A 57671-nucleotide genomic window follows, 5' to 3' on the forward strand; every position below is an offset into this window, starting at 1 on the left:
TACAACAAAAATAGTAAATGTAATAACAACCGCCGCGATGACCAATACTTTCGGTCCCGCCTTCGCAATATCAACAAGATTTAATCGCATTCCAAGTAAGATGATTCCAAAGCGCAGCAACTTCTTACTCGCAAAGTTCGTTCCTGCAATCGCATCGTGAGGAACTCCAATTGCAGCGCGCCAAATCATCCCAATTAGAATAGCAATTACTAATTGTCCCATAATATTTAAAAATGGAAGCTCTGCTAAATACTTCGCGGCAATTGCGATTAATAATGTAATCCCAATTCCTTGCGAAAATCCAAAGCCCTTCTTCTTTTGTATAACAAGTGTTTGTTCCACCTTGTACCACCCCAATAATCGTATTGGAACATGCATGTTCTTTCTACTTACATTATAAGAGAGTTTCTATAATAAGTTTAATATCAATACCAAATCTCTATCATCAGAAATACTTATGATAAGATGATAGAAAAAGAAAGGAGCAGATTATATGAACGTAGACATTTTAAAAATTTTTGTTACTGTCGTTGAACAGAAACACTTCTCCCGTGCAGCAGAATTATTAAACCTTTCACAGCCTGGCGTAAGTATGCATATACGCAACTTAGAAAACGAATTTGGCACTACGCTTATTCAACGCTCCCCGAAACACGTCCAAGTTACGGAAGCAGGAAACATATTATATATACATGCAAAGCAAATGCTCTCTCTTTACGAAGATGCTAAACAAGAAATTAACGAACTACATAACGTTGTAACAGGAACACTTCGCATTGGTGCTAGTTTTACAATTGGTGAATACTTACTTCCAAAAATATTGGCTAACTATGCGAATGAAAACCCACACGTCGAAGTTCATACTTTCATCTCAAATACAGAAGACGTTTTGCAGAGCCTTCGTTCTAATCAAATTGATATCGGCTTAGTGGAAGGGCAAGTCGTATACGCTGACGTTGACGTTGAAACATTTATGCAAGATGAAATGAAGCTCGTCGTCCCACCAAATCATCCATTGCTCCGCACAAATGAAATAAATGAAAGCACACTCCAAGATCAAGTATGGGTATTAAGAGAAAGTGGTTCTGGTACACGCGCTTATAGTGATCGCTTTATTCATCAACACCATTTAAAAATGAAACGATTTTTTACATTCAGTAGTATCCAAAGCGTAAAGGAAGCTGTTAGTGCCGGGCTTGGCATCGCTATACTTTCTGATTGGACTGTACGGAAAGAGCTACTAGCAAAAGAACTATTCCACGTCGAAGTTCCAAATGAACAACTCATCCGTCCATTCTCCATCGTACGCGGCAAATATTTCATTCCATCTAAAGCCATTCAAGTGTTCTTAAATCATGTAGATTCTTTTGCGAAAAAACAGAGTTGACCTTCACATTAGTGTGAAGGTTTACAATACATGTAAAAGGAGTGAAACACATTGCGAATTGGAGAATTATCAAAAGAAACTGGCGTTAGCGAAAGATCAATAAGACATTACGAAGAAAAGGGACTACTCCCTTCTAAGCGCCTCGCAAATGGCTACCGTGATTTTAATGAAAGTGCCATCGAAAAAGTGGAGCTTATTCAAATGTACTTACAAATCGGCTTAAATTTAGAAGAGACGGCAAGGATGCTACGCTGCCTTCAAATTGAACCGCACCTGTACGACAATCCGTGTAGCAGTATCCTTACGCTTTACGAAGATAAACTCAATGAAGTAACAAAGCAAATCACATTGCTTTCCAACATCCAAACGAATTTGCAAAAACACGTTTCACTCCTAAAACAAGCAAAAGAAAAGGGATGATTACATGTTTGTTATACATGGCAGTTCAAGACAAAACGGAAATACAGAAGCTTTAACACATATGATGATAGAGGGCATTGAAACAGAACAAATTTACTTGCGTGATCATACCGTCTATCCTATTACAGACCAACGTCATGATGCAGAAGGATTCCAACCTGTAAATGATGACTATGAGCAGTTAACGAAACGCATGCTAGAGCACGACACAATTATCTTTGCTACACCGCTATACTGGTACGGAATGAGCGGACATATGAAAAACTTCGTCGATCGTTGGTCACAAAGCTTGCGCGATACATCTCTTCATTTCAAAAAAAAAATGAAAGGCAAAAAAATGTATGTTGTCATCGTTGGCGGGGACAATCCTAAACTGAAAGCATTGCCGCTTATCGCTCAGTTTCAATACATCTTTGATTTTGTTGGTTCATCATTTGAAGGATATATTATTGGGGATGCGAATGGACTAGATGAAACCCAAAACGATGCTGAGGCGCTGGCAAAAGCACAATTGTATAATAATAAATTCAAAAATAGCGAACAGAAATAAGTTTGACAAACTATTTAGACTTAGCAACGCAAGAAGAATTAGAAATTATGTTACAAGAATACCCTGGCACAATACTTTTCATTAGCCATGACCGTGCCTTTATTCGCTCTGTTGCAGACCATATTCTACAAGTAGATGAGAGTGAACCAAGAATATTCCATGGTAATTACGAGCAATACACAAAAAGAACAACCGGGGATTCTGTAAACGTTACTGAACAAGAGTTATTACGATTACAAACAAAATTAACAGAAATCATCGGCCGAATTTCCATACCAAATCATCACGATGACATCACATCTCTCGAACAAGAATACGAAACATTATTAGTTCAAATCCGAAAATGTAAAGAAGCGCTCTAATGTCTTCCCTATATATCGACAAGGCCTTCCGCATTTCCCAAGAAATATTGGAATTTCGACACAGAATAGCATTAATAAAAGTGAAAAAACCGTGCATCAGCACGGCTTTTTCACTTTTCTATACGGACAGCAGTCCCGCTCACAGCAACCATTAGCATTCCTTCGCGAACTACTTCGTAATCCACGTCGATACCAACAATTGCATTCGCATTTTTTTGTCTTGCGAAAGTTTTCATTTCTTCCATTGCGATGTCGCGCGCTTCTTTTAATTTACTTTCATAAGCACCCGCGCGGCCGCCGACAACGTCACGAACAGAAGCGAAAAGGTCACGAACGATATTCGCGCCCATAATCGCTTCTCCATTGACGATATCGATGTACTCAATAATTTCTTTTCCTTGAATTGTAGACGTTGTTGTTACAATCATGCTTTATAGCCTCCCATATAAGATTTTCACTTACTTATGGTGCACTAATTCAGCAGAAATTATATTTATGAACTGAACTGAGCTTCGTATAATCGGCTGTATCCTCCGCCTTGCTCAATTAGTTCCTCATGCGAACCTTGTTCTGCAATACCATCTTTATTTACAACGACGATACGATCTGCATTTTTAATCGTTGCAAGCCTGTGAGCGATAACTAATGTTGTACGGCCGACAGATAGTTCTGCAAGCGATTTTTGAATCGCTAGTTCCGTCTCTGTATCTAATGCAGAAGTCGCTTCATCTAATATTAAAATTGGTGGGTTTTTCAAGAACATACGAGCAATCGCTAGACGCTGTTTCTGTCCACCAGAAAGTTTCACACCACGCTCACCGATAACGGTATCTAAACCGTCTGGTTGTGAGTAAATTAAGTCTTCTAACTGCGCACGTTTTACCGCCTGCCAAATTTCAGCTTCTGACGCCTTTAAATTTCCGTAAGCAATATTTTCACGAATCGTTCCTGAGAATAAGAACACATCTTGCTGCACAATTCCAATTTGTTTACGAAGTGAAGATAATGTCATATCTTTCGTATCAATACCATCAATTTGGATTGAACCAGACGATTGTTCATAAAAACGTGGGAGTAAACTACATAACGTTGTTTTTCCAGCTCCTGATGGTCCAACGAACGCAACCGTTTCACCTGCATGTATGTTCAAACTAATGTCATTTAAAATCGGTTCTTTATTTTCATATCCGAACGTAATGTTGTTATATTGAATATCACCATGTACATGTTTAACTTCCATCGCACCTTTAGAGTCTACAATATCTGGCTCTGTTTCAAGAAGCTCTACATATCTCTTAAAACCAGCGATCCCTTTCGGATAGCTTTCGATTACCGCATTAATTTTTTCAATTGGGCGGAAGAAAATATTCGTTAATAGAACGAATCCAATAAATCCACCGTACGTTAATTCACCTTGCAGAACAAACCATGTACCGCATATTAAGACGAAGAGTGTTACGAGACGCATGAGCATATAACTAATCGATGAATTTAATGCCATAATTTTATACGCCATTAATTTCGTTGTGCGGAAACGAGCGTTGTTAACAGCAAATTGCTCTTTCTCAAACTTTTCATTTCCGAATGCTTGTACTACGCGAATACCACCAACATTATTCTCAATACATGCATTGAAATCAGCAACGTCTGAGAATAAACGTCTAAATGTACCTGTCATTTTTTTGTTGAAGTAAAGTGCTAACCATAATAAGAATGGAATGACGAAGAACGTTAATAGCGCTAACTTCCAGTTGATCATCATCATAAATGAAAATGCCCCAACTAAAGTCATAATAGCGATAAATAAATCTTCTGGTCCATGGTGAGCAATTTCCCCAATTTCCATTAAGTCGTTTGTAAGACGTGAAATTAAATGACCTGTTTTATTATTGTCAAAAAATCTAAATGATAGCTTTTGAATATGATCAAATAATTTCTGCCTCATATCCGTTTCAATGTTAACACCAAGCATATGTCCCCAATATGTAACAACATATTGTAAGCCTGCATTTAATATATACACTGCAAGTAAACCGAAACAAGCCCATAAAATAAGCGTCCAGTTTTGTCCTGGCAATAACTTATCAATAAATTGATTTACGATAAGCGGGAAGCCAAGTTCTAGTAATCCTGCGACAACCGCACAAGAAAAGTCGAGTATAAATAAACCTTTATACGGTTTATAGTAAGAAAAAAATTTACGCAGCATATCTTACCTCCATTTTCCAAAATTAAAAAGACTCTCTAAATGATAACCATTATCAAATAATTATTCAAGTTATCCGTCTATGAAACTAAAAATAAGATTTTTGGTATTTGTCATTTTTTCCAGAGAGTCGATAGATTCAAATAATCGCCGATATAAATTTCATTTACTAACTACCCTCCCCCAAAACAAAAAAAGGTACCACCACAAGGTGATACCATTCCTTCTATTACATCGCTTCCGAATCCCACTCATGCTCCTGCTCAACGAATACAATACCTAATTCGTGATGTCCACCAGCATATAATGCAGTTTGTGCAAGACGAAGCTCACCATTTGTATCTAATACTTCTAATTTACAAAATGCTCCTGTCGTCTTCGTTTGAAGCGCATCATAAAATTCCTCGGCGCTTTTTGGAATGACTCCATTTACTTTCGTAATAATTTCTCCAGGTAGTAATTTTAGCTCTGCTCCAATTGTATTTGGGATTGTATCTAGTACAACGAGCCCATCATTGCGTGCAGCAAAATACGCTGGTCTTGTTTCATCAGTAATTTTCTCTTGCATCGAAATTGTGAAACGCCCAAGCATTGCGACTCCCATCGCGATAATTGCAAGTACATGCCACCAGTAACTTGCGATTCCTAAAACGAGCACAAGTCCTGCTAACCCATAAACACGTCTTCCTGTAAATAATAAAGCTTCCGTCGGCTCATAACTTTTAATCTTTCTCATAAATCCAATTAAAAATGGAACGAGAAATAGAGAATATGTATTTGAACCTATTGAAACGACAGGCCACCATGAAATAAACTGCGTTACCGCATCACCCGGTACAAGAATAAAAATAGGAACGATCCATAAACGCTTTGATTCGTGTAAACCAATCTTTAATCCACGCTTCCCCTTCCTAATCTTCGGTGTAGAATATCCTACTGCGTTTTTAGAAATCAATAAGCCTTCTACAATAAGCATAACGCCTAGCAAAATAGCAAGGGATACAATGGTATTCTCTTCACCTTCTCGAAGCTGTAAGAAGGAAACTGGTAGCTTAGAAGATAATAGAACACATACAATCGCAATGCTAAATGTATAAGCCGCTGATAAATATCGATACATAGCCGTTAATCCAAATAGTAATGTCCAAATTAAAATGGCCCATAAGCTTGCTTTAGAAACAACAAGTCCAAGCCCAATCGTAATAATAGATACTACTAATCCGTATCCAATCCCTGCAAATAGAGAGGTTCGCAGTTCAAACCAAATATCATAAACTTTAAAAGAAAAATCTTTTCGTTCTCTTAACATACGTAAGTATCCAACGAAGATACTACTTATTACAAATATATAGACAGCAGGGTGTAAGAAAAAACGTCCAACTGCCCGCATTATTTCAAAAATCCACGACTCCACGAACTCATTCACCACCATTTATATCATTCTTTCTTTTTATATTATCATAACTAAACAAACGTTTGTTTAACACAAAAAAATACAGGCAGCAAACTGCCTGTATTTCTTCTTATTTTGCCATTAATTTTAATGCTGACTGTAATTGTAGATCATTTTCTCCAGAACGGATTTTTTCGATAATTTTAGTTTGAATCGCTTCAGCTGTCTTTTTATCAAGCTGTCCTGTCGCTTCCATTTCATTCGCATTTTGGAATGCTTTCAGCGCTGATTCTGTCTCTTTACTAAAGTATCCATCTTCACGACCTGGTACATATCCTAAGCTCTTAAGCATTTCTTGAGCATGTTTTACTTGTACATCATTTGAATTGTATGAAAGTGTTTTTTCAATTTGAATTGGTGTCGCATGATAATAATTTGGTTGCTTCACTTCTACTGTTGGCGCGATTCCTTTTTTATGAATCCAGTTCCCATCCGGTGTTAACCATTTAAACATCGTTAATTTAATGTTGCTGCCGTCTTTAAATGGAACAGCTTGCTGGACAGTACCTTTACCAAATGTCTTTTCACCAATTAAATCGTATCCTTCTCCTTCTTTCAGTGCACCAGCTAAAATCTCTGAAGCAGAAGCACTTCCATTATCAATTAATACTGAAATTGGATATGGTTTTCTCTCTTTCAGTTCCGTAGAGAATTTCTTCTTCTCACCATTTCGCTGCTCTACTTGTAGCATCGGCTTTTTATTCGTCATAATTTCTCCCAGTATATCTTCTACACTATTTAAATAGCCACCAGGATTACCACGCACGTCAATAACTAAGCCTTTTATATTTTTCTTCTCTAACTCTTTTAACTGATCCTTAAATTCCTTCGCTGTATTTTCAGCAAAAGAAGTGATTTGCATATAACCGATATCTCTTCCGCTCTCTTGCTTCACAGAACTAAACACTGTAAAGATCGGAATTTTTTCACGCTTAATTTTAAATACAATCGGATCAGTTACTCCCGCACGTTTAATTTCAATTGCGACAGTCGTTCCTTTTTTACCACGGATCTTTAATACTGCTTCTTCACGTGATAAGTCTTTCACACTGTTTCCATCTACAGATAAAATTTGGTCATTCGGTTTAATTCCTATCTTTTCTGCTGGTGAACCTTTAATTGGCGATACGATAATAAGCTTATCGTCCGTTTTGTTCACCTCAGCCCCAATCCCCTCTAATTCAGGATCAAGCGATTCACTAAACTGTTTGGCTGTTTCTTTATCCATATACGTGGAATAAGGGTCCTTCAGCGTAGACAACATGCCTTGTATTGCACCTTCAACTAACTTTTCATCTTTCACGTCTTCCACATAACGTGAATCAATTAGTGCATACGCCTCATTAATTTTTGCCAAATTCCCTTGCGCAGTGCTAGCATTCCCACTCGAAATTGTTTGCGTTACTTCTGCTGGGTTAACCCCAAATACAGACATGCCTGCAAACATTCCGCCAGCACCAATTAAAAATGCAACAACCATTCCAATAATTGCAACTCTACGTTTCAATGCGGAATTCCCCTTTCCAAAACACACAGGTGGTGTAGCAAAAGGCATCACACAGTGTGTGATGCCTTTACCTATTTCTACTATATGATAAGCTTGTACGAATTATGTTTGCAACTTTTTATACTTTTAAGAAACGACGAATTGACATTACACTTCCCCACATACCGATTAACGCACCGATTAACACTAGTAAACCAGCTAATTGGAATACGAAAGGACTGTATGGTAGAAGCTCGAAAATTGTTCCGCCAAGTTTTTCGTTAAACACACCTTGCAACGAATTATACGTAACTAGAATTAAGCCAATTGGAATAATTGATCCTAATACTCCTAAGAATAACCCCTCTAGCAAGAATGGCCAACGAATGAACCAGTTTGTTGCACCAACAAGTTTCATAATTTCAATTTCTGTACTACGAGCATAAATTGTAATTTTAATTGTGTTAGAGATTAAGAACATTGCTGTGAATAAAAGACCAGCAATTAACGCAATCCCAATGTTACGACCAGTTTTTACAGTATCAAATAATCGTTCAACTTGCCCTTTTCCGTACTGAACATTACTGACAAACTGCATTTTTTCAACCTTCTTCGCGATTGTCGCTGTATCTGTTGGTTCTTTTGCTTTTACAACGAATACGTTTTTAAGTGGGTTATCTTGTTCAAATAACTCAAACGTTTTTCCGCTATCACCTAAGCTTTTAATTAAACGTTTTAACTCTTCTTCTTTAGAAGAATATTTAATAGAATCTACTTTTGCAATCTTACTCATATCTTCTTCTAATTTCTTTTGATCAGCTTCTTTCGCAGCTGGATCAATGTGTACACGAATCTCTACATCTTGCTCTACTTTCGTCGCAAAATGGTTCATATTCATAATCGCTGTTAAAAAGACACCTACAAGTAATAATGTAACTGTTACTGCACTAACAGAAGCAAATGTCATCCATCCGTTACGTGATAGATTCTTTACACCTTCTCGCAAATGTCGACTAAGGGTCTTAGCCTTCATATCCGTATCCTCCCTCAATCTCGTCTCGAACAATTTTTCCGCCTTCAATCGCGATTACACGATGACGGATTGTATTTACGATATCTGCATTATGCGTCGCCATAACAATTGTTGTACCACGCTCATTAATGCGAGTAAAAATCTTCATAATATCAAGAGCTGTTTCAATATCTAAGTTACCTGTTGGCTCATCGGCAATTACAACCTTTGGTCGATTTACAATCGCTCTTGCAATCGCAACACGTTGTTGCTCTCCACCTGAAAGTTCACTTGGAATTGCATCTGCACGATCTTCAAGACCTACAAGACCTAAAACCTCTGTTACACGCTCACGAATTGCATCTGGTTCTTCTTCAATTACTTCTAAAGCAAACGAAACATTCTCATATACCGTTAATTTAGGTAGTAATTTAAAATCTTGGAAAATTACGCCTAATTGACGACGAAAATATGGAACATCTCTTTCTGCCAATGTTTCAATAACAAGTCCATTTACATTAATTGATCCTGTAGATGGCTTCTCTTCACGATACATCATTTTAATAAATGTAGATTTTCCGGCTCCACTCGGTCCAACTACGTATACGAACTCACCTTGTTTAATGTTAACTGTAAGACCAGCAATGGCTTTCATACCATTCGGGTACTCCTTATAAACATTCGTCATTTTTATCATTATTTATCACCCAATACTTAATGATTTTTTTCGAAATACTTTTCTGTACATCTGAAAATAAAAGACATCCTTCATTTTCACTTAGTCATCCTTGTTGAAGGTAGTTTACTTATGCTTTCTCATAAGCAATACCACTCTATGTAATATATTTCAGCAAAATTCTACAAACCTCATTGTAACATCAAACGGTTTCCAGTTCGGATACATTTTTGTTACAGTTATGTTACATAAATGAAAAGGAAAACGAGTTGACCTATATTATCAACTCGTCCAGTTCACCTTTTTTATTTATGTTCAGCTAACCATTCAGATACTTTTTTCGCATCTTCACCTTGAATAAGTCCTGGTGACATTGAACCGCGGCCTTTTTTAATAATCTCTTCGATATCTGCAGCGTCGTACTTACCGCCTACTTTTCTTAAATCAGGTCCAGTTGCCCCTGATAAATCTGTCGCGTGACATCCAGCACAACTTCTTTGGAAAATTTGTTCTGCGCTGTCTGTGCTTGCAGACTGTTTCGAAGACTTACTCTCTTCTTTATTTCCGCATGCTCCTAAAGCAAAAACAACCGATGTCCCTAGCGCAATAGCCAACAATTTCTTTTTCACTTCTATCGCTCCCCATTGTTGATATTCTTTTTATTCCTAACACACTCATTTTCATTATAAGCATTATCTTTATATAGAAAAACTAAGGTGTATTTCATATTCCTCAAAAATACAGTGAGAACCTTGATAAAATAAAGCTTTCATAAGTTGTTTCAATTCTGTGAACAGCTTAAAAAACTTCTATAAAGAATCCTTTTTAAAAGGAAAATTAGAAATGTTCTATATAAATCTTTACCCTATTATCGCTCTATTTTACTATTCTCTACTTTTTACAAAACAATATACACCATTGTAATCTACATATAATCCCATCAAAAAGAGAAGTTGTCGTTTCCAACTTCTCTTCCTCTTTACTTCATCTATAAAAATAAAATCAAATTCTTTATATCCTCTATATCCTCAGCGTGGGCCAACAATTTAGTTGGCTTTTTTTCACTTATTAGATGCGAGAACGTAAGTAGGCATCAATAAATGGATCAATCTCTCCATCCATAACTGCTTGTACGTTACCAACCTCCGTATTTGTACGGTGGTCTTTTACAAGAGAATACGGGTGGAATACGTAAGAACGGATTTGGCTACCCCATCCGATTTCTTTTTGTTCCCCGCGGATTTCATCTAATTGTGCCTGTTGTTCTTCTAGTTTCTTTTGATATAATTTCGCTTTTAACATCTTCATCGCATGCTCACGGTTTTTAATTTGAGAACGTTCCGACTGACACGTTACAACTGTATTTGTCGGTGTATGTGTAATACGAACTGCTGAATCTGTCGTATTAACGTGCTGCCCACCCGCTCCACTTGCGCGGTACGTATCAATTTTTAAATCTTCTGTACGTACTTCGATTTCAACTTCATCATTGAACTCTGGTACAACTTCACAAGATACGAACGACGTATGACGACGACCTGAAGAATCAAATGGTGAAATACGTACAAGACGATGTACACCTTTCTCTGCTTTTAAGTAACCGTAAGCGTTATGACCTTTAATTAATAAAGTTACACTCTTAATACCAGCTTCATCACCTGGTAAATAGTCAACCGTTTCTACTTTAAATCCACGTTTTTCAGCCCAACGTGTATACATACGTAATAACATAGAACCCCAGTCTTGTGACTCAGTTCCACCTGCACCTGGATGTAATTCTAAAATTGCATTATTTTTATCATAAGGATCACTTAATAGTAACTGAAGCTCATACTCATTCATTTCTTGAATTAAGCCTTTTACTTCTGACTCTAATTCCTCATGTAAATCTTCATCGTATTCTTCTTTTAAAAGCTCATGCGTTACTTCTAAATTTTCGAACGTTTCATCTAATTGACGGAAACTTCCAACCATATCTTTTAACGCATTCGCTTCATTAATTACAGCTTGCGCGCCTTGTTGGTCATCCCAAAATCCTGCGCTCATCATTTTTTCTTCTAATTCTGCAATTTGTTTCTCCTTAGTAGGAAGGTCAAAGAGACCCCCTAAAAGCCGCTAATCGCTTAGCCATTTTCTCTAATTCCTGTCTAATTTCTACTAATTCCATTTCCTTCACCTCTATGTAATTGCTGTTACTTTCGTATGAAAACAAGGGAAACTCTCTCCACTTATTACGGAGAGAGTTTAACCCTTCTTAATTATACATTTTTGATATAAAATTTTGCAAAGCAGCCAAAGCTACCGCCCTATATTACTGAACAATACCACAGCAGTTTTTATATTTTTTACCGCTACCACATTTACATAAATCGTTGCGGCCCACTTGGTCACCTTTTACAACTGGCTTTTTCTTCGCTTCTTCGCCGTCGCTAGATGGATGAACAGCTTCACCTTGAACAACTTCTTGACGTTCTAAGTTTTGTTCAATTTCAGCTTTCATAATGTAACGAGAAATTTCCTCCTCAATAGAAGCAACCATTGACTCGAACATCGCGAATCCTTCCATTTGGTACTCACGAAGTGGATCAATTTGACCGTAAGCACGTAAATGAATACCTTCACGAAGGTGATCCATCGCATCAATATGCTCTGTCCATTTCGTATCTACAACGCGGAATACAACAACCTTCTCAAACTCACGCATTTGCTCTTCTGGCATAAGCTTTTCTTTGTCATTATAACGCTCTATTAATTTCGCGATAATCGGTTCGCTCATTTCCTCAGGAGCAAGGCGACGTAATTCTTCTTCTTTTATGTCTCCTTCTTGAAGAAGGTTTGTATTTAAGTAGTCAACAAGACCTTTAATGTTCCAATCCTCTTCAATTTCCTCTTGTGTATGAAGCGCAACAGCACGTTCTACTGTAGATTTCATCATACCTTCAATAATGCCACGTAAGTTTTCCGATTCCATTACTTCTTGACGTTGCTTATAAATAACTTCACGTTGCTGACGAAGTACATCATCGTATTGTAATAACTGCTTACGTGCATCATAGTTATTTCCTTCAACACGTTTTTGTGCAGACTCTACCGCACGAGAAACCATTTTACTTTCAATTGGCTGAGAATCATCCATACCAAGACGATCCATCATTGCTTTCATATTATCTGAACCAAATCGGCGCATTAATTCATCTTCCATTGATAAGTAGAACTGCGTCACACCAGGGTCCCCTTGACGACCAGCACGACCACGTAACTGATTATCAATACGACGGCTTTCATGACGTTCTGTACCGATAACTGCTAGACCGAAGATTTTCACATCGTCTCCAAGCTTAATATCTGTACCACGACCAGCCATATTCGTTGCAATCGTTACAGCACCTTTCATACCAGCTTCTGCAATGATATCTGCTTCACGCGCATGGTTTTTCGCATTTAAAATGTTATGACGTACACCTTTACGTGTTAACATTTTTGAAATAAGCTCTGAAGTTTCAATTGCAACTGTACCTACAAGAACAGGTTGCCCTTGTTTATGACGATTTACAATATCCTCAACAACAGCATTGAACTTACCTTCCATTGATTTAAAGATTAAATCAGCACGATCATCACGAATAATCGGTTTGTTTGTTGGAATTACAATAACGTTCATATTGTAAATGTTACGGAATTCCTCTTCCTCTGTTTTCGCTGTACCAGTCATACCAGATAATTTTTCATACATACGGAAGTAGTTCTGGAATGTAATTGTCGCAAGCGTCATACTCTCATTTTGAATTTCTACACCTTCTTTTGCTTCAATCGCTTGGTGTAATCCTTCGCTATAACGACGACCTTTCATAAGACGACCAGTAAATTGGTCTACAATTACGATTTCGCCTTCTTGTACAACATAATCTGTATCACGGTGCATAACAACGTGTGCACGAAGCCCCTGATTAATATGGTGAAGAAGTGCTACATGTTTTAAATCGAATAAGTTTTCAATATGGAAAGCTTTCTCTGCTTTCGTAATACCATCTTCTGTTAACATTACATTTTTCGTTTTCACATCAAATGAATACTCTTTTTCATTTTCTAACGTACGAACGAATGCATTTGCAAACATGTATAGCTCTGTTGATTTTTGAGCTTGTCCTGAAATAATAAGCGGCGTACGCGCTTCATCGACTAAAATAGAATCGACTTCATCGATAATAGCAAAGTGAAGTGGACGTTGAACGCACTGCTCTTTATATAAAACCATGTTGTCACGTAAGTAATCGAATCCAAGCTCATTATTTGTGCTATACGTAATATCAGCAGCATAAGCCTCTTGTTTCTCTTCGCGTGACATACTATTTAAGTTAATTCCTACCGTTAAGCCAAGGAACTCATGAAGTTGTCCCATTTCGTTCGCATCACGTTGTGCTAAGTATTCATTGACTGTAACAACGTGAACACCTTTTCCTGTTAAAGCATTTAAATATACAGGTAATGTAGATGTTAACGTTTTACCTTCACCCGTTTTCATCTCAGAAATATTCCCTTCATGTAAGGCAATACCACCCATTAACTGTACGCCATATGGACGCATTCCAAGAACACGAGTTGCCGCCTCGCGAACAACTGCAAAAGCTTCCGGTAGTAGATCATCTACTGTTTCACCTTTTGTTAGGCGTTCTTTAAATTCAAGCGTCTTTCCTTTTAATTGTTCATCAGTTAGTGGCTTAATAGATGACTCTAATGCATCAATTTGCTCAACTGTCTTTTGCATACGTTTAATTTGGCGTTGGTTTACATCAAACACCTTTTTTAAAATACCAATCATAGGAAATACGCTCCTCTTTTATTAAAATAAAACTTCCGATTGTTTTCTTTTTCTCTATTACAATCAGTCGTTGTAAAAATCAAATGTATGTTATGCCAATTTTTCTCCTAATTAAAAAAACTAAAATGTATATACCTAATGATAATTGTAACACTTGTCTTATAACTATGACAACAATCGGCCGAATGTCTCGTTCTAAATTAAGAAAAGTTTTTTAAAAATCTATTTTCAGCAAAAAAAGCGCAGCCATTTCGGCTGCGCTTTTGAATTATTATTTAGTTTCGATTAAACCATATTTCCCATCTTTACGGCCGTATACAACATTAGTTTCATTTGTATCAGCATTTGTGAAGACGAAGAAATTATGTCCTAGCATATCCATTTGTAGAATCGCTTCTTCAACGTCCATCGGTTTTAAATCGAATCGTTTTGTACGTACAAGTTCTAATTCATCCTCTTCTACCTCATCCATAACAGCTACTGCTTCTGGAAGGATAAAGTTTGTTTTCATAGAACCTTTCTCACGTAACTTACGATTTACTTTTGTTTTATGTTTACGAATTTGTCGCTCAATTTTATCAACTACTAAATCGATAGCAGCGTACATATCGCTATTAGTTTCTTCTGCACGAAGTAATAAATCAGTAAATGGTATTGTTACCTCGACACGTTGCTTGTCAGAGTATACTTTTAAATTAACTTTAATCTCTGGGAATGTATCAAAATAACGTTCTAACTTACTTAGTTTTTTCTCTACATATTCCTTTAATGCTGGAGTTACTTCAATATTTTCACCACGAATGTTGAATTTCATAGATGAATTCCTCCTTTCAAGCCTATGTACTATAATTTCGACACTGGCTTAAAAACTCCTTCTAACTTTTTTAAAAAAATTAGTGGAATTGCGATTTTTTTATCGTTTTTTGTTGAAATGAAAAGATGCATCGTTTCTATCTTTATTTTATCCTATTAACATCGTGAATAACGAATATAAGTGTGGCCAATTCGTTACAGAAAAGAAACAACTTTTTGACAACTTACCCTATAACAAAAAACCCCTTGCGAAAAACAAGAGGTTCTACCATATATATAACGTTGCCACAAATGCAGCTTTCTCTTCCCAAAAACAATATTCCTACAGTTTTACAACATTAGCTGCTTGTGGTCCACGTGCTCCATCTACAATGTCAAACTCTACTTGTTGCCCTTCTTCTAATGACTTATACCCATCTTGTTGAATAGCAGAAAAATGGACAAATACATCGTCACCATCTTCGCGCTCAATAAATCCAAATCCCTTTTCTGCATTGAACCATTTCACTCGTCCTTGCATGTTCATTCCATTCCCTTCACTCTAAAAATCAGGGCATTCGCCCCATATTTTGACTATAACGAATGACAACATATGAAGTCAAAGAAGACTTATCGCCTTTTTATTATCCCTTTCGACACTGCCATATTAACTTCTACAAAGTGTCAAACTAGATACTTCCCTTGCCCCTCTTTCATATAACAAACTTCCGATTTGCCTAACTGTAATTCCTGTCGTATACACGTCATCAACGAGTAAAATATGTTGCCCACAAAACATCTCTTCTCCCTGAAAATAAAAAGGATTGCTTCCTGACATCCTTTCTTTACGCGTCTTCTTACTTTGCTTTTCTGTTTCTCGCCGTCTTAAGGAAAAATCAGAAATACGGACAGGCAAACAAGTTGCTAATAACTCCGCTTGATTAAAGCCACGTTCAACTTCCCTTTCCTTACTAAGCGGAACAGCGATAACGGTTGAAACATCAGCAAAATACTTTTGAAATAAACTTCGAAAAGGACGATAAAAAATGCGCACTAACTCTGCATCACCCCGAAACTTAAACTGTGCTACTATTTCTTTCATCTCATTATCGTACATGTATAACGAACGGTTTTTAAAAGGACGATACTTCTCCTCATTCATCCACCTTATACAATCTATGCAAATACCGTCTTCTTGAAATGAGGCAGGAACAAATTCTAAAGGTCGGCCGCACTCCATGCAAATTTCTCCTATAATATAGGAAAGTTTCTGCTCACATCTATCACATATATATTTTCTATGACACTTTACAAAAAAAGTGTACCAACTAACCTTTTCTACAAAACACTCATCACAAAGTAAACAATGCATTAATCGATCAATCCTTGTTCTTTGGCATTTTTATTCATACCTTGAATATGTTTTTTCGCGCGCACCATCGCCTCTGTCTTACCATAGTGAAAATAAATGACCTCTCCATACGGTGCTTCAAAGCTCCGCCCTGCCCGGCCCGCAATTTGTACGAGTGCACTTTCTGAGAATATTTCTTCTTCAGCCCCTAAAACCGCTACTTGCAAATTTTTCACCGTTACGCCTCGCTCTAAAATTGTCGTTGTAACTAATAATGGGATTTCTCCTTTTCTGAAAGCCGCTACTTTTTCTTTTCTCCCCGGATCTTCTGCATGTACACCTTCAATTCGCTTGTTTAATGATTTTAACAACAGGCTTATCTCTTCTATATATCGCACATGGGGGACAAATAAAAAAATAGGATGTTTTTTATTTAAGTATGTTTGTAACCACTGTAGTAAAACTCGAGGAATTCTTTTATGAATGAGGCTTTTTTTCCAATTCCCGCACCAACAAAATAAAGGAACTGGTAAAGGATGACGGTGATATCGTCCAGAAACAATAACACCTTTTTGTTCACCTTTTCTAAATTTTCGCTTCCACGTTTCATCTGGAGTCGCAGTTAAATAAATACGCGCCGCCCTTTCTTTCATCGCTTGTTTTACCGCGTACTGTAACATTTGATCTGCACAATATGGAAAAGCATCTATCTCATCTACAACCATGACATGAAACGCCCTATAATAACGCAATAATTGATGCGTGGTCGCAACGACTAATACTGCATCTTTTTCTTTATCCACACTCCCTCCATATAAAGCCGCTACCTTTATATATGGAAATACTTCTTGTAATCTCGGTGCTAATTCCAGAACAACATCCGTTCTCGGCGTTGCGATACAAACTCTTTCTCCTTTTTGAAGCGCTTCGTTAATACCGTAAAACAACATCTCTGTTTTCCCAGCCCCGCATACAGCCCAAATAAAAAATGATTCTTTTTGCTTAATAGCCTCTACAACACCTTGTGCCGCCAAATTCTGACCAGTAGACAACTTCCCGTTCCACTGTAACAAGTTTAATTTCTTTTCTCTCTTTCTTTCAGCAATCCCGCGAACAAGTACAGCACATTCACTTACCCTCCCCATCGTTATACACTTCCGGCAATATGTGCACACTTTACTGCACCTTCTACATAAAAACGACGCAAATAGCCGCTGATCTACATTTCCGCAGCGTTGGCACATATTATATTTAGAATTCTTCTTTTTTACACCTTGTACACATATGACCTCTCCCTTCCTTTTCAAATCATTTAATTCCCTCTGTAAATCTGAAGAAAGTTCGTCTAATAGCAACTGTTTCCCCGCCAGCATCAACAATCACCTCCAGCACTACTATAAACCCTTCTTCAAATCCCGTAAAAACTCAAAAAAGCCGATAACCTACTTATAAAATAGTAAGCTATCGACTTTATACACGTTTTTTATTGAATTATAATTCTATAATCTTCCGTAACCTAAGAAATGTTTTTGGTTGTAAGAGCTATTTACACTACCGTAAGTAACACCTGTTGACTCATCAGCAGCATGAATTATTTGACCGCCACCGATATAAATACCAACGTGAGATACACCTTCTCTATATGTACCTTGTAAGAAGATAAGATCTCCTGGTTTCGCTTCAGATGCGCTAATCTTTTGTACAGAACTCCACAGGCTTCTAGTATCTTGACGACCTAAACCGTAAACATAAGAGATTAAACCACTGCAGTCAAAACCACCGTTTGAAATTGACGCACTACCCCATACGTATTTTAGACCTACTAAACCTTTAGCTTTTTCGACAACATCTTGTCTGCCACCTTTAGTATCAGCTGGTACTTCTGGAGTTGGAGCTGGTTTTTTCGCTTCTTCTTTTTTAGGCTCTTCTTTTTTAGACTCTTCTTTTGGAGCTTGTACAGCATTATTTGCTGGAGCTGCTGGTTGAGCTTGTGTTGGTGCTGGTTGAGCCGCTGCTGGTTGTTGTGCAGCTTGCTCTGCTTGTTTTTGAGCAGCAGCTTCTTGTGCAGCTTTTTCTTGCGCTTCTTTTTCAGCAATTTGTTGTAATTTTAATGCTTGTTGTTCAAGCTCTTTTAATTGGCTTTCCGTACTTGTCATTGTAGTTACAACTGTATCCATTTTACCGCTTAAATCGTTTACCGCTGTTGCTTTTTTCTCTTTTTCAGCGTCAAGTTCTTTCTTAGCAGTTTCAATTTGAGCTTGTGCTTCTTTTAATTCTTTTTGTTTCTCTTTTACCGTTGCAACATCTTTTTTCACACTAGCTTGATCTTCTTGCTGTGTTTTCATGATATCTTCATCAGACTCAAGAATTTTAGAAACAGAAGTTAAACGATCAACTAAATCTGCAACGTTTTTAGAGTTTACAAGAACTTCTGTTACAACGTTCGTATTTGGTTGTTCTTGAAGTGCAACTAAACGCTTTCTTAATAACTCTTCACGTTTTGCAATCTTTGTTTGTAATTCTGCAATATCTTTATTTTTCTTTTCAATTAATTGCTCAGTATCAGAAACTTTTTTCGTTGTTTCATCAAGTTTTGCAGCATTCTCTTGAACAGACTTATCTAAACCTTGAATTGTTTTGTTTAAGTCATTCATTTGTTTTTGTAATTCATCACGTTCTTGTTGTTGTTTATGTAAAGTGTCATTTTGTGTATTAATTTGTGATTTCACGTCAGAAATTTTATCTTCTGCAAATACATTTGGTGTTAGTCCTGAAAACATTAACCCTGCAACTAATGCGCAAGATGCCATTTTTAGCTTTTTCATTTTATTTTTTACACCGCTTTCTTTTTTCTTTTTCCGTATATAACCTATAAAATTTATACCATAATTCGGGATTTTTTTTGCTAATGTTACGTTTTTGTAAAACAAATGTAATATTATTTGTAGCTCTAGCGCAAAATTCGTATATTTTTGTATGTATGTGTAGAAATTTATATACTTTTCTCACTTCTGTAAACAAAGAAAAAACGTAAGGAATCCCTTACGTTTTATTAAATATACGAATACAAATGAAATGCTACTTCATCCATTTCTCAGCCCAATTTTGGACCTCATCCATAACACTTTCTAACGCTTTTCCCTTGTCAGTTAAGCCATACTCGATTCGAACTGGTACTTCTGGATAAACATTACGAACTACAATGCCCTCGCTTTCCAATTCCTTCAAACGCTCTGACAACATACGATCGCTCATATTTGGGATAATATCTGCGATTTCTCTAAAACGTTTCGACTCTTCAAGCAAAGATTTAATAATTAAGCCAGTCCATTTCTTACTAAGCAAAGTAAAAGCTGACTCAAACTTTGGACATAAACAAGAATTATGCTCCATATGTTTCACCTCTCTTCTATTATAATATAGTTTCTTGTAAAAAGTAAGTTATAAAACTTTCCTCATTATTTTATTTTACGTACATTTTACCATTTCCAAATATTAACTTGTCAACTAAACGTAACATACCCGTAAAAAAACCCTCTTAAAAAGAGAGCTTTTTATATCTTTATTACTTCGTATACCATCCAAGACCTAATGCACCTTCACCTAAGTGCGTACCAATTACAGCTCCAAAATAACCTGTACGAATTGTGACGTGAGGATATTTTGCTTCTAATTCTTTCTTCCATTCATTCGCTTCCTCTTCACGTTGCGCATGAATGATAACTGCTTCCATAGGTACACCTTTACTTGCTTGCTCATCAAAAATTTCAATGATACGTTTTAATGCTTTTTTACGTGTACGAATCTTTTCAAACGGAATAATGATTTTATCTCTAAAATATAAAACTGGCTTCACTTGTAACAGACTGCCGATGAAAGCTTGCGCGCTATTTAATCGACCACCACGTTGCAAATGATGTAAATCATCAACTACAAAATAGGCGTCCATCGTTTTCTTCATTTCATCAAAACGAGCGATAATCTCTTTTGGATTCTTTCCTTCACTTGCTAACTTTGCACCTTCACGCACATAAAATCCTTGTACTTCACAACTAATTTCAGAGTCATACGTATATACATCAATACCCTCTACCATCTGTCCAGCTGTTGTTGATGTTTGATATGTACCACTAATTCCACTTGATAGGTGAATACTAATAACTGCATCATAATCTTTAGCTAGTTCTTCATATAGCTCAACAAACTTTCCGATTGCTGGTTGAGAAGTTTTTGGAAGTTCCTCTTGTTCACGTACTTTCACATAAAAATCATCTGCTGAAATTTCAGCTTCTTCTTGATAAGATTCTGTTCCAAACACAACGTTTAATGGAATCATATATATATTGAGTTCATCACGAATTTGCTTCGGTATATATGCTGTACTATCAGTAACAATAGCTATTTTCATTTTCGTACCTGCCTTATAAAAAGTTTTATTTCCTAATTTTACACGAAAACTACAAATGGTGCATCCATACAGGGAAATGCCGGTTGAAATTATACTCACCATCTCGACAAATTACAACAAAAAGATAAAATAATCACCAAAAACTTCAACGTATTTAGAAAAAATGTTTGAATATAAAAAGGCTCGCTTTTAAAATGGAAAGTACTAGTCATTTTGATAGATAGGGGCGTATACAAGTGCTATTACAATATTTAACAATCAAAGACTACGGCGAACACGAAATCGTCATTCAAAAATCAAGATTTATTTGTTATATTAGCCGAGCAACGACTGAGGAAGAGGCTCAAGAATTTATACAAAAAATAAAAAAACAACATTGGAATGCAACACATAATTGTTCCGCTTATTTAATTGGCGAACAAGATCATATTCAAAAAGCAAATGATGACGGCGAGCCTAGCGGTACAGCTGGCGTACCAATGCTAGAAGTACTTAAAAAACGTGGACTAAAAGATACCGTTGTGGTCGTAACACGCTATTTTGGTGGCATTAAACTTGGCACAGGTGGATTAATTCGTGCATATGGAAAGTGTACAAGCGAAGGCATTAATCATGTCGGTGTTGTCCAGCGAAAACTAATGCGTGTGATGCAAACCGAGATTGATTACACATTACTTGGCAAAGTGGAAAATGAATTACGCAATTCAAAATATGCCATTAAAGATATACATTATCTAGAAAATGTCACATTTGATACGTATGTTGAAGAAGACGGCAAACAAGCCTTTACAGATTGGATGATTGAATTAACAAACGGGAAATGTACAATTACAGAAGGAGATATGTTGTACTTAGAACAAGATGTTATCTAAGCATAACTCTTTTATCACCTTTAAAGATTAATGTAGTGAATTACTTCCCTACAAATGAACTAACGAACTAAGGAGATTATATATGGAAGAACGTTATTATCATCTCCAAAATAGCAGAATAAAAAAGAAACGAAGAAGGAAACTTTTCTTCTTCCTTATTTTCGCATTTTTATTTGGCAGTATAGGAGTTTATGTGTTAAATTCTTACTCTTCTCTTATGGGGATGTATAGTGGTTTTACTCGTGAAAAATCGGATTTAAGAAACAAAGATGTAGAAATTACAAAGGAACCTTTTACAATTCTCATTATGGGTATAGAAGATTATGCGACAGACGGTCAAAATGGTCGTACAGACTCATTAATGTTTGCAACAGTCAACCCGAAAACGCAAAAGATTTCACTTATGAGTATTCCTCGTGATTCTCGAGTTACAATTGTTGGTAAAAATAAAGAAGACAAAATTAACGCTGCCCATGCTTACGGCGGAGAAGAAATGGCAATCAAAACTGTCGAAGGCTTTCTAAAAGTTCCTGTAGACCATTATCTTAAAATTGATTTCCAAGGCTTTAAAGGTATCGTTGATGCTGTTGGCGGTGTTACTGTTGACGTACCCTTCGATTTCTGGGAGCGCTCTGACGTGGATTACTACAAAAAAATTCAATTTAAGCAAGGACAGCAAAACTTAAACGGTGAAGAAGCACTTGCTTACGTCCGTATGCGAAAGCAAGATCCAAATGGCGATTATGGTCGAGCTGCTAGACAAAGACAATTACTGGCCGCTGTTGCTCATAAACTAAACTCCACATCTACTGTATTTAAAATTAAAGATTTAACGGCTGTCGTTGGAAAATATATAAAAACCGACATTCCTATTTCAGACGGACTTGCTCTTTACAATAAAATTTCTGGATTTGATCCTTCTACAATGCAAACGTTAAAGCTTGAAGGCGAAGACAAAAAGATAGGCGGTATTTATTACTTCCTTCCAGATCCAATCAGTGTAGAAACGGTGCGTAACGAAATTGAAAAAGAATTAGGAGAAAAAGCAAAAAATCCAACTACAAAAAACAACTCAAATCCTGATTCAAATTCAAGTTCTAACGAACAAACAAAAAAAGAAACAAACCAAAATAAAACACCAACTGATCCGCCACCTTCTACAAATGCTCATGCAGAGTGGATTATGCGCAATCAGCCATAACAAAAAGGCCCAATCTATCCGATTGGGCTTTTTTATTTACTTATTAAAGTGTTGTAAAATTGCTTCTACAATACGCTCTGATGCACGACCATCACCGTAAGGATTAGATGCTTTCGCCATCTTATCATGAGCTTCTTTATCTGATAACAACTCATCAGCAAGACCAAAGATTGTCTCTTCGTCTGTTCCTGCTAATTTCAGCGTACCTGCTTCAATACCTTCAGGGCGCTCTGTTGTATCACGAAGAACAAGAACTGGTACCCCAAGTGATGGAGCTTCTTCTTGTACACCACCAGAATCAGTTAACATTAAGTATGAACGAGCTGCAACATTGTGGAAATCAATTACATCTAGCGGCTCAATTAAATGAATACGGTTATGTTCACCTAAAATTTCATTTGCTATTTCACGAACAACAGGGTTCATATGAACAGGGTACACAACTTGTACATCTTCATGCTTATCAACAAGACGCTTAATTGCACGGAACATATTACGCATCGGTTCACCTAAGTTTTCACGACGGTGAGCTGTCATAAGTACAAGACGATCATTTCCAAGTTTCTCTAGTACAGGATGACTATATGTTTCTTTTACAGTCGTTTGTAGCGCGTCAATCGCTGTATTTCCTGTGATGAAAATACGTGACTCATCTTTATTTTCCTTCTGTAAGTTCGTTGCTGATTTTGCTGTTGGTGAGAAATGAAGATCCGCCATTACACCTGTTAATTGACGATTCATCTCTTCTGGGTATGGAGAATACTTATCCCACGTACGAAGGCCCGCCTCAACATGACCTACTGGAATTTGATTATAAAAAGCAGCTAAGCTTGCAATAAATGTTGTTGTTGTATCACCATGTACAAGTACAATATCCGGCTTCGCTTCTTTCATTACTTTATCCAAACCTTCTAAGCCACGCGTTGTAACATCAATTAAAGTTTGGCGGTCTTTCATGATATTTAAATCGAAATCTGGCGTAATTCCAAAGATACTTAATACTTGGTCTAACATTTGGCGATGTTGTGCTGTTACAGTCACAATCGATTCAATTTTTTCTGGGTGTTTTTGCAACTCTAATACAAGAGGTGCCATTTTAATTGCTTCTGGACGTGTCCCGAAAATTGTCATTACTTTTAAACGTTCAGTCATGTGATTGCCTCTTTTCTTTCACTAATTACAGCTTCTATTATGACATATAAAAATATGTATGAGTACATCCCTTTTTAACGCATAACAGAAACTTTTCTATTACAAATACTTTTTCTTCCCACCGAGTAATAATCTATCTTTTGTTTCTTAACATCTTCATCAGTATAACAATTTCTCCCATCAAATAAAATAGGCTCCCTCATAAGTTGTACGTACTTTTCTAACGGATAAGTTTGAATATCTTCCCATTCTGTTACGATAAAAACCGCACTCGCATCTCTAATCGATTCATCTATACATCTACTATATTGTATAGCATCTCCAAATATATTTTTCACATATTGAATTGCTTTTGGGTCGTAAAGAACAATATCTGCACCTATATTAATTAATGCTTCTATTATAATAAGAGATGATGCCTCTCTAATATCATCCGTATTCGGTTTAAAGGATGCGCCAAGAACTGCAATCCGCTTTTTATTCATGTTCATGACTTTTTTCGCTTTTTCAATCAATAGCAGTTGTTGCTTATTATTTACTTCAATAACCGCTTTTAACAAACGAAAATCATGAGCAACATTTCCCGCAATTTGCACCAGCGCTTTCGTATCTTTTGGAAAACATGATCCCCCGTATCCAATACCTGCATTTAAAAAAGATGCACCGATCCTCTTATCCATTCCCATCCCTTTAGCAACATCCAATACATTTGCGCCTACCTTCTCACATATATTTGAAATTTCATTAATGAAACTAATCTTTGTAGCTAAAAAGGCATTCGACGCGTATTTAATCATCTCTGCACTTTTAATATCTGTAACATACGTTTCTAAGCGTAATTCGCTATACAAACTCTTTACTCTTCTTGCTACTTCCTCACTATCTGCTCCAATTACAATACGATCTCCATGAAAGAAATCATAAATACCTGAACCTTCACGCAAAAACTCTGGATTCGATACGATATGTAATGTATATCTCCCCTTTAACTCCTCCTCAATCCATCCTTTCATTACATCATTTGTACCTACTGGAACTGTACTTTTCGTAACAACAATAATATCGTTCGTCGCATATACTCCAATATCATTACAAGCACTCTGAATATATGTTAAATCCGCCGTCCCATCTAATAAAGGTGGTGTTCCAACTGCAATAAATATAAACTCTACATCCTCAAACGCCTCTTCTTTATTTGATGTGAAAGTTAAAGCATTATTCTCATATGCATGATTTATTAATTCATGTAATCTAACCTCATAAATAGGTAAATCCCCTTGTTTTATCCGTTCAATTTTCTCATCATCTATATCAAAACATGTAACTGAATGCCCCAACTTTGCCAATCCTACTCCTGTAATCAATCCAACATATCCAGTACCTACTATCGTAATTTTCATTTCCTTTTCGCACAGGAATATACAATAGAAAAGATATGAAATATAGAATTCTCCCTGCGCTTCCCCCTCTCACATTAAAAATGAGAAAACTCTTTTCCTTTTTCATTATATGAATTACTTCCCTCATTCTTTTTAAAGTTTTTGTAAAATTAAATGCACTATAATATAAAGTGAAACTTAATCATTGGGAATCCAGTTACCAGCTCACTCCAGATAAATTCCCACATTTTAACACGAGACTTACTCATTTCTACGTGTAACACTTATAATACTGAACTAAAAGTATTCACTATCGAAGAAAAAGAGGAAATGTCATATTCCAAAGTCCAGTACGATTAACCTTCTTATATGATTCAATATTCTATATACAATTGTCATATATTCTATCCGCTTCCATTAACCGTAAAAAGAAAAAAAGATTGAATTCTAATCTTTTTGTGATACCATATGTTATGAGCCTGTAAATAAACATCATAATTTTCAGATAAATATATTTTCAAAAAAAAAAAATTACGTTAGACTATAAAGGGTGGGGTATTAATGGACTCACAAGTGATTTATGCCATTTTGGCATCTTTCATCACTGTACTCGTCGTTACTCCTTTAGTTATTAAATTAGCTTTTAAAATAGGAGCGACAGATAAGCCAAACGCACGTAAAGTGCACCAAAAGATTATGCCACGTCTTGGCGGGTTAGCAATCTTTATCGGTGTAGCTGTAGGATTTGTTGTCGGCGGCTTATATGAGCAAAGAATGTTATCGATAACGCTAGGTGCGATTATCATTGTAATCATTGGAATTTTAGATGATATGTACGAGTTATCTGCGAGAGTAAAATTCGGTGGACAACTGTTAGTTGCCATTATGATTGTAAAAAGTGGATTATTAGTGCAAGTATTATATATCCCATTCCTTGGGGATACTGAACTTGGATGGCTTGCTTATCCAATTACAGTATTTTGGCTTGTAGGTATTACGAATGCAATCAACTTAATTGACGGCTTAGATGGATTATCTGCTGGGATTTCATCTATCGTACTTGCAACGCTAGCATATATGGCCTTCACTAGCCCATGGGGTACTGGAACAGCGATTATCTTGCCACTCGCATTAATTATATTAGCAAGTACAATTGGATTTTTATTCTACAACTTCCATCCAGCAAAAATTTTCATGGGAGATACAGGAGCACTATTTTTAGGATACTGTATTTCTGTTATATCGTTACTTGGATTATACAAAAGTGTAACGTTATTCAGTTTTATTGTTCCAATTATCATTTTAGGTGTACCTATATTTGATACGATATTTGCAATCATCCGTCGTATCGTAAATAAAAAACCTATTTCAGCACCAGATAAATCGCATTTACATCACCGCTTACTTGCAATGGGATTCTCTCATCGCAAAACGGTACTAATAATATACGCATTCGGTATTTTCTTTAGTGTAAATGCCATTATTTTCACTAGTGCAACGTTATGGTTATCCATTATTCTTCTTTTCGCTTTGATTTTCTTCACAGAAATCATTGCTGAAATAATCGGGCTTGTACATGAACGTTACAAACCACTTATTTCCTTTTATAAAAAAGTGAAAAAACGCGAAGACTAATTGTAGTATAGCCTTTACCATTATGAAATATTCAAATAGCACCCTCTTTCTTATAAGAGGATGCTATTTTTTTATTCATTATTTTACATTTCCAAAATATAGATTGTTTGAGAGTTCCTCTATTGGAGAAAGATATACATAATAAGAAACGTATCAAGTTTTCTTTTTACATCTTGATTGTCAAACTGAGGGTGAATGTTATGATCAAGCGAGTATTGCAATGTATTATTTTATTTTTAACCATTACTATGTACGCATCATCTAATACTGAAGCAACAACTGTTATTCCTGCTGAATATCATCCAAATACTGAAACGACCTCTCCTACACAAAAAATTGCGTACTTAACATTTGATGACGGGCCAAACAAATATACTACACAAATTTTAAACATCTTAAAAGAAAAGAACGGAAAAGCAACTTTCTTTGTTATTGGCGGAAAAGTGCCACATTACACAAAAACGATGCAAAGATTAATTAAAGAAGGACATTATATCGGTCTCCACAGCATGTCACATGATGTAAAACGCCTTTACACTGGTGACCCTTCCACTTTAATTGCAGAAATGGAGCAAACACAAAGCATTGTCCAGCAAGTTACGAAATTAAATACACATCTCGTTCGCGTTCCATATGGTAGTATGCCTTACTTAAAAAAGAATTACCGTGACGCACTTGTATCGGCCCAGTATAAAATGTGGGATTGGACAATCGATACCTACGACTGGAAAAGCTATGACAATCCTTCTGCCATACTCGAAAGAGTACGTAATCAAAGTGATGAACAAGTAGAAGTCATTTTAATGCATGATTCGAGTGTAACCGTACAAATACTGCCAAAAGTAATTGATTATTTACAGTCACAAGGATACAAACTTCTTCCCTATAATCCTTCTTCTCATCTCAAGGTAAATTTTTGGAAAGACACAAGATTGTAACAGCTTTAGTGCCTATGTGCTAAAGCTGTTTTATTTTTCTCTTCCCACCCTTCCCATTTTTGTGTAAAATTTTAAATAGTGATGAAGTTTCGAGGTGAATAGAAATGAAACGAATAGATCTCATTTTTAACGCAATACAAGAAGGCAATTATACAGAAGGTGTAACCGCATCAGAACTAGCTACCCTGTTGCAACTAGATCGCGCCAATGTAAGTAGCGACTTAAACAAACTTGTAAAAGATAAACGTTTATTAAAAACAAATACGCGACCTGTTCGTTTTTACATAGAAACGAACACTTCGTTGGAAACGCATTCAAAAGAAGTAACTTCATTAGATACATTTGCAATTGAAAATACGAGCCTTAAAATCGCAATTGAAAAAGCGAAAGCTTCTATGCTCTATCCTCCAAACGGTATGCATACTTTACTACTGGGAGAAACAGGGGTCGGAAAGTCTATGTTTGCTTCTTTAATGCACGAATATGCAATTGAAGTTGAACAGCTTCCTAAAAATGCACCATTTATCGTCTTTAACTGTGCTGATTACGCAAATAATCCACAGCTACTACTCGGGCAATTATTTGGGATTAAAAAAGGAGCTTACACAGGAGCAAGTGATCAAAAAGGATTAATTGAAAAAGCACATGAAGGAATTCTTTTCTTAGATGAAGTACATCGCCTACCTCCAGAGGGACAAGAAATGCTTTTCACCTTTATTGACCGCGGAGTGTACCGCCGCCTTGGAGAAACAGAGAACGAACGTAAAGCACAAGTATTAATCATTACTGCAACAACAGAAGAACCAAATTCATTTTTATTAAAAACATTTACAAGACGTATACCGATGACTGTTACGCTGCCACCACTTCGTGAGCGTACACATAAAGAGCGCTTTGCTTTACTACAGCTATTTTTCACAAATGAAGCAATTCGTCTGCGAAAAGACATTCACGTTAGCCCAAATGCAATGCGTGCTTTCGTCTTTTATAATTGTCCCAATAACATTGGTCAATTAAAAACAGATGTTCAAATTGCCTGTGCGAAAGCCTATTCTGATTTGGTCACAAAGAAACGTGATTCTGTCTATGTTTCAAGTACAGATTTACCTTGGTATATGAAAGAAGGGTTGTTCATTGAAAGGAAGAGCCGTCACTTATACCAAATACCAAATGAAACATTTGTATTTACAGGTGAGGAAGGTTGGAGTAATCATAAAACAGAAGATGAAAAACGCTCTTCTATTTACGATTATATTGACTATAAATACGAAGAACTTCAAGCCCGTGGTATTGAAGAGGAAGAATTAGAATTACTAATAGAAAATGATGTTCAAAGCTTTTTCGTACAATATTTTAACCAAATATCCAAAAAAACAAGCCATGAAAATGTTTTTAAAATTGTGGATCGTAATATCGTTTCCGTATGTGAAAAAATAGCGGAACTTGCTGAAAAGCATTTATCTAAGACGTTTGATGAAAAAGTATTTCTCGCTTTAAGTTTACATGTACAGACAACTCTACAACGTTTACAAAGCGGAAAACAAATACATCACCCACAATTAAATCAAATTCGTACGAAATATAAAGAAGCTTTTTCCGTCGCTATGCAATGCATTCAACTACTGGAGGAAGAATTACAAATAACAATGCCTATTGATGAAGCTGGCTTTTTAACAATGTTCTTCGTTGTTGATCCAATTCCTGCCTCACAAACAGAAGTAAAAGTATTAATATTAGCACACGGTAATGGCATCGCAACTGAAATGGCAAACGTTGCAAACGAACTTCTCGGCATTGAGGAAGTAACCGGTATTGATATGCCGTTACACGAATCACCGAAAGATTTCTTGGAACGTGTGAAAGTGTATATGAAAACACTACAAAATGTAAATGGGCTTCTCTTACTTGTTGATATGGGGTCACTTGCTTATATCGGTGACATATTAGAAACGGAGTTCAAAATCCCTGTACGTGTTCTCTCGATGACGAGCACACCACATGCACTAGAAGCAGCTCGAAAAGCTCAGCTCGGTTATTCATTAGATGCGCTGTATGAAACAGTAAAAAATTTAACACCATTTTACTTAAACGTACAAGAAGAAAAGAAAAAACCTCTCTCTCCAATGAAATCTGTTATTTTAACAGCTTGTTTAACTGGTGAAGGAAGTGCTTTAGCTATTCAAAAAATGTTAGAAAACTATTTAAGATTTGATAAAGACTTAATTGAAATTATTCCGATTAGTATCGTCCATGAAAAAGATTTAACGAAAATGATTGAGAACATAAAAAAAGAGCGTAACATCATTTGTATCGTCACGAATTTCGATGTGCAAGTGCCGTGCTTAACATATCATTTCCAAGACATCGTAAACTACACAGTAATTCAGCCCATTCAAGAATTAATTACGTATGAAGAAACATATGCAAAAATGGCGGATATTCTTGAACAACAAATGCAGCGTAACGATGGGGCATTACTGATCAAAACAATTCGTTACGCATTAAATACAATTCAAGAATTAATTTCCTTACAGCTAACTCCTGATAGCTTAATGGGTGTTATTCTGCATATGAGCTGTATGGTTGACCGTCTTCAAAAAGGAGAAAGCCTTCTTCCTCATCCTGATAAAGAGAAAAGAAGACAAGATGAATACTGGATGTATATGAAAGTAAAAAAAGCATTGCAACCAATTGAAAATACATTTGAAATACAAATACCTGATGACGAAGTATTTTACGTTATGGACTTCTTTATTAAAAATCAACCTGCGAAAAATTAATCGAGGCAGTTTTTAAAAATATCGACCGTAACGCGAGTTATATCAGCGATTTTCAAAATATATCGCTTTACCGACAATAATCGCTAAAACTAGCACCTTATATTAAGAAGAAAAGGCTGTTCCAACATATGGACAGCCTTTTCCTCTATTTCTTTACTTTTCTAACTCGCCCTCTTATTTCTCCTCTTTTTTGTGATTTCGTATGGACATTAACATATACGTTTGCTTGAATAATTTCTTGAAGTAAATGTACAAATGATTTCCCTTGTAAAGGTCCCTCAAAATCCTCCACATTCACTACACCAGTAATGCTTCCCTCGTTCAAGCTAATACCTTGCTCCAGTGGACCATACAAATATAAAACAACAGGACCAATTTGAGTAGACTTCCCTAAATGAATTTGACACGATGTAACCTTTTCTATATTTTTTAGTATGACTCTGTAATGCAATTTCGTTAAATCATCACTAAAAATAAACTCTGCTACCCCAAAAGCTTCTGTATTTACAGGAGGCACTTCCCTCTTACCTGTTAACCTGGCAAAGAAATGTGTTGTCATAAGGCATTCTCCTTATATAAATTTCCCAGCACTACTTCTACTACTTTATGGTTTAGACATAATCATTTATGACTTTTTCAATTTTAATTACAAAGAAAAGATTCACAAAATCTTTACATTGTAATTGTTCCTGTAGATTGAAAGTCTCTTGTATAATGCACATAGAAAAACATTATAGGAGGTTCCATTGAAAACTAACAAATACACTTTTCATACATTATTAGAGATTTTTCTCGTCTCATTTAAATTAGGACTTACTTCATTCGGCGGTCCTGTCGCTCATCTCGGCTATTTCCACCACGAATACGTGCAAAAAAGAAAATGGATGGATGAACGAAGCTATGGAGATTTAGTAGCACTATGTCAATTCCTTCCCGGTCCTGCCAGCAGTCAAGTCGGTATGGGGGTTGGATTATTACGGGGCGGGCTATTAGGAGCTATTATTTCATGGATTGGATTCACTTTACCGTCTGTGCTTGTTTTGGTTTTCTTCGCCTCATTCCTTAATCAGTTCGATCTTGGAAGTGCTGGCTGGATTCATGGACTAAAACTTGTAGCAGTCGCTATTGTCGCTCATGCCATATGGGGAATGGCGCGGAAGTTAACTCCAGATCGCAATCGTGCAACGATTGCGATTGTAACTGCCGCAATCGCCTTATTATGGCCAAGTAGTTGGACACAAGTCACCCTCATCATAATATGTGGCTTTATCGGCTGGTTTTTATATCGCAACCAACCAATTAGCCAATCTCAACATATAAAAGTACCTATTTCAAAAAAGATAGCAGTTTCTTGTCTCGTCTTATTCTTTGGACTATTACTACTGCTACCAATATTAAGACCGTTCTCTTATTACATCGCTTTATTTGATAGTTTCTATCGCTCTGGCGCACTTGTATTTGGAGGAGGACATGTCGTGCTGCCTCTTCTTGAAGGTGAGTTCGTACAAAACGGAATGATGACGAAAGAACAGTTCCTAGCTGGATACGGATTAACACAAGCAGTACCAGGACCACTGTTTACATTCGCCTCTTATATAGGAGCAGTGTTAAACGGGACGCTTGGGGCATTACTCGCAACAATTGCGATTTTCTTCCCTGCTTTCTTACTCGTTATTGGTGTTTTACCATTTTGGAACAGCGTGAGAAAAATATCATTCATACAAGGCGCACTACTTGGAGTCAATGCCGCTGTTGTCGGTATTTTACTAGCAGCTTTTTATGATCCTATTTGGACAAGCACAATTATGAACGCTGTAGATTTTGTTTTTGCATCTCTTCTATTTTGCTTGCTCGCTTTTTGGAAAACACCACCTTGGGTTATCGTTATACTCGGGGCATTTGGCGGATATGCTCTATCCATTTTATAAATAAAAAACGACGGCATGATGTAGCCGTCGTTTTTCTATTAAAACTTCACAAGCTCTATTCCTTCTGGTAATTCGCTCTCTGTTAAAATACGCAATTCCTTCACACGATCCATTACGTAAGAAGAACGCTTCACAAGCTCTGGATCAATATAAGCTGGATGAACCATAATTTCTACCCTTTGTTCACCTTGTACTCTTTCTTTTAACTTCACAAAGTAATCTTCCGTCACACCATCCGCATAAAAGTCACTGTAAAACACATCAGAAAATGGGCGCACCGCTCTATCTTCCTCACAACGACGAATCGGAACATTATATTTAGCCGCTAATCTCTCAAGAACATCATGTAAAATCGGTAAACCATGCACATGATGATGACTATCTAAATGAGTTGGTGTTAATCCGTAAGATAGGAATTTCTCAATTTGAGCAGTCCACTCTCTCTCAACTTCTTCTGGATTTATATTTCCTTCCCTTACGACACCTTGTTTATGAAACAATCCATCGCTACTTACAAGTGATGGTACGTCTCCAAGAAGTGGTTCTCCTGCCGTTAATACAAGATGTACTCCTACTCCTAGCGTTTCATACTCTTTGGCTAAGCGTACCGCATGCTCTGTTCCTGGCATATTCATCATCATCGTCGTTGAATTTACAAGTCCGTTTATATGCCCATCAATAATGCCGTAATTTGTACCTTCTGTAAGACCGAAATCATCTGCGTTTACAATTAACTTAATCATCGTAATACCTCCTAATAAAGTGAAACTTTAATCAGTGGGGGGTTTTCTCCCCCCCACTGATTATTAGTTGAACCAATCGGACTTTTATGGGCAGTTGATCCCCCACCTAATTTCTTTGTTTTCGCTGAATTTTGAGGTAGTGGTCTTACTGCCCATTAAAGTGGGATAGAATAAAAAAAGCGGGCTAAATAGCGCCGCTTTTACTTCTCTACCTTTTTGAAGAACTGCGGAAGATATTCTTTATGTGCTTCCAACATTTCATCTAAAATTTGTTTTGCAACTTTATCTGATGGTACAAGTGGATTGATTGTCATAGCGAGCAGCGCCTTATGATAATCCCCTGTAACAGCAGCTTCAATTGTTGTGCGCTCAAATGATTTAATTTGTTGTACTAAGCCGCGAACTGGTACTGGAAGATCTCCGACCGCAATTGGTTTTGGACCTTCTTTCGTAATAATACAGTTCACTTCAACAGCAGAATCATCTGGTAAGCTTGCAATTGTTCCGTTGTTTCGTGTATTAACAGGCTGGATATCACCTTTATTGTTGTAAATAGACGTAATTAAGCTACATGCTGCGTCACTATAATAAGCGCCGCCACGTTTTTCTAATTGTGGTGGTTTAATATCTAAATTCGGGTCTTTATATAACTCAAATAAATCATTTTCTAATTGTTTTACTACTTCTGCACGTGTACCTTTTTCAACAGAAGCTTCTTTTTCTTCTTCTAACATTTCACGTGTTTTGTAGTAATAACGATGATATGGACATGGAATTGCACGAAGGCCGCGAATAAAGTCTGGTTCCCAGTTAAGCGCTGCGATATTTTCCATCGTAATTTGCTTTTCCGGATCTGTTACAAGCTCTAACACACGATCCATTACACTTACGCCATCTAAGTATACATCTAGTCCGTATACCATATGATTTAAACCTGCAAAATCAACGTGGACACGACTTGCATCTACTTCAAGTAATCTTGCAAGACCCATGCGGATTCCGATTGGAACGTTACATAGACCAACTACTCTTTGAATATTTGTATAACGAAGGACAGCTTCTGTTACCATACCTGCTGGGTTCGCAAAGTTAATTAACCATGCATTCGGACAAAGCTCCTCCATATCCTTACAAATATCTAAAATAACAGGAATCGTTCTCAGCGCTTTGAATAAACCACCAGGACCATTCGTTTCCTGACCGATTACATCATATTTTAACGGGATCGCTTCATCTTTTGCACGTGCTTCTAATAAACCAACGCGAAGCTGTGTTGTTACGAAGTCAGCATCCTTCAATGCCTCGCGGCGATCAAGTGTTAAATGTACCTCAATTGGTAAACCTGATTTTTTCACCATACGTTTCGCTAAGTTACCAACAATTTCTAACTTTTCTTTTCCTGCCTCAATATCTACTAACCAAATTTCACGAACAGGAAGCTCATCATAACGTTTAATAAATCCTTCAATTAACTCTGGTGTATAACTAGATCCACCGCCGATTGTAGCAATTTTAATTCCAGTCATGCTTTATTCCCCTTTCGCTTCAAGCTTTTTATAAAGATCGATAAACTCTGCTGCTAATTCTTTCACTGTAATCGCATTCATTAAATGATCTTGTGCGTGAATTAAAAGAACACTAACCTCTGTTTTTTCTCCTCTTGCTTCTGATTGTATGAGCTCTGTTTGGAAATGATGCGCTTCATTAATCGCTTCTTTCGCCTTTACCATCGCTTCATCTGCTTCTACCATTTTCCCCTGTTTGGCAAATTGAAGTGCCTCCATCGCAAAGCTTCGTGCGTTACCACTATTTAAAATCAATTGGAATGGAATTTGTTCTGCTGTAGTCATCATAATTACCGCCCTCTCTATAAGGTTCAACCGATTTAAATACCCCTTCAGTTTGAACATGTCTATTAAAGTATGAATTTATTAATGATAGTTTAGTGTTCATATAGATGTTTTTCATCTTTTTGAACATGATATAAAGGTAATTGTTCTCACAGGTATCGTTGTCTATGAGAACAATTACTATGTTACATAGGTACAGAGTTGTTATTTTCTTGTGCTGCTTTCTCAGTACGGATAACTGAACGATCGCATGCGACAACGAATGGGAAGTAAATCGCCATTGCAACAACAAAGTTGAATAATTGTAAAATCGCACCAGAAGGATGTAAACCTGTTACAAGATACCCACTAATAATTGGTGGAACGTTCCATGGAACCATCGCTACTGTTTTTGGTACCCATCCTAAGTAAATTGCTGTATAAGATGTAATAACTAACACAACAGGTGTTAATACGAACGGGATGAATAAAATTGGATTTAATACGATTGGTGTACCAAAGATTACTGGTTCGTTAATGTTAAATGCACCAGGTCCAATTGATAGACGAGATACACCGCGTAATTGTGCACTTTTCGCTACAATTAATACAACTACTAAAAACGCTAATGTTGCACCAGAACCACCAAGATATACGAAAGTATCAAAGAATGGTTTTGTAATAATGTTTGGAACATCAAATGCAGATGTACCATCTTGGAATAACTTAATATTTTTCTCTAATGCTGGTAAATAAAGTGGCTCAATAATACCACCAACAATATTTGGACCATGTAAACCGAAGAACCAAAGTACATGTACTAATAACGCAATAAAGATTGCACTTGGTAACGTACCCGCTAAACCTTGTAATGGAACTTGTAATGTATTAAAGATATACTCATGAACACTTGTACCTGCTAGTTTTACTGCTAATTGAATACTTGCAATACCTGTTAAAATCACAAATGCTGGAACTAAAGCAGCGAAAGATTTCATTACTGCTGGTGGTACACCGTCAGGCATTTTAATTGTAATGTTTCTTTGAACAAAGAAGCGGAATATCTCCGTTACGAGTATGGAGACAATAAGTGAAACGAACAAACCCTGTGCGCCTGTCCAAAGCATATTTATTCCAGCTTCTTTTGGTGTTGTTGGTGTAAGAATAATTAATGCACCAAACGAAATAATACCTGCTGACAATCCATCAACACCGTAAGATTTTGCTAAGTTATAACTTATGGTAACCGCCACCATCAGAGCTAATACCCCGAAGGACCCTGTCCACATACCAGCACCAATTTGTGTCCAAGTTTCACCGAATAAATCTTTCATAAAATTTTGGAATGCTGGAATTGGTAAACCATTAACTAGTACTGCCATCGAACCAACTAAAATAAGTGGCATAACTGCAATAAATCCATCTCGGATCGCAGCTAAGTGACGTTGCGATCCGATTTTACCAGCAATCGGAACCATGTACTTCTCCATAAATGCAATAAACTTTTGCATTTTACTTCCCCCCTAATTATTTTTTAAGTGTTAATGCGTGATCTAAAACTGCTTCTCCATTCATCATGCCGTAGTGCATTGGATTGATAACGTCGATTCCAACGTTTCTCTCGTCAGCAAGCGTTTTCATTGAAGAGAGCATGTAACGAACTTGTGGTCCTAGTAATAATACATCTGCTTGATCGATATTCGTTTTTACTGCATCCCCAGATACAGCCCAAATCTTGCCTTCTAGACCGCGAGCTTTTGCAGCCGCTTCCATTTTTGTAACTAGTAAACTTGTAGACATCCCTGCTGAGCAACATAATAAAATATTCATTTGAAAATCCCCCTTGTGTAGTATAAAAAATTTATGTTTTATTTATTTTTCTTTACGCTATTTATTAATGCAATTAGCGTGCCAACTTTTTAAAACCACTAAAATCAGCACTTTTTCGACTGTTTTCTTTGTGTGTTAACGCTTTCAATTAGTGTGTTACTCAAAAAACACACAGTGTGTTATAAAACAACACGCTTTTAACACATAACTGTATGAAAATAGATTAGTGTTTAGTTGTCTAGTTATGCTTAACATAAAAAAACACTAAAAAAATCTTTCATCGTAGAATCTAGTAAAAAAACAACATGCTCTTGAACACACTCTTCTATCTATTGTCCAAGCAAATTCTACTAGATTACATAGAATAGAGTAAAATAACACAATTCGAAAGGAGATTCCTATGCCAAAACATAGAAAACAAAGCAAAATAAAGATTTATAGAATAAAAAGCTATAAAAAAGACAAGCGTTCTGAAGTAGACTCTGACAAATTTGAACTAGAACAGCAGGACAAGCACGATACACAAGACAAACAAGATGAACAGGATAAACAAGTACAATCAGAAAATGTAATTATAGTACCCACAGATTCACACAACTTAGATGTGTGGGATGAAATTTCTCTAAAGGAAATACAAGCTGGTGAACATACAAATTTATTTAAAGAAAAGAGTAATTATCAAAATATTAATTTAGTCCAAGTAAACGATATTCGCTTATACTTGGACAAGCAACTACAATTCAGCTCCGTCGATGAGCAAATTTATCATGAAGCACTTGTACATCCAATTATGTCAAAAGTAATTGATCCAAAACGTGTTCTCATATTAGGCGGTGGCGATGGTCTTGCCCTGCGAGAAGTTTTAAAATATGAAACTGTACTACATGTAGACCTTGTTGACTTAGATGGATCGATGATTGATATGGCTCGTAATGTTCCAGAATTAGTTTCTTTAAACAAAAGTGCATTTTTTGATAATCGTGTAAATACACACGTATGCGATGCAAAAGAGTTTTTAAGCTCTCCTTCCTCTTTATACGATGTAATCATTATTGATTTCCCAGACCCAGCGACAGAGTTGTTAAGTACTTTATATACAAGCGAACTTTTTGCTCGTATAGCTACATTCTTAACAGAAGATGGCGCATTCGTCTGCCAATCTAATTCACCTGCTGATGCACCTCTAGTATACTGGAGCATCGGTAATACAATTGAACATGCTGGACTAACTGTGAAAAGTTATCATACAATCGTTCCTTCTTTTGGAACTGACTGGGGATTTCATATCGCTGCTAATTCTGCCTATGTACTAGATCAAATTGAACAATTATATGTAGTACCAACTCCTCGAACCTTGCCTGCTCTTCTTTTTCCTTTATTTCAATTTAAAGAAGAACATCTAGAACAACGCAACCTCGCTCTTTTAAATTCAGAATCGAACCTTATCCTACATCAATGCTACAAACAGGAAATGAAGTTTTGACGATATTATAGTAAGGAGTGTTGCCTATGGAATATTCTACTTTTGGCAAGCATATAATAGTAGATTTATGGGGAGTAGATTTTTCTCTACTAGATGATACGCACTTTTTAGAATATCATTTAGTTACAGCTGCAGATTGCTCTGGTGCCCATGTTTTAAACGTAAGTAAAAAAGAATTCCAGCCATATGGTGTTACTGTATTAGTGTTATTATCAGAAAGCCATCTTTCCATTCACACTTACCCGGAACAAAATTTTGCAGCTATTGACTGTTATACTTGCGGTACAACCGTTGAACCACAAATTGCGATTGATTATATCGTAAATATATTAAAACCGGAGCGGATGCATATAAAAAGATTAATTCGTGGTATAGGAGAAATTGTTACTGCCGATTAATTATAACTCTTACTCATCCGGAAAAAGGAGGTTTGTAAATACCATCAGTGGGATAAACATTCCACTGATGGTACAGGCATATACATAAAGTGAAACTTTAATTAGTGGGGGTTTTGTTCATCTCCCACTAATTATTAGTTGAACCAATCGGGCCTTTACGGACAGTTAAGCTCCCTCCTAACTTCCTTGCTCCAGCCACATTTTGAGGTGGGAGTTTTACTGCCCGTTAATGCGGGATAAAAAAACCTTGCATAAGCAAGGTTCATTCATCCACCGACATCTTCCTATATAACTCTACAAACTCACTCGCTAATTCTTTCACTGTAATTGCATTCATTAAATGATCTTGCGCGTGTACCATTAAAAGAGTAACTTCGGTCTTTTCGCCACCAGCCTCTTTCTGGATAAGCTCCGTTTGTACACGGTGCGCCTCTTTTAATTCCTCTAGCGCTTCTTGTAATTTAGCTTCTGCTTCTGTAAACTCCCCACGCTTCGCACAATCAATTGCTTCCATTGAACAACTTCTCGCGTTTCCTCCATGCAAAATTAAATGAAAAGCTTTCGTCTCTATCGTATCCATTTTACTTCTTTACTCCCCCTTTTCTTCTGCTACTTTTTGTTTATCCCATATTTTTAAGAACGGTAAATAAATGAAGAATGCAAGCGCAAAGTTGACGAGTTGTAAAACAACACCTGAAATTTTCCCACCCGATCCTAAATATCCACTGAAAAGAATAGGTGTCGTCCAAGGTACAGCCGCCCCACTCGGACGTGCGACCCATCCCCATTCCATTGCAAAGTAAGAAACAATTGTTAACACAACTGGAACCAATATAAATGGAATTAATAAAATTGGGTTCATTACAATTGGCATACCAAAAGTTACCATCTCATTAATATTAAATATACCAGGCGCGATTGACAATCTCCCTAAACTTTTTAATTGTTGACTTCGTGCAAATAGTAACATTCCGACAACTAGAGCCAGCGTTGCACCAGAACCGCCCATATAAATCCATAAGTCAAAAAACTGTGCCGTAATGGTATTTGGTACATCTTGCCCAGCTTGAAAGGCAACTCGATTTTGATCCATTAACGACAACCAAACAGGGCTCATTACACCACCAACAATAGTAGCACCATGAATTCCACACGACCAAAGAACATGAACGAGAATAACTGCTATTATTGCGCCCCAAAGACTAGCACCAAGTACACTAAGTGGTTCCTGTAAAATTTGTCCTACAATATTATGGATACTGCCAAAAGAAGTATTTTCTATAATTAAGCGTAAAATCCAAATAACTGTTACAACAATAAAACCTGGAACAAGTGCCGCAAATGAACGCGTGACAGCTGGTGGAACTGTCTCTGGCATCTTTATAATTATCTTTTTTTGTACAATAAACCGATAAAGTTCAGTAGATATAAGTGCAATAATCATTGCTACAAATAACCCTTGGCTTCCCATTAATGCAGCTGGGATAGCGCCTTCTACAAGTACACTCTCTTTTGTACTTGGTATAATATATGCAACTTGAAATGGAGTCGCAAGTAAAAACGTCACAAGCGACAATGCCCCGGATGCTAAAGCATCCACTTTATAATACTCTCCAAGCCTGTAAGCGATTCCAAAAACAGCTATTAAAGCCATTATATTAAAAGTTGCACTAACTGGATACCCTAAAGCTCTCTGCCAATTCTCACCAAACAAACCTGCCATAAACTCGTTATATCCCGGTATCGGCAGTGCACTAATAATGAGGAAAAACGATCCAATAATTAAGAAAGGCATCGTTAAAATAATTCCATCTCGAATTGCTTGTAAATGCCTCTGCTCTGCAACCTTCCCTGCCACCGGCATCACATACTTCTCTAAAAACCGTATCATCTATCCCACTCTCCTCATGGTTTCATTGACAAAGCTGCTTGCAAGATAGCTTCTCCATTACAAAGTCCGTAATGGACGGATTGAATAACATCAACAGGTACCCCTTTCTCCTTACATAATTCTTTCATTTTCGGTAATAAATAACGTACTTGCGGTCCAAGTAACAGGACATCAGCTTTATCAATATGACTATTCACTTCAGAACCTGATACTGCCCAGATTTTCACTTCTATCCCTCTTGCCTCTGCTGCTTTCTCCATCTTTGTAACAATTAAACTGGAAGACATTCCCGCTGCACAGCAAAGCAAAATATTCATTTCGCTTCCCTCCCCCTTTTTCTAAACCTAAGTTATGGTGCATCCCTTGCCACCACTAGGTTACAAATATATATGTCTAGATTTCCTGCTGTATGCCGAGCTTAAAAACAAAAATTTCTTGGTTTTCACGCTATTCCATTTATCCGTATTCTCCTAGTAAAGAGGACTCTAACTCGCTATAATGATTCAGTATGATTTTTTAATTGATAGGAGGATATATTTATGAAGGCATATCGCTTTCCACTTATTTTATTATCTTCTATCCTAATTGGTGGTTTCATTGGTTATTTCATGGGTGCCGATGCAGTTGCTTTAAAGCCGCTTGGTGATATTTTCTTAAACTTAATGTTTACGATTGTTGTACCTCTAGTGTTCTTTAGCATCGCATCGTCTATTGCTAATATGGATGGATTAAAACGTTTCGGTAAAATTATGTCTAGTATGGCTGGGACTTTCTTATTTACAAGTATTTTAGCTGCTATTTTTATGATTATCGTCGTGAAAGTATTCCCGCCAGCACAAGGTGTTGTACTAGAACTAACACAACCTGACAAAGCCGGCAAAGCTGTTAGTGTTGCAGATCAAATCGTCGGTATTTTAACAGTATCTGACTTCTCGAAGTTACTATCTCGTGAAAATATGTTAGCTCTTATTTTCTTCTCTATCTTAATGGGGATTGCAACTTCAGCAGTTGGCGAAAAAGGAAAGCCATTCGCTACATTCCTACAAGCTGGTGCAGAAATTTCAATGAAAGTTGTATCTTTCATTATGTACTACGCTCCAATCGGACTTGCTGCTTACTTCGCAGCATTAGTTGGTGAATTCGGACCACAACTTCTTGGAACTTACTTCCGAGCAGCAATGGTATACTATCCAGCTTCTCTTATCTACTTCTTTGTATTCTTCACGTTCTATGCATACCTTGCAGGTCGCAAACAAGGTGTACAAGTATTTTGGAAGAACATGGTCTCTCCTACAGTTACATCACTTGCAACTTGTAGTAGTGCCGCAAGTATTCCAGCGAACTTAGAAGCAACGAAGAAAATGGGTATTTCTTCAGACGTTCGTGAAACAGTTGTCCTTCTTGGATCTACACTTCATAAAGATGGATCTGTTTTAGGCGGCGTATTAAAAATTGCTTTCTTATTCGGTATTTTCAACATGGAATTCGAAGGACCGAAAACATTAGCAATCGCACTTGTTGTTTCTTTATTAGTAGGAACAGTAATGGGTGCTATTCCAGGCGGTGGTATGATTGGTGAAATGTTAATCGTATCTCTATACGGTTTCCCGCCAGAAGCATTGCCAATTATTGCAGCAATTAGTACAATCATTGATCCACCTGCAACGATGTTAAACGTAACAGCAGATAACGCTTGCGCGGTAATGACAGCTCGCCTTGTAGAAGGTAAGAATTGGATCAAAAACAAATTTGCTTAATAGATAGAAAGAGGATGCTCGTTTAGAGCATCCTCTTTTTGTCGTTATTTGTTAATAAGTTGATATCTCCTCTCGCCACAAATTTGTTACAATCTTCACAAATATTCCACATCCATTATCCATTCTCCGTACTATAATCATGTATGGAAAAGGAGATGGAAATAATGACTCAAAGCGCACCAGAATTTAAAGTTTTGCAAAGCATTGCATTTCTCGCTGTTGTTTTGCAAAGTTCCTTATTATATACAATGAATCAAGGAAATGTCTTACTTGAGCAATCTCTCATTATGGGCATGCTATTCAACCTTGCAAAATTCTCAGCACCAGCATTCATATTTATCGTTGGATTTCACTTAATTCGGCACTATACGAAGCAATTAGTATATAAAGAATATATTTCTGAAAAAGCGACACACTTACTCATTCCTTATTTCTTTTGGTCTATTCTTTACCTATTAACAACAAACGATCTTATTACATTACAAAGTGGAATAAAAAGTTTATTACTCGGAACAGCCGCGCCCCATCTTTGGTACGTTATTATGATGTTCCAAATTCACTTATTGTTCCCTTTACTATGCACACTTTTTTATTGGTTTCAAAAACGAACAGAAAATAAAAAAGACATATATAAATATATGACCTTTTTCGCGTGCCTATATTTTCTATTAATGTGGTTCTCTTCTCACTATATTTTTAATGGAGAAAAATTAACAAGTTCAACAATTTTACATTATACAGATCGATCATTTCTATTCTACTCATTCTATTTCGTTATGGGTGGCATTGCCGCTGTAGCACTAAAAACTTGGCGTCTATTCGTCATGAAACATATCCCGCTTATAACAATATTATTTTTCATCTTATTTTTATTCATCAATTATGAGTTGTTTAGTTTTCACGGAGCAAACTCTATTCATTTAACTGTTTCTACCTATTTAAAACCATCTATGTTTTTATATATCGTATGCGAAATTATCATACTGTATGTGTTATCTATTATGATAGTACAGCGTCGTGGTTTCTTATATAAAACGTTACGTTTCATTGGAAATTACACGTATGGTGCTTATTTAGCTCACTTATTCTTCTTGCAACTATGCACAAAGTTTCTTTCTTTATTCACACTGCAAGAAAATACTATATTATATAGCCTATTACTATTTGTGTTAACGGCTATTATCTCTATTTCAACAATGGTCATTTGTAGCACAATACCATTTCATACTTGGATTACAGGGCCTTCTCCTACAACAAAGATGAAATGGACGAAGGTTGTATTCCGAAAAAATCATAAAAAACTATTCAAGCCATATATTTGATATAATGATACGCATATAAAAAGAAAGCGAGAGACACCTATGATTAATCAAGTTGGACAAATTATGCTATATGTAAATAACCAAGACGAAACAGTACAATTTTGGACAGAAAAAGTAGGGTTCCAAATCATTGCGGAAGAAAATAACGGAAACGGATTCCGCTGGATTGAAATTGCGCCGGCGAAAGAAGCAGGAACAAGCATCGTCCTTCACGATAAAGCGTTAATCGCGAAGATGCAACCTGAATTAAACTTAGGTACTCCTTCACTTATGTTCTTCTCAAATGACTTAGACCGTCTATATAAAGATCTTTCAGAGAAAAATGTCACAGTTGGACAGGTTGTAGATTTACCTACTGGTAGAGCATTCAACTTTGCTGATAATGAAAATAATTACTTTGCAGTAATGGAACGTAAATAAAAAATAAGCTATCCGAAAAAATCGGATAGCTTATTTCATTTTAAGAAACTTGTTCTGCATTCGTTTCTTTATGCTGTATATGGCTCGTGATCCAAGCAATTCCACCGGCAACAACGAGATAACATAACAATATTAAAATTTGCATTTGTAATTGCGACCAATCTCCTAAAGAGATAACATCTTGTAATCCTCTAAGAGAATGGGACATTGGGAGAAACTGTCCAATTTTGCTAAGCACAGCTATGTTTAATTCTCCTGGGAAAGTACCTCCACTCGTCGCTAATTGCAGGACAAGAAGCGTTACCGCTAAGAACTTTCCAACAAGACCAAATACTGTTACTAACATAAGAATAAATGTCATGAACGTAAAGGAAATAACAATACTTGATAAAACAAAAAGTGGCACACTGGCAACTTCTAGTTTCATAACACCTAGCACAACTACATCTACGAGTAGCGCTTGAATAAGTCCAATTAAATATACCAATCCTAATTTATTAATAAAATGTACCGTTCCGCTTACCTTCATATTTTGTCTGCGGCCAAGAGGTAAAATATTCGATGCCATAATTCCGCCAACATAAAATGCAAGTGATAAGAAATATGGTGCAATGCCTGAACCGTAGTTAGGAACGTCAGAAACTGTTGACTTCACTAACTGAACTGGCTCTGAGAACATCGTATTGCGTGCATCATCATTACGGACATCCGCTATCTTCTCTGCGCCCTCTCCCAATTTCGTAGAAAGTTCTTTCGCACCATCATCAAGTTTAACAAGTCCATTTGTTAATTTACTAGCACCGTTATTCAGCTCCGTTCCACCACTCGCAAGCTGATTTACACCTTCTTGTACTGTTGTAAATCCATTTCCCCACTTCGTAAATCCATCAGCTAAATTCGATGCACCATCTGCTATCTTTTTCGTTCCAGCAGTAGCTTCATTTAACTTAACTCCGAATGTATTCATGCCTTCTTCAATCTTATGTTGACCCTCAGTAAGCTTCTTCGCACCTTGTGTCAATTGTTGTTGGCTATTATTTAAAGTACTTGTTGCTTTAGCTAGTCCATTAGACGTAGCAACAATTTTTTGAAAAGCGGGATCTTGCTGCACTTCTGGATGATTTTTCACGTACTCTTCTAATTGTTGTTTTACACTATTAGCTGCACCATCCGCTTTTACTTGGCCTTCAGCAAGCTTCTCACTTCCACTCACCCATTCATTTGTACCAGCACTTAATTCACTAACTCCTGATTGTAACGTTTTTTCACCTTGTGCTAATAACTCCATACCACTATGAAGTGATGTCACTCCTTGACTCAGCTCATTTGCCCCCCCGGTTAAAGCAGATTGACTGGATGCAAGCTTTTCACTTCCCTCTTTCAATTTCGATGTCCCATCACTTAAACGATCAATACCATCCGCAAGCTGATTCGCTCCATTTTTTGCATCGGTCGTTCCTTCATGTAACTTCTCAGCCCCATTACTTGCATCACTCAATCCTTGTGCCAAATCTTGAAACTTTGAAAAGACACCCTCTGTATAAGATTTCGTAATACTATTTGAGATTTTTGTTTTCATATTTTCAACAGCTGTCGTTCCAATTTGAGCTGCTACAAAGTTTTTACCTGGATTTACTTTGTACTGTAACTTTGCTGGCTCTGGTTTCTCATCCATAAGTGTACTTACCTTTTTAGAGAAATTCTCTGGAATCGTAACAACCATATAATATTTATCTTCTTTTAACCCTTCATCAGCATTTTTTTCTGATACGAAATGAAAAGCCAGTTCCTTATTCTCTTTTAAATTTTTAACAAAATCGTCTCCTGCATGAATTGTTTTTTCATCCATCACAGCACCCTTATCTAAATTCACAACTGCAACAGGTAATTTATCTAATTTTCCGTACGGATCCCAATATCCAGCCAAGAAGAATCCTGAATAAATTAACGGAACGATTAATAAAAAAATTAAAGCGATACGTCCATGTTTATGGTGCCACATCGCTTTCCAATCTTTAAATATAAGTTGAATTCCTTTCATGAAACATACTCCTTCTCCTAATTTCACACCATTACAATGGTTTAACAGATTTACTATACACGTCACTTTCCATACTGTATAATACATCTTTAATTATCAATTCATTCCTTTTGGTCTATAGAAAGGAGATTCGAAATGGAACTGCTCCAGTTAAAATACTTTCAGACAGTTGCACGACTAGAACATATGACAAAGGCAGCTGAAGAATTGCATATCGCGCAACCTTCACTCAGCAAAACAATCGCTAGACTTGAAAAGGATTTAGGCGTCCCTTTATTTGATCGCCAAGGCCGACAGATTACTTTAAATTCTTTCGGAAAAGTATTTTTAAAACGGGTAGAACGTATTTTTCATGAATTAAGTGAAGGGGAACGAGAAATTAAAGATTTAGCCGAATTACAACAAGGCTCTATTACAATGGCCGTTTCTATTCCAAGAATATTACCAGAACTACTAGGTTCTTTTTTACGAGAACATCCTAATGTTCGATTCCAGCAATTTCTTGCGTCTACTCCTTCTATGAAACGACAACTGGAAAATATGGAAATTGACTTTTGTCTTTCCTCTGTACCAGTTGAAGGAGAAGAAATTGTTTGGGAACCACTTATTACAGAAGAAATTTTCTTAGTCGTTCCTTCAGGCCATCGGTTATCAAACCGCGAAAGTATCCACCTGCATGAAGTAAAAGACGAACCGTTTATTAGTATGAATACTGGCTATGGATTTCGGCACTTAACGGATGAATTTTGTAAAGAAGCTGGTTTCACTCCGCATATTGCTTTTGAAGTAGATGAACCGACAGTGATTAGCGACCTCATTAAGCAAGGTCTCGGCATCGCTTTTGTTCCAAATTTAACTTTATTAAAAAACTCTACTTTAGCAGCAAACAAGTTGCGTATTATTGAACCCGCTTGTAAGCGAACCATCGGATTAAGTTGGTCAAAAAAGCGATACTTATCAAAAACAGCTCAGCAATTCCGTGAATTCGTGATTGACTACTTCTCTAATATTAGGACGCAAAATTATATCAACCAATAAAAGGTGCCACCCTCATATGGTGGCACCTTTTATTGGTCACTCTTTTTTAATTCCATTTCAGCTAAAAGTGGTAGTACATTATCAAAAATATGCGTATTATTATTTTCACCTGTTACATATCCACCATAATATCTACTAAATACGTTGTCATTTCGGAATGTGGACATATGATCATACAATTCCTTCGCAAACTTTGTATCACCTGTTTGTAGTACGTACAAAATCGTTAGTCCATACGCGGCTGGCGATTCATAATTCACAGTTTGTTTTCCCGTTTCTAAATTGTAACGACCGTATAGCTTTCCATCCTCCTGGAATCTCTTCTTTATAAATTCCAAATAAGCAGCTGATGAAAGACCACCTAAACTTCGATGATATGCAACGTATGATTGGTCAATAAGATTCACTTCTTTATCGTACGTAAATGTACCATCTTCTTTATATTCTTTTGGGAATGCCCAGCCGTGCCTTGGATAATCTGCTAAAAATTGAACGATTTCCTGATATTGCTGAGCAGAAACTTTACCGTACTTCTTCATATAAGAGAATGCACGCGGATTTATGTATGATGTTGTTACAAAATTATTTTGTTTCCCTGCATCTGCATCATAATAATCAACATAATAATTATCTTTTTTATTATAACGAAGTACAGCATCACTTAATTGATCGGCAAGGTTTTTATAACGCTCTTCCTTATACATTTCATAAGCACGATATAATTGTTCTATAATACGAAGATCATCTATAAGTGCATTTGTAGCTGACTGCCTCTCTCCCTTTTCAGAGAGTTTCCATAAAACGATATGATTCTTATATACGAAATTATCTTGAATAACCTTTACTTGCTCATCAAATAACGCCTGGTCATCTTTATCAAGTGTATATTGTAACCATAATCCCGCCGATTCTGATAAAGCTTCACGTCCCTTCGCTTCACCCGTACCTGCCTTAGTATCTACTAAACGATACGTGGCAAGCGTTCCATTTTCATTCACCATATGTCTTAAAATAAAATTTTCTGTACGGTTTCCTTGTAAAGCTGACCAAAATACAATTCCACCTAGAGCGATTAAGAAGATAACTCCAATCCCTATATATAAACGTTTCCGCAATCTTTTCACCTCCCTAGTAAGGCTAACCTTAATTTTATCAGAACATACATAAATTTAAAAAAGACAATCTATTAGATTGTCTCCCCCATTTCTATCCCCCACAAACCTCTTTAGAAGGTTTATATAGCGATTGTACAAGTCGATCATATTCACGACGTGTAATTTCTTTATTATATAGCTTCAATAATAAATCTCTATGCTCTTTTGAAAATGCCATCTTTTTAATGACTTCAGGATACATAAAACACCCTCTCCATTTCACATAAACTTCTTTTTCGAAAAACAGAACTTATGTTCGCATAAAAGATTATAAAAGATTCCTGCGCAAAAAACAAACAAAATATAAGCAACTACTTATTTCTTTCTATTCAAAATATTACAACATTATATTATCATATTCACTTTTTAAATACATATATATTTTTGGTAGTTTTTTTGAATAAATCTTCCAATTCAATCAGAAAATAATGGCAAAAAAGAAGAGGAGTTTACATATGGATACGGTAACATTAGCAAGAGCATTTTTTGGTTCTTCATTAGCATTCCACATTATCTTTGCAACACTTGGCGTTGGACTTTCATTGATGATTTTTATAAGCGAAATACTCTATCACTGGAAGAAAGACTCCGACTATGCCATTATGGCGAAAAGATGGACAAAGGCGTTTGCTATTCTTCTCGGTGTAGCAATTCCAACTGGAACAATTGTCGGTGTGCAAATCTCACTTCTTTGGCCTGGTTTTGCCAAAATTGTTGGGCAAGTTATTTCTGTTCCCTTCCAAATTGAGATTTTTGCCTTCTTTTTGGAGGCTTTATTCATGTCGATTTACGTATATGCAGCCGATAAACTTCCTCCATTTATGAGATTAATCTCGCTATTTTTCGTCATGCTTGGTGCCACGGCATCCGCCGTTCTTATTACATCAGCAAATACATGGATGAATACACCAGCAGGATTTTCAATGAATCCAGATGGATCTGTTTTTAACGTTGATCCTTGGAAAGCTTTCTTTAATCCGAGTTTTGGCACAAGTGCATTCCATGTCGTTATTACGGCTTATGCAACTGGTGCGGCTGTCATTGCTTCTATCGCTGGATTTAAATTATTGAAGAAAAATTTAAGTACACGTGAAATTGCTTATCATAAAAAGGGGCTACTATTAGGGCTTGTCGTGACATTTATTACAGGCGCTACGATGTGGCTTTCAGGGCACGAATCGGCAATCGCCCTACATAAACACTCACCTGAAAAACTTGCATCTGCTGAAGCTTTATTTGAAACGACATCACACGCACCGCTATCCATTGGCGGGATTGTGGATCCTAATACGCTTGAACTAAACTATGCACTTGAAATTCCAAACATGCTTAGCTTATTAGTGGGACTAGACCCTAGCACTGTCGTAAAAGGTCTAAATGAATTCCCACAAGAAACATGGCCACCATTTTATACACATACACTGTTCAACTTAATGGTCGGCACTGCTGCGTTTACCTTTGCAGTTGCAGCAATTGCTCTCTTATATTGGTACTTCGTTTACCAAAAAAAGGGGACAGAACTACCGAAGTGGCTACTTTGGGGGGCTGCCGCATGCGGACCAATTATGATGCTCGGTATTGAATTCGGATGGATTTTCAGTTGTAGCGGTCGTCAGCCATGGACAATTTATGGTATGCAACGTACAGTCGATGCTTCTACTCGCGCTGATTTCGTCGGTCCTTTATTTGTTTTATTCATCATTTTATATATTGGACTCGCTATTTTAACAGTCTTTGTTCTACGGACATTCTTTAGAAGACATCCATTAAAGAATGATTTACAACACCAAGGAGGCGATTCTCGTGCATGAGGAAAGTATTGCAATCATCATCTTATGGGCCCTTATTTTCGTATACAGTATATTAGGATCCATCGATTTTGGAGCTGGTTTTTGGGGCATGGTATACGCAAAACATCCAACGCTCGCTGCCAAACTTGCCAATCGGTACTTATCACCAACTTGGGAAGTAACAAATACGTTTCTCGTTTTCGTCGTTGTCGCATTTCTCGGCTTCTTTCCGAAAGCGGCCTTTACTCTCGCAACCGTTATGTTCGTACCAGTTATGTTAATTTTAGTACTCGTTGCAGTACGTAGTACATTTATGGTATTTGCTTACTCCTTGCCAAAATATCAGTACCTTCTTCGGGTTATTTCAGGTATTACTGGTCTCTTAATTCCAGCACTATTAATTACCGTTTTACCCGTTACAGAGGGAGCGTATATTACAATGTCTGAAGGAAGAGAAGTACTCCTGTATGGAAAACTTCTTTCTAGCCCGGTTATCTATTGTTATATGCTCTTCGGACTAACGTCTGAACTATTTCTCTCCTCTCTCTTTCTTGCTGATTTTGCGAGAGAGCAAGGTTCAGAAGATGCATACAAACTTTATAGAAGGAATGCTATCATACTTGGCCCTGCAACACTTGTTACGGCGATTATCGCTCTCGTTGTAATGGATCCAGAAACACATTGGCTTATGCAAGGATTAATAAAGCAATTCCCATGGTTTACAGTTTCTATTGTTCTATTCGTTATCGGATACTCGTCCCTTTGGTGGACAAACAAGAAGTATAACACACTAGGATTCCCTCGCATTGCTGTTTTAGCTGTCGTCGCTCAATATGCATTTGCAAGCTATGCTTACGGGGTCGCGCATTTACCGTATATTATTTATCCTGACGTAACTGTATTTACAAGCTTTACAACGAAAGAAACGTTCTATGCACTGCTCATTCTATACGCAATTGGGATTGCAATTTTATTACCAGGATTTATTTTCTTCTGGAATTTATTCTTGAAGGATCGTACTTTTTTGAAGGAAAAATAATATAGCCTTGGAGTCTGTTCCAAAAGGTATTTTGGGATAGACTCCTCTTATTATATTTTGTCGTTAAGTCGATATATTTTAAAAATTTCCGATATAAATCTCATTTCCTACCTTACTGCCCAATCAATTTATAGGCTCCTATCACAATAGTTATTTCACTACTAGTGACACTTGTCCTTTAGCATGAAAAACACATATTCGCTTCATCTCGTTATACGTCTAGTTCTTCTTATTTTTTGCTGAATATACTACCAATATAAACTTGAGACAAGCTACATCTGTTTAAGGGAAAATAGAAAGGTAGGCAAAATATGAGCATTGAAATATGGATTACTATTATTGTATTCTTCTTAACAATGATTGTTATCTTTTGGCGGCCTCGAGGTTTAAATGAGGCGTGGCCAGCAGCGGTCGGCGCTGGTATTATCCTCTTTACAGGAATCGTATCAAAACCAGACGTCATAGATATTGTTAGTAAAATAGGAGGAGCCTCCATAACAATATTAGCGACCATTGTTATGGCAGTTATATTAGAAAGCTTCGGCTTCTTCCATTGGTCCGCAGCGAAACTAGCAAATTTAGCAAAAGGGTCCGGTCACCGTTTATACTGGTATATTCAATTACTATGTTTTCTTATGACTCTTTTATTTAATAACGACGGCAGTATTTTAATTACAACTCCAATTTTAATTCTTCTTCTAAAAAACCTTCAATTAAAACCACATCAACAAATTCCTTATTTATTAAGTGGCGCTTTAATCGCTACTGCGTCTAGTGCACCAATTGGTGTAAGTAATATCGTAAACTTAATTGCATTAAATATCGTTAATATGACTCTTTATATGCATACTGCTATGATGTTTGTACCTGCAACATTAGGCTTATTATTTATGTCATGGCTCATGTATACAGTTTTGAAGAAAAAACTTCCGAAAAAATTACCTGTTTCTTCATATGATATTGAAGAAATTTTTTTCACGAAAAACTTCCATCCACTAAAAGGAAATAATTCTGTTGATACGAAACAAAAACGGACAAGATTCATGTTAAAAGTATTAGGTTTTGTCTTCCTTATGCGCTGTCTTCTATTCGTTGCATCCTTCTTATCCATACCAATTGAAATCGTTGCGGTACTCGGTTCACTCGTTCTTCTCATTTGGAGATGGTACTACTTACGAACAAATCCTGTCGACATTTTGAAAAAGACACCGTGGCACATTTTAATTTTCGCCTTCTCTATGTACGTCATTATTTACGGACTCCACAACGCAGGATTAACAGCTGCACTTGTACAATGGCTCGAGCCAGTTGTGAATCAGCATCTACTCTATGCTAGCTTTGCGATGGGCGGACTTGTATCCATCCTCTCTAACGTCTTCAATAACCATCCTGCCCTTATGATTGGTACGATCACATTAACAGAAATGGGACTAGATCCAGTCACATTAAAAACAATCTATCTCGCAAACATCATTGGTAGTGACATCGGTTCACTATTACTACCAATTGGTACGCTAGCTTCACTCATTTGGATGTATATTCTGAAACAAAACAAAATTAAAGTAAAATGGAAAGACTATTTAAGTGTATCCCTTATCGTTATCCCGCTCACAACAGTCGTCACACTATTCCTCTTATTCTACTGGGTACACCTCTTCTTTGCCTTATAAAGTGAAACTTTAATCAGTGGGGGTTTTGTTCATCCCCCACTGATTATTAGCCCTAACCAATCGGGCTTTTACGGGCAGCCCGACCCCGACCTAACTTCTTTGCTTCCGCTGAATTTTGAGGTGGGGGTCTTACTGCCCACAAATAGCGGGATAAACAACAGAATCCCCATTTGCTACCGTCTTAGCAAATGGGGATTCTTCTATAATAAAGTTAGGTACTACAGTGTGATCAATCAAGTAAAGAGGTGTAACGTGTTATTGATATAAATGACTACCAGCTTCTTTAAATTCTTCTGCTTTCTCTTTCATTCCTTTTTCAATTACTTCTGTCGTTTCTAAATCATTTTCTTTTGCATATTCACGAATATCATGTGAAATTCTCATACTACAAAACTTCGGTCCACACATTGAACAGAAGTGAGCTGTCTTTGCCCCTTCTGCAGGCAACGTTTCATCGTGATATTCCATCGCACGTTCAGGATCTAAAGATAGATTAAATTGATCGCGCCAACGGAATTCGAAGCGTGCTTTTGAAAGTGCATCATCACGCTGATGAGCCGTTTTATGTCCTTTCGCAAGATCAGCCGCATGCGCTGCAATTTTGTACGTAATAACACCCGTGCGTACATCATCTTTATTCGGTAAACCTAAATGTTCTTTCGGCGTTACATAACAAAGCATCGCCGTTCCAAACCAACCGATCATCGCAGCTCCAATCGCCGATGTAATATGGTCATAACCTGGTGCAATATCTGTCGTTAGTGGCCCAAGTGTGTAAAACGGCGCGCCCTGACAAATATCAAGCTCTTTCTCCATATTTTCTTTAATTAAGTGCATCGGTACGTGTCCAGGTCCTTCGATCATAACTTGCACATCATGTTTCCAAGCAATTTTGGTTAATTCACCAAGTGTTTCAAGCTCAGAAAACTGTGCTTCATCATTTGCATCTGCAATAGACCCTGGACGTAATCCATCTCCAAGAGAGAACGAAACATCGTACTGTTTCATAATTTCACAAATCTCTTCAAAATGAGTATATAGGAAGTTTTCTTTATGATGGAATAAACACCACTGCGCCATAATCGAACCACCGCGTGAAACGATACCTGTCGTACGCTTTGCCGTGATTGGAATGTAACGAAGCAATACACCAGCGTGAATCGTAAAGTAATCAACGCCTTGCTCCGCCTGCTCAATTAACGTATCACGATATACTTCCCACGTTAAATCTTCTGCAATTCCGTTTACTTTTTCCAGCGCTTGATAGATCGGTACAGTTCCAACTGGTACAGGCGCGTTACGAATAATCCACTCACGCGTCGTATGAATATTTTTACCTGTAGATAAATCCATAATCGTATCTGCACCCCAGCGAGTAGCCCACGTCATCTTCTCTACTTCTTCTGCAATAGAAGAAGATACAGCAGAGTTTCCGATATTTGCATTGACCTTCACATGGAAGTTACGCCCGATAATCATCGGTTCAGCTTCTGGATGATTAATATTCGCTGGTAAAATAGCACGGCCTTCTGCGATTTCCTTACGAACAAACTCCGGCTCTACCCCTTCACGAATCGCAACGTATTCCATCTCAGACGTAATAATGCCATTACGCGCATAGTGCATTTGCGTAACATTTGCACCTTGCTTTGCTCTAAGCGGCTTACGATCCATTTGCGGGAAAACAGGTGTATGTTTCGAAGCCACTTTCACACCGTCATCCTCTGGTTTTACTTCACGCCCTTCGTATGCTTCTACATCACCACGCCCCATAATCCAGGAGTGGCGCGGCGTTGGAATGCCTTTTTCCAGCTCGACCTTATACGCAGGATCTGTATAAGGACCGCTCGTATCATACACACGGATTGGTGGATTTGGGACGCCATTCGTTTCGCTTTGTTCAATCTCACGCATCGGCACTTTCATACCTTCTCGTGGTCCATCCACATATACTTTCTTACTCCCTGGTAAACTCGATTTCAATTCAATTTGCTCAGCTGAAACAGATTGTTTCATAAATTTTGTTGCCCCCCTGTTCGTGACAAGGACAAGATATGGCCAGCGCATGCCAAAATAAAAAGAGCCAGGTCCATAAAAAAATAAGGACCTGGCTCATAAAGACATCATTATGTAAAGCCGTTAACTTCCCTACGCTGGTACGAGCCAGATCAGGTCCAAAGGGTTAAGAAGTTCACGCGCTTCTCTCTCAGCCTACGCATACGTTAGGCACCCCTAGTTTATCACTGATTTAATTTTCAATACTTTCCCATCATACACTATAATCTGAAAAATTCAAAGTTTATTTCTTTTGTTTTTTATGGAATCATCCACGTTAAATAATATGCTTGAACATACGTCATAATACCAACAATAATTACGAAGAATAAACTATGCTTCACTGTAAAACGGAACAAATCCGATTCTTTTCCAGCAAGACCAACTGCTGCACAAGCGATGGCAATCGACTGCGGGGAAATCATTTTACCTGTTACACCGCCTGTTGTATTTGCTGCAACGAGAAGCACTTCAGATACGCCGACTTGCTGCGCTGTAATGGCTTGTAAATTCGAGAACAGTGCATTCGCAGACGTATCAGACCCTGTTAGGAATACGCCAATCCAGCCTAAGAATGGTGAGAAGAACGGGAATAGTCCGCCTGTTCCAGCTAATGCTAACGCTAACGTAGAAGATAGGCCAGAATAGTTTGCGATAAATGCAAACCCTAGTACAAATCCGATAGATAGAATTGGCATTTTTAATTCGTTTAACGTTTCTTTAAATGTCACTACTGCATCTTTTACATTCATTTTCAAAATAAACATGGAAATGATACAAGCAATTAAAATCGCTGTTCCAGTTGCCGATAATACATCAAACTTTAGAATTGCCTCGTAAGGCGTTGGTTTATTTACAATTGGCTCTGCTTTCATTACTAGATTATGCAGACCTGGAATTTCAAACTTAAATACAAGACTTTCTAAAGCCCCTCCTGGAGCAAATAATGCCTTAAAGAAATTTTGGCTCCAAATGACTACCATAACCGTTAATACGATAAATGGGGACCATGCCTTCACTACTTTTCCAAACGTTAATTTCGGCATCGATGCTGCTGTCGTTGTTGCTGCTACCTCATTATTTGCTTGCCCGGATTGATAAATTTCTTTCGGCTGCCAAACTTTTAAGAACAGTGCTAAACTCACTAAACTTACAAGTGCTGACGTAATATCCGGAAGTTCCGGTCCTAAGAACGTCGCTGTAATGAACTGCGTAATCGCAAATGAACTACCTGCTACAAGTAACGCAGGCCACGTTTGTCTTACCCCTTTAAATCCATCCATTAAAAATACGATAAAGAATGGAACAAATAATGATAGGAACGGTAATTGATGCCCAGCCATTTGTCCAATTTTATGTGGATCAATACCTGTTACTTGTCCAGCAACTGTAATCGGAATTCCCATCGCTCCAAACGCCACTGGTGCAGTATTTGCAATTAAACAAAGACCTGCTGCGTATAAAGGATTTAACCCAAGACCAGCAAGAAGCGCTGCTGTAATCGCTACTGGCGCTCCAAACCCTGCCGCTCCTTCTAAAAATGCTCCGAATGAAAATCCAATTAAAATAACGAGTAAACGATGATCGTTCGTAATCGATAATACCGATGCACGAATCACATCGAATTGACCTGTTTTTACAGAAATTTTATATAAAAATACCGACATAATGATAATCCAAGCAATTGGCCATAACCCGTACAAAAAACCGTACCCGGTTGCTGCCATTGCCATCGTGAACGGCATTTTATAAGCGAATAATGCTACTAAAACTGTAAGTACAACTGTAATAAATCCTGCCACATACCCCTTCATGCGAAAAACCGCTAAAGCTAAGAAAAAAAAGATAATCGGAATAAGTGCTACTGCTGCTGAAATCCAAATATTACCGAACGGATCATAAACTTGTGTCCATGTGTTCATTGTCCTCTCCCCCTAAAGAATCCCCTATTAAATAAATACAATCTTATCAATAGGCTATCAGGTCATCATACCTTTAAGCCTAAAAATAAAAAACGTTTAAGAAAACGTTTTCAACAACTTCCATTTATACTGTACCATAACAATTTCCATTAAAAAAGATTTTTTTGAAAATTTTATCATTTAACAAAAAAATCTTACAAAATCGTCATGTTCTTGTAATGTTCATCGATAGAAAGCTTACCTAAATTATTGCATAATAATAGTATAACAACAGACATTATTCATGAGGTGATATATATGAACGGAAATAAAATATTAGCTGCGTTATCATACTTTAGTGTACTATTTGCCCCTATCTTATTCCCTATTATCGTTTGGATTGTAGGGGACGCTGAAACAAAGCCACACGCAAAACGTGCTCTATGGACACACATCATTCCAAGTATCGCTACATTTATCGGCTTAACCATTTTAGGAATTAT

53 protein-coding genes and 1 riboswitch (2 of these 54 cut by a window edge) are annotated in these 57671 nt (G+C 37.0%); of the genes, 20 read left to right on the plus strand and 33 right to left on the minus strand.

Annotated features, from left to right (window positions below; all coding sequences use genetic code 11):
• Positions 1-342 carry the 5' portion of a YeiH family protein gene (locus tag ACYFX0_RS16430; RefSeq protein ID WP_247727648.1) on the minus strand. It extends 681 nt beyond the left edge of the window, so the window shows 342 of its 1023 coding nt (coding positions 1-342); the start codon lies at positions 340-342; the stop codon falls past the left edge of the window.
• 151 nt (positions 343-493) lie between these two features.
• Between ACYFX0_RS16430 and ACYFX0_RS16435 the strand changes: the two genes are divergently transcribed.
• The 4 genes from ACYFX0_RS16435 to ACYFX0_RS16450 are packed head-to-tail and all read left to right on the plus strand — an operon-like array spanning position 494 to position 2719.
• Positions 494-1387, plus strand: coding sequence for a LysR family transcriptional regulator (locus ACYFX0_RS16435; RefSeq protein ID WP_001099987.1), 894 nt, complete (start codon positions 494-496; stop codon positions 1385-1387).
• A 51-nt stretch (positions 1388-1438) separates the two neighbouring features.
• A complete protein-coding gene (locus ACYFX0_RS16440; protein WP_247727649.1) occupies positions 1439-1807 on the plus strand; it encodes a MerR family transcriptional regulator in 369 nt (122 codons plus the stop codon).
• Between the two features lie 4 nt (positions 1808-1811).
• Positions 1812-2357, plus strand: a complete 546-nt coding sequence (locus ACYFX0_RS16445) for a flavodoxin family protein (RefSeq protein WP_460270964.1) — start codon at positions 1812-1814, stop codon at positions 2355-2357.
• 2 nt (positions 2358-2359) lie between these two features.
• Positions 2360-2719 (plus strand): hypothetical protein, encoded by a 360-nt coding sequence (locus ACYFX0_RS16450; protein ID WP_000186323.1) that lies wholly within the window; start codon positions 2360-2362, stop codon positions 2717-2719.
• Between the two features lie 110 nt (positions 2720-2829).
• On the opposite strand, the gene ACYFX0_RS16455 is transcribed toward ACYFX0_RS16450, so the two are convergent.
• From ACYFX0_RS16455 to ACYFX0_RS16530, 16 genes are all read right to left on the minus strand, one after another.
• Positions 2830-3147, minus strand: coding sequence for a YbjQ family protein (locus ACYFX0_RS16455; RefSeq protein ID WP_247727651.1), 318 nt, complete (start codon positions 3145-3147; stop codon positions 2830-2832).
• Positions 3148-3212: 65 nt separating this feature from the next.
• A complete protein-coding gene (locus ACYFX0_RS16460; RefSeq protein ID WP_000944606.1) occupies positions 3213-4928 on the minus strand; it encodes an ABC transporter ATP-binding protein in 1716 nt (571 codons plus the stop codon).
• A gap of 226 nt (positions 4929-5154) precedes the next feature.
• Positions 5155-6357 (minus strand): PDZ domain-containing protein, encoded by a 1203-nt coding sequence (locus ACYFX0_RS16465; RefSeq protein WP_000261257.1) that lies wholly within the window; start codon positions 6355-6357, stop codon positions 5155-5157.
• A gap of 91 nt (positions 6358-6448) precedes the next feature.
• Positions 6449-7885 carry a S41 family peptidase gene (locus ACYFX0_RS16470; protein WP_000830306.1) on the minus strand — a complete coding sequence of 479 codons (1437 nt, stop codon included), beginning with the start codon at positions 7883-7885 and terminating at the stop codon, positions 6449-6451.
• Between the two features lie 118 nt (positions 7886-8003).
• Positions 8004-8897 carry a permease-like cell division protein FtsX gene (gene ftsX / locus ACYFX0_RS16475; protein WP_000645028.1) on the minus strand — a complete coding sequence of 298 codons (894 nt, stop codon included), beginning with the start codon at positions 8895-8897 and terminating at the stop codon, positions 8004-8006.
• The gene (gene ftsE / locus ACYFX0_RS16480) at positions 8887-9573 is read right to left on the minus strand and encodes a cell division ATP-binding protein FtsE (RefSeq protein WP_000594331.1); all 687 of its coding nucleotides are present in this window, start codon (positions 9571-9573) and stop codon (positions 8887-8889) included. Before ftsE ends, ftsX begins: the two co-directional genes overlap by 11 nt.
• A 284-nt stretch (positions 9574-9857) precedes the next feature.
• The gene (gene cccB / locus ACYFX0_RS16485; RefSeq protein WP_000727971.1) at positions 9858-10181 is read right to left on the minus strand and encodes a cytochrome c551; all 324 of its coding nucleotides are present in this window, start codon (positions 10179-10181) and stop codon (positions 9858-9860) included.
• Between the two features lie 439 nt (positions 10182-10620).
• Positions 10621-11719 (minus strand): peptide chain release factor 2 gene (gene prfB / locus ACYFX0_RS16490; protein ID WP_097807990.1). Its coding sequence is split into 2 segments (ribosomal slippage): positions 10621-11646 and positions 11648-11719, totalling 1098 coding nucleotides; the frame shifts between segments, so codons are not numbered across the junction.
• Positions 11720-11863: 144 nt separating this feature from the next.
• Positions 11864-14371 (minus strand): preprotein translocase subunit SecA, encoded by a 2508-nt coding sequence (secA, locus tag ACYFX0_RS16495; RefSeq protein ID WP_000579373.1) that lies wholly within the window; start codon positions 14369-14371, stop codon positions 11864-11866.
• Positions 14372-14642: 271 nt separating this feature from the next.
• Positions 14643-15185: a ribosome hibernation-promoting factor, HPF/YfiA family gene (hpf, locus tag ACYFX0_RS16500; protein ID WP_000671187.1), complete on the minus strand. Its 543-nt coding sequence runs from the start codon at positions 15183-15185 to the stop codon at positions 14643-14645.
• A 321-nt stretch (positions 15186-15506) separates the two neighbouring features.
• Positions 15507-15704 carry a cold shock protein CspC gene (gene cspC / locus ACYFX0_RS16505; RefSeq protein ID WP_001990088.1) on the minus strand — a complete coding sequence of 66 codons (198 nt, stop codon included), beginning with the start codon at positions 15702-15704 and terminating at the stop codon, positions 15507-15509.
• A 126-nt stretch (positions 15705-15830) separates the two neighbouring features.
• Positions 15831-16535, minus strand: a complete 705-nt coding sequence (locus ACYFX0_RS16510) for a ComF family protein (RefSeq protein ID WP_044783038.1) — start codon at positions 16533-16535, stop codon at positions 15831-15833.
• Positions 16535-17887, minus strand: coding sequence for an ATP-dependent helicase ComFA (comFA, locus tag ACYFX0_RS16515; RefSeq protein ID WP_002162976.1), 1353 nt, complete (start codon positions 17885-17887; stop codon positions 16535-16537). Before comFA ends, ACYFX0_RS16510 begins: the two co-directional genes overlap by 1 nt.
• Before the next feature lie 126 nt (positions 17888-18013).
• Positions 18014-19444 carry a C40 family peptidase gene (locus ACYFX0_RS16520; protein ID WP_000499489.1) on the minus strand — a complete coding sequence of 477 codons (1431 nt, stop codon included), beginning with the start codon at positions 19442-19444 and terminating at the stop codon, positions 18014-18016.
• 148 nt (positions 19445-19592) lie between these two features.
• Positions 19593-19907 (minus strand): winged helix-turn-helix transcriptional regulator, encoded by a 315-nt coding sequence (locus ACYFX0_RS16525; protein WP_000400857.1) that lies wholly within the window; start codon positions 19905-19907, stop codon positions 19593-19595.
• A 172-nt stretch (positions 19908-20079) separates the two neighbouring features.
• Positions 20080-20922: a DegV family protein gene (locus tag ACYFX0_RS16530; protein WP_000684725.1), complete on the minus strand. Its 843-nt coding sequence runs from the start codon at positions 20920-20922 to the stop codon at positions 20080-20082.
• A 236-nt stretch (positions 20923-21158) separates the two neighbouring features.
• Here ACYFX0_RS16530 and ACYFX0_RS16535 point away from each other — a divergent pair, with 236 nt between their 5' ends.
• Both ACYFX0_RS16535 and ACYFX0_RS16540 read left to right on the plus strand, forming a co-directional pair.
• Positions 21159-21794, plus strand: coding sequence for a YigZ family protein (locus ACYFX0_RS16535; RefSeq protein WP_242314285.1), 636 nt, complete (start codon positions 21159-21161; stop codon positions 21792-21794).
• Positions 21795-21876: 82 nt separating this feature from the next.
• Positions 21877-22995 (plus strand): LCP family protein, encoded by a 1119-nt coding sequence (locus tag ACYFX0_RS16540; protein ID WP_000392802.1) that lies wholly within the window; start codon positions 21877-21879, stop codon positions 22993-22995.
• A gap of 36 nt (positions 22996-23031) precedes the next feature.
• Here ACYFX0_RS16540 and wecB read toward each other — a convergent pair whose 3' ends face one another.
• On the minus strand, positions 23032-24147 hold the full coding sequence (gene wecB, locus ACYFX0_RS16545) for a non-hydrolyzing UDP-N-acetylglucosamine 2-epimerase (RefSeq protein WP_000140145.1): 1116 nt from the start codon (positions 24145-24147) through the stop codon (positions 23032-23034).
• A gap of 74 nt (positions 24148-24221) precedes the next feature.
• Positions 24222-25547 (minus strand): UDP-glucose dehydrogenase family protein, encoded by a 1326-nt coding sequence (locus ACYFX0_RS16550; RefSeq protein ID WP_000704926.1) that lies wholly within the window; start codon positions 25545-25547, stop codon positions 24222-24224.
• 540 nt (positions 25548-26087) lie between these two features.
• Here ACYFX0_RS16550 and ACYFX0_RS16555 point away from each other — a divergent pair.
• The 3 genes from ACYFX0_RS16555 to ACYFX0_RS16565 all read left to right on the plus strand — a co-directional run bounded on the left by ACYFX0_RS16555 (position 26088) and on the right by ACYFX0_RS16565 (position 30879).
• Positions 26088-27161, plus strand: coding sequence for a glycosyltransferase family 4 protein (locus tag ACYFX0_RS16555; RefSeq protein WP_000378320.1), 1074 nt, complete (start codon positions 26088-26090; stop codon positions 27159-27161).
• A 200-nt stretch (positions 27162-27361) separates the two neighbouring features.
• Positions 27362-28099, plus strand: a complete 738-nt coding sequence (locus ACYFX0_RS16560) for a polysaccharide deacetylase family protein (RefSeq protein ID WP_000597185.1) — start codon at positions 27362-27364, stop codon at positions 28097-28099.
• A 104-nt stretch (positions 28100-28203) separates the two neighbouring features.
• Positions 28204-30879 carry a PRD domain-containing protein gene (locus ACYFX0_RS16565; RefSeq protein ID WP_000820955.1) on the plus strand — a complete coding sequence of 892 codons (2676 nt, stop codon included), beginning with the start codon at positions 28204-28206 and terminating at the stop codon, positions 30877-30879.
• 145 nt (positions 30880-31024) lie between these two features.
• On the opposite strand, the gene exsM is transcribed toward ACYFX0_RS16565, so the two are convergent.
• Positions 31025-31438 (minus strand): exosporium regulatory protein ExsM, encoded by a 414-nt coding sequence (gene exsM, locus ACYFX0_RS16570; protein WP_000207046.1) that lies wholly within the window; start codon positions 31436-31438, stop codon positions 31025-31027.
• 187 nt (positions 31439-31625) lie between these two features.
• On the opposite strand from exsM, the gene ACYFX0_RS16575 reads away from it, so the two are divergent.
• Entirely contained in the window at positions 31626-32807 is a 1182-nt protein-coding gene (locus ACYFX0_RS16575; RefSeq protein WP_017763758.1) for a chromate transporter, read from the plus strand.
• A 38-nt stretch (positions 32808-32845) separates the two neighbouring features.
• Here ACYFX0_RS16575 and chbG read toward each other — a convergent pair whose 3' ends face one another.
• The 5 genes from chbG to ACYFX0_RS16600 form a co-directional block, all read right to left on the minus strand.
• Complete coding sequence (gene chbG / locus ACYFX0_RS16580) at positions 32846-33550, minus strand: chitin disaccharide deacetylase (protein ID WP_460270975.1); 705 nt, start codon at positions 33548-33550, stop codon at positions 32846-32848.
• A 200-nt stretch (positions 33551-33750) separates the two neighbouring features.
• Complete coding sequence (gene celF, locus ACYFX0_RS16585) at positions 33751-35076, minus strand: 6-phospho-beta-glucosidase (protein WP_042596701.1); 1326 nt, start codon at positions 35074-35076, stop codon at positions 33751-33753.
• Between the two features lie 3 nt (positions 35077-35079).
• Positions 35080-35403 (minus strand): PTS lactose/cellobiose transporter subunit IIA, encoded by a 324-nt coding sequence (locus ACYFX0_RS16590; protein WP_000989059.1) that lies wholly within the window; start codon positions 35401-35403, stop codon positions 35080-35082.
• Positions 35404-35585: 182 nt separating this feature from the next.
• Positions 35586-36890: a PTS cellobiose transporter subunit IIC gene (gene celB, locus ACYFX0_RS16595; RefSeq protein WP_001168857.1), complete on the minus strand. Its 1305-nt coding sequence runs from the start codon at positions 36888-36890 to the stop codon at positions 35586-35588.
• A gap of 16 nt (positions 36891-36906) precedes the next feature.
• Positions 36907-37209, minus strand: coding sequence for a PTS sugar transporter subunit IIB (locus tag ACYFX0_RS16600; RefSeq protein WP_001023569.1), 303 nt, complete (start codon positions 37207-37209; stop codon positions 36907-36909).
• 400 nt (positions 37210-37609) lie between these two features.
• On the opposite strand from ACYFX0_RS16600, the gene ACYFX0_RS16605 reads away from it, so the two are divergent.
• The gene (locus ACYFX0_RS16605) at positions 37610-38692 is read left to right on the plus strand and encodes a polyamine aminopropyltransferase (RefSeq protein WP_001123950.1); all 1083 of its coding nucleotides are present in this window, start codon (positions 37610-37612) and stop codon (positions 38690-38692) included.
• A gap of 26 nt (positions 38693-38718) precedes the next feature.
• Positions 38719-39090, plus strand: a complete 372-nt coding sequence (gene speD / locus ACYFX0_RS16610) for an adenosylmethionine decarboxylase (RefSeq protein ID WP_000456838.1) — start codon at positions 38719-38721, stop codon at positions 39088-39090.
• A gap of 262 nt (positions 39091-39352) precedes the next feature.
• Here the strand turns inward: speD and ACYFX0_RS16615 are convergent, their stop codons facing one another.
• From ACYFX0_RS16615 to ACYFX0_RS16625, 3 genes are read right to left on the minus strand one after another with little or no spacing between them, the layout of a single operon-like run.
• Positions 39353-39670: a PTS lactose/cellobiose transporter subunit IIA gene (locus ACYFX0_RS16615; protein WP_000379645.1), complete on the minus strand. Its 318-nt coding sequence runs from the start codon at positions 39668-39670 to the stop codon at positions 39353-39355.
• A gap of 9 nt (positions 39671-39679) precedes the next feature.
• On the minus strand, positions 39680-40981 hold the full coding sequence (gene celB / locus ACYFX0_RS16620) for a PTS cellobiose transporter subunit IIC (protein ID WP_000617788.1): 1302 nt from the start codon (positions 40979-40981) through the stop codon (positions 39680-39682).
• A gap of 14 nt (positions 40982-40995) precedes the next feature.
• Positions 40996-41298: a PTS sugar transporter subunit IIB gene (locus tag ACYFX0_RS16625; protein ID WP_001023546.1), complete on the minus strand. Its 303-nt coding sequence runs from the start codon at positions 41296-41298 to the stop codon at positions 40996-40998.
• 222 nt (positions 41299-41520) lie between these two features.
• On the opposite strand from ACYFX0_RS16625, the gene ACYFX0_RS16630 reads away from it, so the two are divergent.
• The 3 genes from ACYFX0_RS16630 (at position 41521) to ACYFX0_RS16640 (ending at position 44480) form a co-directional block, all read left to right on the plus strand.
• Entirely contained in the window at positions 41521-42738 is a 1218-nt protein-coding gene (locus ACYFX0_RS16630; protein ID WP_000649376.1) for a dicarboxylate/amino acid:cation symporter, read from the plus strand.
• A 164-nt stretch (positions 42739-42902) separates the two neighbouring features.
• A complete protein-coding gene (locus tag ACYFX0_RS16635; protein ID WP_000194339.1) occupies positions 42903-44060 on the plus strand; it encodes an acyltransferase in 1158 nt (385 codons plus the stop codon).
• A gap of 39 nt (positions 44061-44099) precedes the next feature.
• Positions 44100-44480, plus strand: coding sequence for a VOC family protein (locus ACYFX0_RS16640; protein WP_000610157.1), 381 nt, complete (start codon positions 44100-44102; stop codon positions 44478-44480).
• Between the two features lie 40 nt (positions 44481-44520).
• On the opposite strand, the gene ACYFX0_RS16645 is transcribed toward ACYFX0_RS16640, so the two are convergent.
• Complete coding sequence (locus tag ACYFX0_RS16645) at positions 44521-46521, minus strand: YhgE/Pip domain-containing protein (protein ID WP_000676320.1); 2001 nt, start codon at positions 46519-46521, stop codon at positions 44521-44523.
• A gap of 135 nt (positions 46522-46656) precedes the next feature.
• On the opposite strand from ACYFX0_RS16645, the gene ACYFX0_RS16650 reads away from it, so the two are divergent.
• Positions 46657-47559, plus strand: coding sequence for a LysR family transcriptional regulator (locus ACYFX0_RS16650; RefSeq protein ID WP_000421919.1), 903 nt, complete (start codon positions 46657-46659; stop codon positions 47557-47559).
• Positions 47560-47588: 29 nt separating this feature from the next.
• Here ACYFX0_RS16650 and ACYFX0_RS16655 read toward each other — a convergent pair whose 3' ends face one another.
• Positions 47589-48674 (minus strand): hypothetical protein, encoded by a 1086-nt coding sequence (locus tag ACYFX0_RS16655; protein ID WP_001231675.1) that lies wholly within the window; start codon positions 48672-48674, stop codon positions 47589-47591.
• A gap of 91 nt (positions 48675-48765) precedes the next feature.
• Positions 48766-48915, minus strand: coding sequence for a hypothetical protein (locus ACYFX0_RS16660; RefSeq protein WP_000283180.1), 150 nt, complete (start codon positions 48913-48915; stop codon positions 48766-48768).
• A gap of 253 nt (positions 48916-49168) precedes the next feature.
• On the opposite strand from ACYFX0_RS16660, the gene cydA reads away from it, so the two are divergent.
• The 3 genes from cydA to ACYFX0_RS16675 all read left to right on the plus strand — a co-directional run bounded on the left by cydA (position 49169) and on the right by ACYFX0_RS16675 (position 53212).
• Entirely contained in the window at positions 49169-50524 is a 1356-nt protein-coding gene (cydA, locus tag ACYFX0_RS16665; RefSeq protein ID WP_000381973.1) for a cytochrome ubiquinol oxidase subunit I, read from the plus strand.
• The gene (locus ACYFX0_RS16670; RefSeq protein WP_000544189.1) at positions 50517-51542 is read left to right on the plus strand and encodes a cytochrome d ubiquinol oxidase subunit II; all 1026 of its coding nucleotides are present in this window, start codon (positions 50517-50519) and stop codon (positions 51540-51542) included. The genes cydA and ACYFX0_RS16670 overlap by 8 nt, the downstream gene beginning before the upstream one ends.
• 311 nt (positions 51543-51853) lie before the next feature.
• Positions 51854-53212 carry an arsenic transporter gene (locus ACYFX0_RS16675; RefSeq protein ID WP_000021145.1) on the plus strand — a complete coding sequence of 453 codons (1359 nt, stop codon included), beginning with the start codon at positions 51854-51856 and terminating at the stop codon, positions 53210-53212.
• Between the two features lie 255 nt (positions 53213-53467).
• Here ACYFX0_RS16675 and thiC read toward each other — a convergent pair whose 3' ends face one another.
• On the minus strand, positions 53468-55228 hold the full coding sequence (gene thiC, locus ACYFX0_RS16680; protein WP_017763764.1) for a phosphomethylpyrimidine synthase ThiC: 1761 nt from the start codon (positions 55226-55228) through the stop codon (positions 53468-53470).
• A gap of 112 nt (positions 55229-55340) precedes the next feature.
• Positions 55341-55456: riboswitch (TPP riboswitch) on the minus strand.
• 71 nt (positions 55457-55527) lie between these two features.
• Positions 55528-57189: an L-lactate permease gene (gene lldP, locus ACYFX0_RS16685; protein WP_001099345.1), complete on the minus strand. Its 1662-nt coding sequence runs from the start codon at positions 57187-57189 to the stop codon at positions 55528-55530.
• 297 nt (positions 57190-57486) lie between these two features.
• Here lldP and ACYFX0_RS16690 point away from each other — a divergent pair, with 297 nt between their 5' ends.
• Positions 57487-57671, plus strand: partial view of a DUF4870 domain-containing protein gene (locus tag ACYFX0_RS16690; RefSeq protein ID WP_001014091.1) — the 5' portion only. Its footprint extends 133 nt past the window's final position; only the first 185 of its 318 coding nucleotides appear in the window; its start codon is at positions 57487-57489; the stop codon falls past the right edge of the window.

The sequence above is a fragment of the Bacillus sp. NEAU-Y102 genome (assembly GCF_054788175.1).

Coding starts and splice junctions, on each gene's coding strand:
- ACYFX0_RS16435 (WP_001099987.1), top strand. CDS start 494: ATGAACGTAGACATTTTAAAAATTTTTGTTACTGTCGTTGAACAGAAA.
- ACYFX0_RS16445 (WP_460270964.1), top strand. CDS start 1,812: ATGTTTGTTATACATGGCAGTTCAAGACAAAACGGAAATACAGAAGCT.
- ACYFX0_RS16455 (WP_247727651.1), bottom strand. CDS start 3,147: ATGATTGTAACAACAACGTCTACAATTCAAGGAAAAGAAATTATTGAG.
- ACYFX0_RS16460 (WP_000944606.1), bottom strand. CDS start 4,928: ATGCTGCGTAAATTTTTTTCTTACTATAAACCGTATAAAGGTTTATTT.
- ACYFX0_RS16465 (WP_000261257.1), bottom strand. CDS start 6,357: ATGGTGGTGAATGAGTTCGTGGAGTCGTGGATTTTTGAAATAATGCGG.
- ftsX (WP_000645028.1), bottom strand. CDS start 8,897: ATGAAGGCTAAGACCCTTAGTCGACATTTGCGAGAAGGTGTAAAGAAT.
- ftsE (WP_000594331.1), bottom strand. CDS start 9,573: ATGATAAAAATGACGAATGTTTATAAGGAGTACCCGAATGGTATGAAA.
- secA (WP_000579373.1), bottom strand. CDS start 14,371: ATGATTGGTATTTTAAAAAAGGTGTTTGATGTAAACCAACGCCAAATT.
- hpf (WP_000671187.1), bottom strand. CDS start 15,185: ATGAAATTCAACATTCGTGGTGAAAATATTGAAGTAACTCCAGCATTA.
- cspC (WP_001990088.1), bottom strand. CDS start 15,704: ATGCAAGGACGAGTGAAATGGTTCAATGCAGAAAAGGGATTTGGATTT.
- ACYFX0_RS16510 (WP_044783038.1), bottom strand. CDS start 16,535: ATGCATTGTTTACTTTGTGATGAGTGTTTTGTAGAAAAGGTTAGTTGG.
- comFA (WP_002162976.1), bottom strand. CDS start 17,887: ATGCTGGCGGGGAAACAGTTGCTATTAGACGAACTTTCTTCAGATTTA.
- ACYFX0_RS16525 (WP_000400857.1), bottom strand. CDS start 19,907: ATGGAGCATAATTCTTGTTTATGTCCAAAGTTTGAGTCAGCTTTTACT.
- ACYFX0_RS16530 (WP_000684725.1), bottom strand. CDS start 20,922: ATGAAAATAGCTATTGTTACTGATAGTACAGCATATATACCGAAGCAA.
- ACYFX0_RS16540 (WP_000392802.1), top strand. CDS start 21,877: ATGGAAGAACGTTATTATCATCTCCAAAATAGCAGAATAAAAAAGAAA.
- wecB (WP_000140145.1), bottom strand. CDS start 24,147: ATGACTGAACGTTTAAAAGTAATGACAATTTTCGGGACACGTCCAGAA.
- ACYFX0_RS16550 (WP_000704926.1), bottom strand. CDS start 25,547: ATGAAAATTACGATAGTAGGTACTGGATATGTTGGATTGATTACAGGA.
- ACYFX0_RS16555 (WP_000378320.1), top strand. CDS start 26,088: ATGGACTCACAAGTGATTTATGCCATTTTGGCATCTTTCATCACTGTA.
- ACYFX0_RS16560 (WP_000597185.1), top strand. CDS start 27,362: ATGATCAAGCGAGTATTGCAATGTATTATTTTATTTTTAACCATTACT.
- ACYFX0_RS16565 (WP_000820955.1), top strand. CDS start 28,204: ATGAAACGAATAGATCTCATTTTTAACGCAATACAAGAAGGCAATTAT.
- exsM (WP_000207046.1), bottom strand. CDS start 31,438: ATGACAACACATTTCTTTGCCAGGTTAACAGGTAAGAGGGAAGTGCCT.
- chbG (WP_460270975.1), bottom strand. CDS start 33,550: ATGATTAAGTTAATTGTAAACGCAGATGATTTCGGTCTTACAGAAGGT.
- celF (WP_042596701.1), bottom strand. CDS start 35,076: ATGACTGGAATTAAAATTGCTACAATCGGCGGTGGATCTAGTTATACA.
- ACYFX0_RS16590 (WP_000989059.1), bottom strand. CDS start 35,403: ATGATGACTACAGCAGAACAAATTCCATTCCAATTGATTTTAAATAGT.
- celB (WP_001168857.1), bottom strand. CDS start 36,890: ATGCAAAAGTTTATTGCATTTATGGAGAAGTACATGGTTCCGATTGCT.
- ACYFX0_RS16600 (WP_001023569.1), bottom strand. CDS start 37,209: ATGAATATTTTATTATGTTGCTCAGCAGGGATGTCTACAAGTTTACTA.
- ACYFX0_RS16605 (WP_001123950.1), top strand. CDS start 37,610: ATGCCAAAACATAGAAAACAAAGCAAAATAAAGATTTATAGAATAAAA.
- speD (WP_000456838.1), top strand. CDS start 38,719: ATGGAATATTCTACTTTTGGCAAGCATATAATAGTAGATTTATGGGGA.
- ACYFX0_RS16615 (WP_000379645.1), bottom strand. CDS start 39,670: ATGGATACGATAGAGACGAAAGCTTTTCATTTAATTTTGCATGGAGGA.
- celB (WP_000617788.1), bottom strand. CDS start 40,981: ATGATACGGTTTTTAGAGAAGTATGTGATGCCGGTGGCAGGGAAGGTT.
- ACYFX0_RS16625 (WP_001023546.1), bottom strand. CDS start 41,298: ATGAATATTTTGCTTTGCTGTGCAGCGGGAATGTCTTCCAGTTTAATT.
- ACYFX0_RS16630 (WP_000649376.1), top strand. CDS start 41,521: ATGAAGGCATATCGCTTTCCACTTATTTTATTATCTTCTATCCTAATT.
- ACYFX0_RS16635 (WP_000194339.1), top strand. CDS start 42,903: ATGACTCAAAGCGCACCAGAATTTAAAGTTTTGCAAAGCATTGCATTT.
- ACYFX0_RS16640 (WP_000610157.1), top strand. CDS start 44,100: ATGATTAATCAAGTTGGACAAATTATGCTATATGTAAATAACCAAGAC.
- ACYFX0_RS16645 (WP_000676320.1), bottom strand. CDS start 46,521: ATGAAAGGAATTCAACTTATATTTAAAGATTGGAAAGCGATGTGGCAC.
- ACYFX0_RS16650 (WP_000421919.1), top strand. CDS start 46,657: ATGGAACTGCTCCAGTTAAAATACTTTCAGACAGTTGCACGACTAGAA.
- ACYFX0_RS16660 (WP_000283180.1), bottom strand. CDS start 48,915: ATGTATCCTGAAGTCATTAAAAAGATGGCATTTTCAAAAGAGCATAGA.
- cydA (WP_000381973.1), top strand. CDS start 49,169: ATGGATACGGTAACATTAGCAAGAGCATTTTTTGGTTCTTCATTAGCA.
- ACYFX0_RS16675 (WP_000021145.1), top strand. CDS start 51,854: ATGAGCATTGAAATATGGATTACTATTATTGTATTCTTCTTAACAATG.
- thiC (WP_017763764.1), bottom strand. CDS start 55,228: ATGAAACAATCTGTTTCAGCTGAGCAAATTGAATTGAAATCGAGTTTA.
- lldP (WP_001099345.1), bottom strand. CDS start 57,189: ATGAACACATGGACACAAGTTTATGATCCGTTCGGTAATATTTGGATT.